Here is a 55,526-nt window from a genome sequence, read left to right as displayed (position 1 = left end):
CATGCTCCGGATGCGACACCAGGCCCGGATAGTAGACCCGCCGGACCTGCGGCTGTGCCTCCAGCCACTGTGCCAGCGCAGCCGCATTGGTGCAGTGCCTCTCCATGCGCAGGGCGAGCGTCTTCACGCCGCGCAGCGCCAGGAAACTGTCGAAAGGGCTGGCGATCGCACCGACCGCGTTTTGCAGGAATCCGAGCCGCTCGCGCAGCGCCTCATGCCGGGCTTGCTTGCCCACGATCGCAATGCCGCCGATCACGTCGGAATGCCCATTGAGATACTTGGTGGTCGAATGCACCACGATGTCGAAGCCGAGTTCCAGCGGCCGCTGCACGAACGGACTGGCGAAGGTGTTGTCAGCCACGCTGATGACCCCGCGTGCACGGCACAGCGCCGCCAGCGCCTCGAGGTCGGCCAGCCTCAGCAGCGGATTGCTCGGCGTCTCGACCCATAGCAGTCGCGTGTCAGGCTGCAGCGCCGCGGCCACCTGGTCGACATCGCCGAGGTCGGTGTAGCTGAAGCGGTGGCCGGCGCTGCGCCCTCGCACCTTGTCGAACAGCCTGAAGGTGCCGCCGTAGATGTCATCGCCCGAGACGATGTGGGAGCCTGCTTCCAGGAGTTCCAGCGTGGTCGAGATGGCGGCCAGCCCGGACGCGAAGGCGAATGCCTGCGAGCCCCCTTCGAGATCGGCCACACAGCGCTCGAACGCGAAGCGGGTGGGATTGTGCGAGCGGCCGTAGTCGTAGCCTTGATGCACCCCCGGGCTCTGCTGCACGTAAGTCGACGTGGCATAGATGGGCGGCATGATCGCCCCGGTGCTTGGGTCGGGCGCCTGACCCGCATGGATCACCCGGCTGGCGAATCGCAGGTGGCGGGGGGCGTCGGCATCACGGCTCATTTCAGCTTCCTTCTCCAATGGTTCAGCAAGTCGATGCGGGTGATCAGGCCGTGGAAGCCCGCGGCGTCCGCCACCATCGCGACGTGGCCGCGTTCGAACACTGCCTCCAGTTGCGCGATGCTTGCGCCGGGCGAGAGCGTCTGTACCCGGTCCGTCATGGCGCTGCTGACTCGCCAGCCGAAACGATCGGCAGCGGCATGGACCTCGCGCAGCAGATCGGACTCGTCGATCACGCCGACCAGGCGGCCTTCGACCAGCACCGGCAGTTGCGACACCTCGGCCAGTTGCATGCGCTGCAAGGCGGTCGACAAGGTGTCGTCCGGGCCGACACTGACCACACTGCCTTCCTCGACGCGGCGCGAGATCAGATCGCGCAGATCGCCGTAGTTCTGGCGCGCGAGCAGCCCGTGATCGAGCATCCATTGGTCGTTGTAGACCTTCGACAGGTAGCGGGTACCGGTGTCGCAAACGAAGCTCACGACGCGCCGAGGCTCCGTCTGCGCGCGGCAGTAGCGCAACGCAGCCGCCAGTAGCGTGCCGGTGGACGAGCCGCCGAGAATGCCTTCGGCGCGCAGCAGTTCGCGCGCGGTGCCGAAGCTCTCCGCGTCCTCGATCGAAAAGGCTTGCGCCACGCCCGACAGGTCGGCGATGGCCGGGATGAAGTCCTCGCCGATGCCTTCCACCGCCCACGAGCCCGCCTGCCCGATCTGGCCGCTGCGCGTGTATTCGGCGACCACCGAGCCGGCCGGGTCGGCCAGCACGAATTGCAGCGCAGGCTGCACCCGGCGGAAGAAGCGCGTCAGCCCGGTGATGGTGCCGGCGGAGCCGACGCCGACCACGATCGCATCCACGTCGTGGCCGGTCTGCTCCCAGATCTCGGGCCCCGTGCCCTCTTCGTGCGCCAGCGGATTGGCCGGGTTGTTGAACTGGTCTGCGAAGAACGCGCCGGGTATTTCCCTGGCGACTCGCGCTGCATAGTCCTGGTAGTAGGCGGGATCGCCCTTGCCGACGTCGGAGCGCGTGATACGCACGTCGGCACCGAGCGCCTTCAGGTGCAGCACCTTTTCGGTCGACATCTTGTCGGGCACCACCAGCACCACCCCATAGCCCTTGGCCCTCGCCACGAGCGCGAGCCCCAGCCCGGTGTTGCCGGCAGTCGCCTCGACCACCGTGCCGCCGGGCTTCAGACGGCCATCGCGCTCTGCCGTCTCGATCATGGCCAGGCCCACGCGGTCCTTGATCGAGCCGCCGGGGTTCTGCGATTCCAGCTTGAGGAACAGCGTACATGGACCGGTGTCCATGCGCGTCACCTGTAACAGCGGCGTGTTGCCGATCAGGTCGAGGACAGCGGGATTGCGCATGATGAGGCCTGCTGCTGAGGTCGGATCATAGGGCGCATCGCCCGGGCGCGCAGGCCGCCTTCGACACGACCCTGTTCGGGTCCGGCCGCGGTCCTCGCTTTCGCACGCATTTGCTCATGCAAAGAATGTTCTTCAGCTCGGGGCGCGTCGACGCCATCTCGGAACCATCAACGCCCGTCCGAATGTTGCGTCTTCGCCCCGGGAGTGATAGACCAACCGTCTCGATGGCCGGCCGACGCCGTCGACCCTCGGGACATGCACACCTGCCCGTGCGCAAGATCGGAAGCGAGGCCACCATGGAAACCACCGACGCGTCGAAGACTCAGCGCTTCAACATCAGCCATCCCGACGAACGCGACTTCAAGACCGGCGGCTTGCGCGCCTACTCGGCTTACCGCGACCTCGGCACGGCTGCGGCCACGAACGGGCTGGTCCAGGCCCATGTGATCCGCATGATCGCGCCGTTCCGGCCCGAGCTCAGCGTGCGGCATCACCACGAGGTGCAGTTCCAGATGGTCTACTGCCTCAAGGGCTGGTTCCAGACCGAATTCGAGGGGGTCGGCGTGCGCCGACTCGAGGCCGGCTCGTGCTGGGTGCAGCCTGCCAGCATCCGGCACACGGTGGTCGGCTGGTCCGATGATTGCGAACTGCTCGAGGTGCTGATGCCCGCGCAGCACGCGACGGTCAACGATCCTTGAGCTCGCTCTCGACTGCCGGGTCGACCGGCGGCCCCGATGGATCGATCCGCGTTTCGTCGCGATTCGCACGTCTAGCCTTCGCCAGCATCTCGCGGTGGCGGTGGTCGGCATAGGCCATCGATCAACACCTTTCTCCAGAAAGAGAACGCTTCGCAGGCTGACGCGGGCTCCAGGAGGGCAACTGCGGTCTATCTCCTCTGCCCCATTTTCTCGATGATCCATTTCCATGCGTGGACCAGGCAGGCCACAGGCCACGCAATGCCTCCCCACCAATGAACGGCCGTCAGGATCTCGCGCCAGTCCGCCGCACCGTAGAGCAACCCGAGACCCGTCAATGCCGCCACACCGCCGACGAGCGCTGTGGCGATGCCCAGCTCCCAGATCCAGTTGCCGTTGCGGCGCGGCCAGACCAGCACGATGTGGGGCCAGATCCATCGCCCCGCGACGACGCAGAAAACCCATGCGAATACGCCATGCACCACCGTTGCGACGCGGTGCCACCAGCCCGCACCGAGGTCATCCGCATCCACCATCGGTTCATGCCCGTGCATGACAACGCCGGTCGCGAGCAGCGCAAGAACCAGGACTGTCAACCAGATCGCGCCTCGGCCGCTCCAGCCGCCGTGATCGCGTCGATGTCGTTTCAGCTTCGCCACAGTCTCGCCTTGTGCTGACGAAGCGCCCGGCGCAAGCGCGATGAATCCTCGGCGCTCTGAAGGCCCCATTTCGTCAGGGCGTCCGCGGTGACGCAGTCGCGTGCCATCACGGTGCAGCTCGACCAGGGCGTGACCGCCCGCACGCGCGGAAGCGTCCGCACGAACTCCGCCGTCGGTCCTTGCGCCTCCGAACTCGCGACGGCCGAATTGCGCGTTCGACGGAAAGCGTGTGGCGCAATGCCACGAAACCCGGCGCGTCCACGCACTTCGACGGGCCAGGCGTGCGTACCGATCGCACGCATATCCCCGCCCGCGTTGACCAATGCGGATTCGACGCCAAGTCGCCGCAGCGTATCGATCGCGATGTCGACCGCATAGCCTTTGGCAATGCCGCCGAGATCGAGGCTCACCGGCCGTTCGAGGCAAACCTCGGTCGCGGACAGGATCTCGAGGTCGCGCAGTGTGCCTTTGCACCCGGATTCATCGCCCGCCGCGGGCCGGCCGTTGACGCCGGCCAGTCGTGCAGCTGCCTTGCATGGATCGAAAGCGCCTCGACTCAATGCATGCCAGTACCGCGCAAGCCGGATCACCGCGATTGTGTGCGGATCGAGCGTCAACGTGGCGCCCGGCGCAGCGCTTGCCATGCGCCCGAGATCGGAGTCGGAGTGGTGCGCGCTCATCGCGCGCTCTATGGCGAAGATGCTCGCGAAGGCGGAGTCGGCGGCATTGGAGAGACGAACGCGGCACTCGGCGGTGTCGCCGCCTCCCGCATCCACGAGATGCATCATCACCACCGTCCCGAGCATCGGCTTGGCGCGTCGCAGGAGCGTTGCCATGCTGGTTCGCTCAGCTCCGTGCAGGCTTCTGTGCGAGCTGCTGCACGATCAGGCTCAGACGCTGGACCGCTTCCGTGACATGCTGGCAGGAAAGCGTCGCGCCCGAGATGTTGCGGATGTCTTCATTGAAGCGAAGCTGATCCGGCCCCTTGCGCCCGACGAACTGCCTGCGCCAGCCGGGCGTGCGGATCTCCGCGCCATGCGACTCGCGGTAGGCCAGGATTTCGAGCCCGGACACGCTGCCGTCCGCTTCGAAGCCCGCGGCGAAATCGATGAGCTCGTATTTGCCGATGGCCCGGTCGCTCAGCACCCAGCCGACCCGCCTGTCCTCCGCGAGGCCCGCCCAGGCCATCGGCGCATAGCCGCGTGGCGGCTGCGTGTGCGTGCCGGCCGCGAGCTCCGCGATTCGCGGCGCGCCGAGATCGAGCGCCACGGGCTCGAAGGACGTGGCACGGGGAAGCAGGATCTTCCTCGCTTCCTCGATGTCCATGAAAGTCGCGGCGAACGCGCGCGTCTGCCAGAGTGCGGCAGCGGCCACGCCCGAGCCGGCCATTCGACGAAGTGTTTCGCGGCGGGAAATCATGTGGGATCAGAAGCTCAGGCCGAGGCCCAGGTTGAAGCGGTCCAGCGAACTGTCGCTCAGGAAGCGCTGATAGTCTGCCTTGAAGACGACCTGCGGGGTCAAGAAGAAGCTGGCTCCAAGCGTCCAGACGCGGGTGTCGGGCTGGATCTCCGGTGCCAGACCCGGCGCGAGACCGGAATACGACCTGGCCGTGTTGTAGCGCTCGTAGCGCACAAAAGGTGTGATCGCATATTCGCCCTGCGACCACAGGCGATAGGCGGATTGCACGTACCAGCCGCCGAACCTGTCGGGCACCGGCGTCGGCTGGCCCGCGAAGGTCGCGTTGAGTGCCTCGACGCTCGAGAACTTGCCGGTCGCTGCAAGGGCCGAGAGATCCCACTTGCCCGGCTGCCAGCGCACATGGGCTTCGCCCAGCGTGACCTTGGCGTCCGGGGCCGCGAACCCGGGCTGCTTCTGTCCGACACCGCCGTCGAAGACGCTTGCTCCGGCGTTGAAGCCCGGAATGCCGTTGTAGTTCAACGCACCGTACAAGCCGATGTTGCGCGCCTTCGCGAGCTGGCCCTCCTGGTGGATGGAGCCGAGCGGCGAGTCGCGGCCTTCGTTGCTGGTCGGGTCCCACTTCGTGAGGTCGAAGCTGGTGGTGGCGCCGGCGTCCCAGCGCAGGCCGAAGTCGGTGGTGCCGCGGAAGCCGGCGCCGAGCTCACGCCAGGTGGTCGGGATGATCGCGGTCTCGATGAAGTTGCGATGGACGCCGTAGTAGTGCGTCGGCTCGTGCGTCTCGTTGAGGTAGCCGACCGGCAGCAGGAAGAGACCGGCCTTGGCGCTGACCGAATTGCTGAGGTCGCGCTCGACATAGAACTGTTCGAGCGCGGCTTCGCCCTTGTCGGACGAGGACGCGACCGCGTTCTCGATTTCCAGTTCCGCGGCAAAGCGCGTGCGCTCATTGAATTGGTATGCCCATCCGAGCACGCCGCGCGTGAGGGTCGCGCTCGCGGCCGATGAGTCGTTGCGCGGCCGGCTGTAGGCCATCTCGCCGTAGCCGAAAAAGCTCACCCGCTGGGTGCTGTCGCCGGGTAGCGGCTCGCCGGTCGCTGTGAGCTGCGGCGTGCTCGCAACCACTGGCGCGGGTGCCTGGGCCGCTGCGACCGCCGGTGCGCCTGGCGCTGTCGGCGTGCCCGCTGGCGTCGCAGCAATTGCGGCGGAAGCCGGCTGCACCGCTGTCGCCTGCTTTATCTTCTGCAACTCGCCGCGCAGTTCCAGCAACTCGGACCGAAGCTGCTTGACCTCGGCGGCCAGTTCTTCGTTCGTCTGCGCGTGGGCGCCTGTCTGAAAGCCCATCGCGATTGCTGCAGCAATCGCACTCAGGCGAAGTCTCGTGTCCATGAATCAACCTCCTCCGGAATTTGTGGTGTCGAACGCCGTCACGGTGCGTAGCCGTCGGTCAGCGTCTTCAGGAAGGCCACGAGGTCCTGGATCTCGGATTCGTCCAGGTAGGGCTGCTCGCCGGCCTTCTTGTTGTAGGGAACCTCCGTCACGTTGACGTTGCCGCGGCGTTCCGGAGGAAGATCGTTGTAGACATCCGGCTGGCCGGTGGCGGGGTCGGCCGGAAACCATTCCTCCGGATTGGTGTCGCGCCGAACGTAGAAGCGCACGACCTGCTCAAGCGAGTCGAACTGCCCGTTGTGGAAGAAGCGGTGGCGCAGCGCCACATTGCGCAGGCTCGGCACCTTGAAGGCGCCGCACAGGTCGCTGCGATTGGCGAGATCCGTGCGCGTGGGACCACACAGGCCCATGTCGAAGTACGAGGGGTCCGCATTCGCGGGAATGGCCATGTTGCGCGGCAGGCCGAGGCTGTCGAAGCTGAAGTCGGTGAACAGCGCGCCGGGCGCATTCGACGGCTTGATGCTGGGATGGCAGGCCGCGCAGTTGCCCTTGTCGCCGCGATTGAAGACTGCAAGGCCGCGGGACTCTTGGTCATTGAATGCGACCTTGCCGGCGGTGAAGTAGTCGAACTTGCTGGTGAATGGGGCGAACTCATCGCTCTCGCGCTGGTAGCGCTCCAGCGCGAACACGATGCGGTCGAAGGCGGTGTCCGGGTCTGCGAAGATGTTGGCGCCGAACAGTGCTTTGAAATCGGCCGCGTAAGAAGCCGCGGCGACCTTCGCGACCACCGCTGCCGCGTCCGCATTGGCCATTTCGTTGGCGCTCAGGAAGGGGCGGCGGGCCTGGTCGGCCAGCGTGCCGGCACGGCCGTCCCAGTCGAATCCACCCGTGGGCGTTCCGTCCGACGCGAACAAGAACGGCGTGTTGAACCGCAGATAGCGCAGCGACGGAGGCGAGCGCGTGCCGGGCTGATCGAGGTTGGGACCACCGAACGCCACCGACGTGGAGAACGGCGAGGCGTGCCCGGTCGCAGGGTCATGGCAACTCGCGCAGGACATTTGTCCGGATGCCGACAGCGACCGGTCCGAGAAGATCTTCTCTCCAATGCTTGCGGCCGTCACCGCGGTGCCGGGCACCGCCTGCGTGGTCGAAGTCGCGGAGATCGCCAGCGGCGAAGCACTACCGCCCCCACCACCCCCACCACCACATCCGGCCGTCACGAGGACGATTGCCGCGCAGGCAGCACCAACCACCGATCGCAGATCTCTGCGACAGAAATTCGAGGACACGAAACCCCACCTCCAGCGCGTGTAGTTATCTGATTTCTTTTGCTGAACGGCAATCATAATGCGTTTTGTTCTCATTTCGATGCGCCTTCTCGCTCGCAGATGATCCGCGGATCAGCGCGACCATGAAGCAGCGGGTCCAGGAGGTCGCAGACGATATCGGCTACATAGCCAATCGCGCCGCGCATTGCTGCGGCTGCTCGACCGGCGCAATCCCGGCTACGACGCCTGATCCGCAGGCGTTTCGTTCTCCACAACGTGTTGCACACAGTGCAATGCCATTGTGAGGTGTGCAACGGGCCACTAAAGTCGTTTCCAACCCGACGCGAAGACGCTGGGGAAATTCGGAGACGAACAGATGCCTGCTTCCCGTTGCTCTCGCCGCCGAGTGCCGGCCGATGTGCCCTACTCGGCTGGCTCGCAGCCACCCGGCCCCGCAGTGCCGGCAGGCGCATGCGATTGCCATCTGCATGTCTACGACAGCCGCTTCCCGACCGCGCCGGGCGCACGACTTCTCCCCCCTGACGCATCGATTTCCGACTATCGCCTTCTGCAGCAGCGCATAGGCACGCACCGTGCCGTTCTGGTCACCCCCTCGACCTACGGAACCGACAACCGGGTCATGCTGCAAGCGCTGGCTGCACTCGGCCCGGATGGCCGCGGTGTCGCAGTCATCGACGGCTCGGAGAGCGACGAGCAGCTCGATGAACTCCATGCGCAGGGCGTGCGCGGCGTTCGCCTGAACCTGTCCTTGGGTCTGACCGGTTCGGTCGAGATGCTCGAGCCCATCGCGCATCGCATCGCCGACCTGGGCTGGCACCTTCAACTGCTGATGCCGGCGGATGTTCTCGCAAGCCTCGGCAACACCTTGGGGCAACTGCCGGTGCAGCTGGTCTTCGATCACTTCGGCCGCATCGCGCCTGCTCAGCAAGGCACCCACCGCGCGCATGCGCTCGTGCTCGCGTTGCTCCGCGAAGGCCGGGCCTGGGTCAAGTTGTCCGGCGGCTACGTCGTGAGCCCGCAGTCTTCCACGGACGACCCGGCGCTGGCATCGCTGGCACGCAGCTATCTCCAGGCGTCTCCCGGCCGCGTCGTCTGGGGAACCGACTGGCCTCATGCGACCGCGTCGGCAGGCTTGCACCCCATGCCCGACGACGCGCGCCAGATGGATCGATTGGCCGACTGGACTGCCGATGCAGACCTGTTCCGTCGCGTGCTCGTCGACAACCCGAGCGCCCTCTACGGCTTTGCTTGACCACCTGCCATTGAAAGACACCGAGACATGACGACAAGCACCCTTCTTCCATCCTCTGCGCTTCGCAGACGCTTCCTGGTGAGCGGCCTCGCCCTGGCCACCTCCTTGGGCGTGTCGGCGCAGGGCAACTGGCCCACCGGGCGCGTCATCACCTGGGTCGTTCCCTACCCTCCGGGCGGGAGCACCGACGTGCTGGGCCGCAGCGTCGCGCAGAAGGTCGGCAGCGCGCTCGGCACCAGCGTGATCGTCGACAACCGCGCGGGCGCGACCGGGACCATCGGCGCCGCATTCGTCGCCAAGGCCGCTCCGGATGGCTACACGCTCCTGGGCACGTCGATCGGTCCGCAAGCCATTGCGCCGCACCTGATGGGGAAGCTCCCCTACGACCCGCTCCAGAGCTTCGCGCCCGTGGTGACGATCGGCACGATCCCGCACATCCTGGTCGTCGGGGCCGACCAACCCTACAAGACGGTTGCCAACCTGGTTGCCGCCGCAAAGGCACAACCAGGCAAGCTGGCTTTCGCATCGGGTGGAACCGGAACGGTGCTGCAGATGCAGGGCGAGCTGCTCAAGCAGCAAACCGGCGTGCAACTCATCCATGTGCCCTACAAGGGCGACACGCCTGCACTGCAGGACACGCTGGGTGGGCAGGTGAACTTCATGTTCGCCCCCGCGGCCGCGGCGCTTCCCCACGTCCAGTCCGGCAAGCTGCGCGCGCTCGCAGTGACCTCGGCGGCCCGTCTCAAGGCGCTCCCGGATGTCCCCACGATGGGCGAAGCCGGCATGAAGAACTTCGTGGTCGAGCAGTGGCAGGCCGTCTTCGCCCCCGCCGGCACGCCCGCGCCCGTCGTCGAGCGACTGAACCGCGAGATCAATGCCGCGCTGAAGGACCCGTCCATCACCGCGCTCGCGGACAAGCTGGGCGTCACCCTGGTCGGCGGCACACCGCAACAACTGGGCGACCTGCAGAAAGCCGACTCCGCCAAATGGGCCGAGGTCATCCGCAAAGGAAACATCAAGGCCGAGTGAGGCGATCCGCTCGCCTGTTCCTGTTTGTCTTCTTCCCCTCCTCCTCCAACTCCCGAGAGATCCTTCACCATGAGTCAACTTCCCGAAATCGTTCGCGAGTTCGAACGCGTGTCCGCCGAAGTCGTCGCCAAGGCGGCAACATTCCAGGCCGCCATCCTTGCGGATGTCGCAGGCCGTCGCGGCACGATGAACGCCCGGGTCGCCCCGGTTCACCACAGCATGGCCGTCGCCGGCCCCGCTTTCACCGTCGAGGTCCGGCCGGGCGACAACCTGATGGTCCACGCCGCCATCGCGCTGGCCAAGCCGGGCGACGTCCTGGTGATCGACGGCAAGGGTGACCAGACCGCGGCCCTGATGGGGACGCTGATGCTCAGCGCCTGCAAGAAGCAGGGCCTGGCCGGCGTGATCGTCGACGGCGCCATCCGCGACAAGCTCGATCTGCTGGAGCTTGGCTTTCCGGTCTTCAGCGCAGGCTTCAATCCCGCCGGGCCGACGAAGTTCGTTCCGGGCCGCATCAATCACCCGATCTCCGCCGGCGGCACGATGGTGAACCCGGGCGACCTGATCGTCGGCGATGCCGATGGCGTGGTCGTGATCGAACGCGAGAAGGCGCCCGCCATGCTGGCCCTCGCCGACAAGAAGCTGGCGGACGAAGCTGCTCGCCAGGCGGCGATCAACCGCGGCGACACCGCGTCCAAGTGGTTGCCCGCCGCGCTGCGCGCCGCCGGCGTCCTCGAGGAAGGGGAATCGCTGTGAGCGCCATTCTCGTGACGGGCGCCGACCTCGCGCCGCAGGCTCTCGAATTGCTCGAGGGCTATGACCTGGTCTACGCAGGCAAGGCGCCGACCGAGGAGGACGTGGCGGTCCTCTGCAAGGCGCACAACCCGGTCGCCATCATCGTGCGCTACGGCAAGCTCACCGCCGCGATGATGGACGCGGCGCCCGCCTTGAAGGTCATTGCGAAGCACGGCACCGGCACCGACACGATCGACAAGGCGGCGGCCAAGGCGCGCGGCATCGAAGTGGTGGCGGCGGTCGGCGCCAATGCCGCGGCCGTGGCCGAGCAGTCTCTCGCGCTCATGCTGGCGTGCGCCAAGTCCGTGGTCGAGCTCAACGATCGCATGCATCAAGGCCACTGGGACAAGGCGAACCACAAGAGCCTCGAACTCGGCAGCCGGACCGTGGGCCTGGTCGGCCTCGGCGCCATCGGCCGGCGCTTTGCGAAGATGGCGGACGCCATGGGCATGCGCGTGATCGGCTTCGATCCCTACGCCAAGGACGTGCCGGGCTACGTCAAGGTCGTGGACCTCGACACCCTCTGGCGCGAATCGGATGTCGTGTCGCTGCACTGTCCGCTCACGGACGACAACCGCGGCATGCTGAACGCATCCGCGCTCGCGAAGTGCAAGCGTGGCGTGATCGTCATCAACACCGCGCGCGGCGGACTGGTCGACGAGCAAGCGCTGCTCGCGGCACTCCGGACGGGCCAGGTCGCGAGCGCCGGCCTGGACTCCTTCGCGGTCGAGCCCCTGGCTGCCGGCCATCCCTTCCAGAAGCAGGAACGCGTCGTGATGAGCCCGCACATCGGCGGCGTCACCGGTGATGCCTACGTGAACATGGGGGTCGGCGCTGCCCGGAACTTGCTCGCCGTGCTCGCACACGCATAGACAGGGGAACACCGAGCCGTAGCAGGAGACAAGAACATGCATCGCATCAAGCATTCCAAGGCCTTGTTCCAGACCGCGTTCCTGGGCGCAGCACTGGTGGGCGTGGCCACAATGGCGGCCCACGCCGAAGCGCCCAACTACCCTTCCAAACCCGTGCGAATCGTCGTCGGCTTCTCGGCCGGAGGGCCGACGGATGTGATCGCCCGGGCCTTCGCCGACTTCGCGGCGCGATCGCTCGGCAAGCCCTTCGTGATCGACAACAAGCCGGGCGCCAACACCATTCTTGCGGCCGAGGCGGTGGCCAGCGCGCCTGCCGATGGCTACACGCTGCTCGTCGGCGCGACCAACCACACGATGATTCCGGCGCTCTACAGCGCGCGGGTCAAGTTCGATGCCGTGCGCTCCTTCGCGCCGGTTTGCACGGTGGCGGTCAGCCCCACGGTGCTCGTCGTCGGTCCGTCGATGAAGACGCCGACCCTCGCGGCCTTTCTCCAGCAAGTGAAGGCCGAGCCCGGCAAGCGCACCTACGCAACGCCCGGCACCGGCAGCTCGGGCCACTTCGCCAGCGCCCAGTTCACCAGGCTGACCGGCACGAGCATGAACCACATCCCCTACAAGGGTGCCGCGCAGGTCGTGACGGACCTGATGGGTGGCCAGGTGGACAGCTCGTTCGCCACGCTGGGCTCGGTCCTGCCGCAAATCCAGGCGGGCAAGCTGACCGCCCTCGCCGTGGCGGCACCGCAGCGCTCGTCGCTGCTGCCCCAGGTGCCCACGTTCGAGGAGGCCGGCGTGAAGGGCTACCGGGCGGATGCCTGGTATGGGTTGCTCGCGCCAGCGGGCACGCCTGCCGCGGTGGTCGCCACGCTGCAAAGGACGGCACAGGCCTTCGCGCAAGACCCGGCCACCCGGGAGAAGCTGAAGGGCCTGGGCATGGAGTCGCAAAGCGTGTGCGGTTCCGCGTTCGGCGACCAGCTGCAGCGCGAAGTACAGGGCTACAAGCAGCTCGCGCGCGAACTCGACATCAAGGCCGAGTGACACCGGAACCCGCCTTTTCTGAAATCGGAACCCACGCCATGCCTTCGTTCAAGTTCTCGCTCGCCCGCCGTGCCGTGATTGCGGCTCTTTCGCTCACCGCCTTCGCCGTTCACGCCGCCTATCCCGAGCGGCCCATCACCATCGTCGTTCCCTATGCACCGGGCGGCGCTGCGGATGCGGTCGCGCGGATCGTTGCCGCGCGGCTGGGCGCCAAGCTCGGCGCCACCGTGATCGTCGACAACCGCGCAGGTGCGAGCGGCACCATTGGCGCTGCCTACGTCGCCAAGGCCGCGCCCGACGGCTACACCGTGCTGTACGACGCGACGCCCTACTCCATCAACCCGCACCTCTTTGCGCGCATGCCGTTTGCCGCCGATGCCCTGCAGCCGCTGTCGCTGGTGCTGCTGGCGCCCAATGCACTGATCGTCAAGGCCGACTCGCCGATCAAGACGGTCAACGACCTGGTCGCCAAGGCCAAGGCCCAGCCCGGCAAGGTGAACTTCGCCTCGGGAGGCAGCGGCACGGTGCAGCGGCTGGCGTCGGAGCTGTTGCGCCAGAAGCTGAACCTCGACATGGTTCATGTGCCCTACAAGAGCGACGGGCCGGCGATCGCCGATGTGATGGGCGGGCAGGTCGACTTCATGTTCGCAACGGTGGCGGCAAGCTACCCGCTGGTCGCTTCGGGCAAGCTTCGCGCGCTGGCGGTATCGTCGCCCAAGCGGTCGCCCCGGTTGCCCGAGGTACCGACCGTCGCCGAGACTGTCGTGCCCGGCTACGAGGCCTTCGAATGGAACGGCATGTTGCTGCCCGCCAAGACGCCGAAGGCGATCACCGACAAGCTGCAGCGCGCGGTGGTCGAAGTCCTGAAGGAGGACGAGGTGCAGAAGCGCTTGAGCGACCTGGGTGCCCAGCCCGTCGGCTCCACACCCGACGAATTCGCCGCCTTCCTCAAGAAGGAGGACGCGAAGTGGGCCGAGGTCGTGCGCAAGGGTGACATCAAGCTGGACTGACGCGCCATGACTTCGAGGCCCATGCTGTCGCAGCCGGTGCCGCACTCGGCCGGCATGGCCAGGCCTGCGCGCCGGCTTCCGCCGATGGCGTGCGACAGCCACATGCACATCTTCGATCCGCGGTTCAAGCCCTCGCCGCACTGGACGCGTGAGCCGCCCTCTGCACCGGTTGCCGCCTACCGAAGCCTGCAGCAACGCCTGGGAACGAGCCGGGCCGTCGTGGTGACGCCGTCGACCTACGGCACCGACAACGCGTGCACGCTCGATGCGCTCGCGCAACTGGGGCCTGATGCGCGAGGCGTCGCCGTGGTGGGCCAGGAGGTGTCCGAAGCCGAACTCGACCATCTGGCGTCGCATCGCGTCTGCGGGCTGCGCGTGAACTTCGTGACGCCGCAGTCATGGGGCGCCACGACGCCGGCCATGCTGAGCACGCTGGCATCGAAGGTGGCACGCCTCGGCTGGCACATCCAGGTCCTGATGCATCCGGAACAGCTGATCGAGCTTGCACCTGCGCTCGAGGCGCTTGCCGTGCCCGTGGTCATCGATCACCTGGGACTCATCGATCCGACCCGGGAGACCGCGGGCACGGCCTTCGCCGTTCTGATGCAGCTCATCGACGCCGGCAAAGCCTGGGTCAAGCTCTCCGGCGCGTACATGCGTTCGTCGACCGGCGGTCCTACCTATGCGGACGCGGTACCTTTGGGACAGGCGCTGGTGCGATCCGCGCCGCATCGCCTCGTGTGGGGAAGCGACTGGCCGCACACGACCGAAGCGCCCGGCACCGTGGACGACGCTGCGCTCGTCGACCTGCTTGGCACGTGGTGTTCCGGCGATCACCCGGTGATGGACCGCATCCTCGTCGACAACCCTGCAAGGCTCTATGGCTTTGCTTCCTGATCAGGTCACCACGCCATGTTTCTCATTCAACCACCCCATGTCCGAGAGCTGAACCTTTTCAGCGCGATGCCCGATCATTTCCGTCGCCCCGATCGCAGCGCATGGGCGGATGCCAATCGCGGCGGCGCGCCGACCGATTCGTTCCTCGAAGGGCCCGTCTTCGATGATGCCGGCAACCTCTACGTCACGGACATTCCCTGGGGCCGGATCTTTCGCATCGACACCCAAGGCGATTGGTCTCTGGTGGCCGAGTACGACGGCGAGCCCAACGGAATGAAGTTCCTCGACGCGACGACGCTGCTCGTCACCGACTACAAGAACGGCCTGATGCAGGTCGACGTGGGAAGTGGTCGCGTCACGCCTTTTCTTGCGCGCCGCAACAGCGAACGGTTCAAGGGCGTCAACGATCTGGTGTTCGACGCCGCGGGCAATCTCTACTTCACCGACCAGGGCCAGACCGGCCTGCACGATCCGACCGGGAGGCTGTACCGCCTCGGGCGGGACGGCCGGCTCGATCTGCTGCTCGGCAACATCCCGAGCCCCAACGGCGTCGCGCTGTCACCGGACGGCAAGGTGCTGTACCTCGCGGTGACACGCGGCAACTGCGTGTGGCGCGTGCCGCTGCTGCCCGATGGAAGCGTGTCGAAGGTCGGCCAGTTCTTTACTTCGTACGGCCCGAGCGGCCCCGACGGACTGGCGGTGGATGCGCAAGGCCGTCTGCTGATCGCCAATCCGGGCCTGGGCTATGTGTGGGTGCTCAACGGACGCGCCGAGCCGGTGCAGGTGCTCTGCGGTCCGTCGGGCGCATCGATCACCAACCTGGCCTTCGGCGGGCCGGAGCGTCGCACGCTGTTCGTCACCGATTCGACGCACGGACAGGTGCTGCGCGCCGAGATGGATGCGTCCGGCCTGCAATTGGCAAGACGCTGAGATCGCGACCCGCAACGACAGGCTGGCACTAAGGGTGCCATTTCGAGACGACCGGCGGGGTCGCTGCCGAGCGCTCGCCCGCCAAGGCATAGGACAGCTTGTTCGCCGCTTGCACCACGCTCCTGGCGTACTTCTCAAGCTTCGCCTTCGTGAGGCGCGAACTCGGCCCGGAAATGCACATCGATCCGAGCAGGTTCCAGTTGGTCCGGAACACCGGCGCCGCGACGCTTGCCACCTCGGCCTCGCGCTCTCCCGTGGAGATATGAAACCCGCGCGAACGGATGGATTCGTAGGGCTCCCCTTTGGCGCCGCTGAATGCGAGGATCACCCGGCCCGGGGCCCCCAGGTTCAGCGGCAGGCGCTCTCCGATCCGGACGTTGTGGCGCACCGACTGCGGCCCCTCCACCCGAGCGACGCAGGAGCGGATGTCCCCCTCGCGCACGTAGAAGGACGCGCTCTCACCGGTCAGCTTGACCAGATCGTGCAATGCCGGCTCGACGACGTTGTTGACATCGAAGCCCGCCTGGTAGCGCGCGCCCAGCCATCCCGCGGCGGGGCCGAGCCGCCACTGCCCATCGTCCGTCTGCACCATGTAGTTGGATTGGGCCAGCGTGCGCGCAAGCCGCAACACGGTCGTCTTGTGCATGCCGCCTCGGCGACTCAGCTCCGCGAGCGAGAGCGCCGACTCGCCCACCTGGAACGCTTCCATCAGGGAGAGTGCCCGGGTGACCGCGATCACCCCGCCGTCGCGCTCCGCGGGCGGCTCGTCCTTGCTGTCGTTGCGCATGTGCACCTCGGTCCGCTGTCTTCTGAATGGATTCAGGCCTTCGGGCCGATGGCCTTCCACGCCTGGTACCTGGCCTTGTTGGCTTCATTCGGCGGATAGAGACCCGGCAACTCCGCCCCTTGGCCGACCTGCTCCATGATCCACGCCTCGAGCCGCTCCTGCTCGACCGACTCGCTCACGATCTCGTCGAGCAGCGCCGCCGGGATCAGCACGGCCCCGTCCTGATCGACGACGATCACGTCATTCGGGAACACTGCGACGCCGCCGCAGTCGATGGACTCCTGCCATCCGACGAAGGTCAGGCCGGCAACCGAGGGTGGTGCAGCGGTGCCCTGGCACCAGACGGCAAGGCCCGTGCCCAGCACGCCTTCGATATCGCGCACGACACCGTCCGTCACCAGCGCGGCCACGCCCTTCTTCTTCATCCGGGCACACAGGATGTCTCCGAAGATGCCCGCGTCGGTGGTGCGCATGGCGCCCACCACGGCGATGCATCCCTCGGGCATGGCCTCGATGGCCGCCCGGGTCGAGATCGGTGATCCCCATGAAGCCGGGGTCGCGAGATCTTCGCGCGCAGGGACGAATCGCAGGGTGAACGCCCTTCCGACGATGCGAGGCTGACCCGGGGCGATGGGACGGGTGCCCCGGATCCACACATTGCGCAGTCCGTGCTTGAGCAACACGGTCGTCAGCGTGGCAGTCGAGACGTGGGTCAGTGCAGCCTGGATGGCCGGGGCTAGAGGCTGGGATTCGATGGTCATGATGTGAGCCGGTCGAGATAGGTGATGGATCTGTTGTCGTCCGTAATTGCAGGAGGTTTTGTAGGTCTCGCGCCAGTTTCGTATGCCGCACCACGGTTCACACGATGAAACCGCATTGTGCAGAACGCAACCGACTTCTAGAGTGTCCCCCATGCGCCGCGAAGGCGCTTCATCTGGAGACAAAACTCATGCAATCTTCCCGCCGCGCGGTCCTCGCGCTTGCCGCCGCATCCCTGTTTTCCTTCGCAGCGCAGGCGCAGACCTGGCCAGCCAAGCCCATTCGCCTGATCGTCCCTTTTCCCGCGGGAGGCGGAACCGACATCATTGCCCGGGAGCTGGCCAACAAGCTCACCACCTATGGCTACACCTTCGTCGTGGACAACAAGCCGGGCTCCGGCGGCAATCTCGGCGTCGATGCGGCCGCGAAGGCCGCGCCGGACGGCTACACCCTGGTTCTGGGCCAGACGAGCAACCTCGCCATCAACCCGACGCTCTATCCAAGGCTGCCCTACGATCCGCTCAAGGATTTCACCCCGGTGAGCCTGGTGGCGAGTTCGCCGCTGGTGATCGTGGCAGGCCAGGCCACGCCCTACAAGACGCTGGCCGATGTCATCAAGGTCGCAAAGGCGAAGCCCGATGCCATCAACTATGCCTCTTCCGGCAACGGCACCGTTGCCCACCTGGCGGCGGAATCCCTGCAGAAGGCAGCGGACGTCAAGTTCACCCACATCCCGTACAAAGGCGCGACCCAGGGCGCCACGGATGTGATCGGTGGTCAGGTCCAGCTCTACTTCTCCACGGTGACAACCCTGCTGCCTCACATCAGGAGCGGGAAGATGCGCCCGCTTGCCGTGACTTCACTGCAGCGCGTCCACGACCTGCCGCAGGTGCCCACCGTCGCGGAGTCGGGCTACAGGGGCTTCGAATCGATCTCGTGGTTTGCCGTGTCGGGCCCGGCGAACCTGCCCAAGGAAGTGGTGACCAAGCTCAACGCGGACATCAACAAGGCGCTGCGGGACCCCGAACTGAAGCAGAAACTCGCGAACCAGGGCGCAGAAGTGACCGGCGGAACGCCAGAGCAATTCGCCAAGCTCCTTCGCGAGGAAATCCCTCGCTGGGGCAAGCTGGTCAAGGATTCGGGCGCCAGGATCGATTGACCAGCCATCGAGCCAACGGGCCAGCGTGGCCATCCGCGCGACGGGGCGTAGCATGCCGCCTCGAAAAGGATTCATCGCACCATGGCCACATTCGAATGGATCATCATGCTGCTGCTCGGCGCGGCCTTGCTCGCCGCGCTGGCGCGCAAGCTGGGGGCGCCGTATCCGACCCTGCTCGCGCTCGGCGGTGCCGCGCTGGCTTTCGTGCCCGCCAGTCCGAACTGGACGCTCGATCCCGAACTCGCGTTGACGCTGTTCGTCGCGCCCGTGCTGCTGGACGCGGCCTACGACACCTCGCTGCGCGACCTGCGTTCGAACTGGCGTCCGATCGCCGGTCTCGTCATTGCCGCGGTCGGCACGACGGTGGTCTTGGTCGCATTCGCCGTGCGCTGGCTGATCCCCGAGATGCCGTGGCCGGTCGCGATCGCCCTGGGCGCGATCGTCGCGCCGCCCGATGCCGCTGCCGCCACCGCGGTCATGCGCCAGGTCAAGCTGCCGCACAAGCTGCTGAAGATCCTCGAAGGCGAAAGCCTGCTGAACGACGCCAGCGCGCTCCTGGTCTACCGGCTCGCGATCATGACCGTGCTGGCCGGCCACCTCGGATTCGGCAGCTTCGCGCCGGTCTTTCTCCTGACGGTCTTCGGCAGCCTCGCGGCGGGCGTGGGGTGTGCCTTCGCGCTGCGGCCGTTGACGACGGGCCTGCGCGAGGTGCCGATCGCGCTGATCGTGCAGTTCTCCCTCACCTTCGGCGTCTGGATCGCGGCCGAGGCCGTCGGCCTTTCGGGCATCCTGACGCTGGTGGCGTACGCCATGACGGTCGCGCGCCGTGGCGGCCCGCAGATGCCGGCGCACATGCGCGTGCCGATCTTCGCGGTGTGGGAGACGGTGGTCTTCGTGCTGAACGCCTTTGCCTTCGTCCTGATCGGCATGCAGTTGCGTCCGATCTGGCAGCGGCTCGACGCCGGCGGTTCGCGCACCGATGCGGTCGTCACCGCGGCGGTGGTCCTGGCGGTCACCATCGCGGCGCGCTTTGCCTGGGTGATGAGCTACAAGCTGCTGACGCACCGCCGCCAGGACAGTGCCGGCAACACCGGAGATGCGCGGCCGCGCCCAGTGGTCGGCAGCGCCGTCGTGCTCTCGTGGGCCGGGATGCGTGGCATCGTCACGCTGGCGGCGGCGTTCGCCATTCCCGAGACGCTCCCGAATGGATCACCCTTCCCCTATCGCGACCTGGTCCTGCTGTGTGCGTTTGCGGTGGTGCTGGGCACGCTGGTGCTGCAGGGCTTGACGATCGGTCCGCTGATCAGGGGCCTGGGCCTGACCGACGACGATCCGGTCGGCCGCGAGATCCGTCTTGGCCGCGCGCACGCCTACGGCGCGCTGCTCGATGCCATCAAGGACGACGACACGCCTTCCGCCAAGCTGCTGCGCAAGGAATATGGCGCCATCGTCGAGCTGAACACCAGCGAGGCGCACGAGATGCGGGTCGACGAAGTGCCCGGCGGCCCGCTCAGGCGCCGTGCGATCGCGGTCGCCCGGCAGCGTGCGTTCGAGATGCGGCGCGACGACGTGATCGGTGATGACGCCTTCCGCGTGCTGGTGCAGGAGCTCGATTGGGCCGAGCTGAGCGCGGGCGGCGGCAGGCGGGATTGAGCGCGCTCTTCACCGAGGTGGCGCCGATGACCGCTTCCGACAATTTCAGTGCCACCTGATGCGCATCCAATCTGATGCACAATTACATCAGATTGGGAGATTGACATGCGTACGACCGTGACCCTTGACGACGACCTCTATGCCAAAGCTCTGGAGATGGCAGACCCAGCGATGGACAAGGCGGATCTCTTTCGCGAGGCAGTCGAGACCTTCGTCCGAGTGGCAGCCGCCAAGCGGCTGGCTGCGTTGGGCGGTGCGGCACGCACAGTCACGCCCATTCCGCGACGCAAGCCCTCCTCCGGGAAGGTGCGCGCCAGATGAGTCATGTGCTCGTGGACACGTCCGTTTGGGTCGGCCACTTCCGTCGCCGGGACAGCGCGCTGGCGGACCTTCTGCAGGCGGATCGCGTTCTGACGCACCCGATGGTGGTGGCTGAATTGGCGTGTGGAACGCCGCCGGAGCCGCGCGCGCGGACCTTGAGCTACCTTGACCTGCTGCGGAAGACGCAACTGGCGACGTTCGACGAGGTCAGGGCCCTCATCGAGCGCGAGCAACTGTATGGCCTGGGTTGCGGCTTCGTTGACCTGACCTTGCTTGCGTGCACGCTGCTGACGCCGTCAACGCAGTTGTGGACGCTCGACAAGAGCCTCAGCGCCCTCGCGGCGCGCTTTTCGGTTCTGCATCAGCCCGTGCTCCACTGACTCCCGGATCGGGTGGCGCATCGTCGCCCTCACGTCCGCCCAAGGATCGAGGGCAACTCCGGCACCAGCGCCTCGGGTGCCCGCGCCAGCGCCTGCTCCAGCGTCGACAGCACCGCCTCGGCGATCGCCTTGTGGGTGCCGGCATCCGTGGCCATGGTGTTGTAGTAGTCCAGGTCCTTGCGCGCGTTGGCGACCGAGAAGCGCAGGCCGGACACATCCCTGCTCAGCAGGAAGGGCTTGAGCCGCTCGAGCGCGATGCCGCCGCCACCGCCCTTCGCGAGCACCTCGACGAAGGCCTCGGGCGCGACGCCGTTGCGCTCGGCGCAGGCCGCGGCTTCCGACAGCAGCGTGACCATGCCGAGCGAGACGTAGTTGTGCAGCAGCTTCATGCTGTGGCCCGCGCCCACCGGGCCCATGTGCGTGATGTTCTCGGCAAAGCACTTCAACAGCGGCCGGCACTCCTCCAGCAGCGCCGCATCGCCGCCGACCAGCAGGTTCAGCCGGCCCTCGGCGGCTTCCTTGGGCGTGCGCGTCATGGGGCTGTCCAGGAAGCGCCCGCCGGCCGCCTCGACCGCCTTTGCCACGCGCACGGTGGACGAAGGGATCGCGGTCGAGCAGTCGATCACCACCGCGCCGGGCCGCAGGCCTTCGAGGATGCCGCCGGCGCCCTGCAGCACCGCCTCCACCTGGGGCGAGCCGGTGAGCACGAGGATGATCGCGTCGGACTGCGCGGCCAGCGCCTTCAGGCTCGTGAAGGGGGTCGCGCCGGCCGCCTTGAGGCCGTCCAGCGGCTGGTTGCCCGGGTGCTCGAACACGCCGAGCCTGAAGTCCCGCCGGGCGATGTTGCTTGCGATGCCGTGGCCCATCATGCCGATGCCCACCATGCCGATGCTCTTCATTGGTTCACCTTTCAGGATCGTTGTCGTTTTGCAGCATGCGCCGCGATTCGGCGCGAATCGCTTTCGGCCGCGAAGCGCTTGAGGTATTGTCGATCGGCTTTGATATGGAGTCCCGAGATGAAACCATGGATGCTTCGCTGCGCGATCCTTCACGCGCTCCTGGCCTGCGCCGCGCTGGCCTCCGCCCCCGCGCGGGCCGATGACGACGAGCAGGTGCTCAACGTCTACAACTGGGGCGACTACATCGCCGACGACACGATCAGGAACTTCGAGAAGGAGACCGGCATCAAGGTCCGCTACGACCTGTTCGACAGCAACGAGGCGCTCCACGCCAAGCTGGTCGCCGGCATGTCGGGCTACGACGTGGTCGTCCCCGGCTCGCACTTCGCGAAAATGCAGATCCAGGCCGGACTGCTGCAGAAGCTGGACAAGTCGAAGATCCCCAATCTCGCGAACCTCGATCCGGCGATCCAGGCGCAGCTCGCGAAGGTGGACCCGGGCAACGACTACCTCGTCGACTGGCTCTGGGGCTACACCACCGTGGGCATCAATGTCGACAAGGCGAAGAAGGCGCTGGGCGGGCTGCCCATGCCGGACAACGCCTGGGACCTGGTCTTCAAGCCCGAGTACATGGCCAAGCTCAAGAGCTGCGGCGTCTCCTTCCTCGACACGCCCTCGGAGATCCTGCCCATCGCCCTCAAGTACCTCGGCAAGGATCCGCGCAGCAAGGACCCGGCGGACTACAAGGCCGCGGGCGAGATGCTCAAGGCGGTGAGGCCCTACGTGACGCGCTTCTCGGGGTCGGGCTCCGACTACATCGACCAGATGGCCAAGGGTCAGCTCTGCGCGGTAGTCGGCTGGTCGGGCGACATCATGATCGCCAAGGACAGGTCCAACAAGGCGCGCAACCCGCAGAACCTCCAGGTGCTGCTGCCGAAGATGGGCGGCCTGCTGTTCTTCGACACCATGGCGATCCCCAAGGATGCGAAGCACAAGGAGAACGCCTACAAGTGGATCAACTACATCCTGCGGCCCGAGGTCCATGCGTCGCTGACCAACAAGGTGTTCTACGCGAACCCGAACAAGGCGGCGATGAAGTACGTCGATCCGGCGCTGGCCAAGGACCAGGCTGTCTTCCCCGACGCGACGGCGCTTGCCGCGATGATCCCCCCCGACACGCCTGACCAGGCCACGCTCCGGCTCGTCACCCGGACCTTCACGAACTTCAAGGCCAATCGGTGACCGGGACCGCGATGAGCGCGCTCGCGGACGACAGCTTCCTCTGCATCGAATCGGTCACCAAGGACTTCGGTGACTTTCGCGCCGTGGACCAGGTCAGCCTGGACATCGCGCGCGGCGAGATCTTCGCGCTGCTCGGCTCGTCGGGCTGCGGCAAGTCCACCCTGCTGCGGATGCTCTCGGGCCTCGAGACGCTGTCCTCGGGGCGCGTCCTGCTCGACGGCGAGGATCTCGCGGGGCGGCCGCCCTACGAGCGCCCGATCAACATGATGTTCCAGTCCTATGCGCTCTTTCCGCACCTTTCGGTCTGGGACAACGTCGCGTTCGGCCTGCGGCGCGACCGGCGTCCGAAGGACGAGATCGCCTCGCGGGTCGAGGCGATGCTGCGGCTGGTGCAACTGGTTCCCTTCGCCAAGCGAAAGCCGCACCAGCTGTCGGGCGGCCAGCAGCAGCGCGTGGCCCTCGCGCGCAGCCTCGCCAAGCGACCGAAGCTGCTGCTGCTCGACGAGCCGCTCGGCGCGCTGGACCGCAAGCTGCGCGAAGCCACGCAGATCGAGCTCGTCAACATCATCCGGCAGGTCGGCGTGACCTGCGTGGTGGTCACCCACGACCAGGAAGAAGCCATGACGATGGCCTCGCGCATGGCCGTGATGAGCGAGGGGCGCTTCGTGCAGGTCGGCAGTCCGGCCGAGATCTATGAAATGCCGGCGACCCGCTTCGTGGCCGATTTCGTGGGCAACGTCAATCTCATGGAGGGCACGGTCGTGGCCATCGAACCCGGTGGCGTCCGGATCCGATGCGCCGACGTGCTGCATCAGGTCGGGCACAACATGGCCGGCCATCAGGGCCAGCCGGTCACGGTGGCCATCCGGCCGGAGAAGATCCGGCTCTCGCACGAGAAGCCCGCCGGCGACGCCAACCAGGTGCAGGGCGTGGTGATGGCGCACTCGTACTTCGGCGACTACACGATGTACCACCTGGGGCTCGCGAGCGGTGCCCGCCTGAAGGTCCATGTCGGCAGCGACTCGCTCGAAAGGGCGCCGGGCCAGGGCGATACGGTGTGGGCGCAATGGCTGCCGACCTCGCAGGTCGTGCTGACGGCATGAAGACGCCCTCCGCCTTCAAGGCCCGGCATGCCGTGATCGGCACGCCCTACGTGTGGCTGCTCGTCTTCTTCCTGCTGCCCTTCCTGATCGTCCTGCGCATCAGCTTCGCCGAGATGGAAGGCGCGAAGATCGCCGGGCTCCACCTCGGCAGCTACCTGACCCTGCTCAGCGACGAGATCTACCTGTCGACCTACGCGCACTCGCTGCTGTACGCCGGCATCACGACGCTGATCTGTCTCGCCATCGGCTATCCGTTCGCGTACTTCATGGCGCGGGCGTCGGCGGCGGCCCAGCCCCTGCTGCTGATGGGCGTGATGCTGCCCTTCTGGACCAGCTTCCTCCTTCGCGTCTATGCCTGGAAAGGCCTGCTGGACGCGGACACGGGCTGGGTCGGCCGCGTGCTCAGCCAGGTGCATGCCGACCAGTTGCTGCTGCCGCTCGGTTTCATCTCGGCGCCCGGGCAGTTCATGTACACGCCCTTCTCGCTCATCCTGGGGATGGTCTACACCTACCTGCCGTTCATGGTGCTGCCGCTGTACGGCACGCTCGCCAAGCTGGACCTGCGGCTGCTCGAAGCCGCGCAGGATCTCGGCGCGACCCCATGGCAGGCCTTCTGGCGGGTCACGGTGCCGATGTCGAAGGCCGGCATCCTCGCGGGGGCCATGCTCGTCTTCATCCCCTGCGTGGGCGAGTACGTGATCCCCGAGCTGCTCGGCGGTCCGGAAACGCTCATGATCGGCCGGGTGCTCTGGGACGAGTTCTTCTCCAACAACGACTGGCCCATGGCCTCCAGCATCGCGGTGACGATGGTGCTGCTGATCATCGTCCCGCTGGCGGTCTTCAACGACAGCCAGGCGAAGGCGGCGGCGGCCCGATGATCGCGACGCGCACTGCACGCTGGACCAGTCGCATCTGGCTGGCGCTCGGCTTCGCATTTCTCTATCTGCCGATCGTCTCGCTGATCGTCTTCAGCTTCACCGACTCGCCGGTGCCCAACGTGTGGGCGGGCTTCAGCCTGCGCTGGTACCGCAAGCTGCTGGCCGACGATGCGATCCGGGAGGGCCTGTTCCTTTCGCTGCGCGTCGCGGCGGGCACCGCGACCGGGTCCATCGTCCTGGGAACCCTGGCCGCTTTCGCGCTCCAGCGCTTCCCGCGCTTCAGGGGCCGCGTGCTTTTCTCGGCCATGGTCAGCGCCCCGCTCGTGATGCCCGAGGTGATCGTCGGCCTCTCGCTGCTCCTGATGCTGGTGCTCGTCCAGCGCTGGCTCGGCGTGCCCGAGCGCGGGCTCGTCACGATCTGGCTGGGCCACCTGCTCGTGGGTATCGCCTATGCCACGGTGGTGATCGGCGCCCGCCTGCGCGACCTGAACCCGCAGTACGAGGAAGCCGCAGAGGACCTGGGCGCCCGGCCGCTCGAGGTCTTCTTCCTCGTCACCTTGCCCATGATCGCGCAGTCGCTGGCGGCGGCCTGGCTGCTGACCTTCACGCTGTCGCTGGACGACGTGGTGATGTCCGCCTTCCTGTCCGGCCCGGGCTCGACCACGCTGCCGCTGGTGATCTTCTCGCGCGCCCGCCTGGGCCTGGACCCGACGGTCAATGCGCTGGCCACCGTGGTCGTCGCGGTCGTCGGCGCGTTCGTCCTGGTGACGAGCTACTGGATCGCGTCGCGGGAACGCCGGCGCTTCAGGGAGCAGGCGCGCTGAAGGCACCGCTGCCTACAGGGGCATGCGCCGTTCGATGACGGCTTTCGCCCTGTGCCGGTCTAGGCTCAGCAGCATGCAGACCGCATGGAGATCAGCATGGCCGCGAATGCACGTGTGAAGGGCAACGTCGAATACCGGGCCGGCGATGGTCCCCTGATCGCGATCCCGGAGGGACCGCTGGAGGTTCAGCTGAACGCCGACAGCGCGGTGCTGAGCTGGGGCGAAGGGCACAGCGCCCAGATCGCCGCGATTCCGCTCGACGAGTACGAACGCTACGTCCAGCAGGGGCTGATCGAGCTGGAGACGGCCTGAACGATCCGGCTCAGGGCTCGAGCCCGCCGCCGAGCGCCACGTACAGCGCGACGCCGTTCTGCAGCGCCGTCGCGCGAAGCTGGATCAGCTGCTGCTCGGCGGAAAAGAGATTGCGCCGCGCATCGACCACTTCAAGGTAGATCGAGATGCCGTTCTCGTAGCGCAGCTGCGCGACTTCGGCGAGCCGCCGCTGCGACAGGACCGCAGCTTCCTGGGCGACGATCTGCTCCTGGTAGCGCTGCCGGCCGATCAGCGCCTCGGAGACCTCGCTGAAGGCGGTCTGCACCGTGCGCTGGTAGACGGCGACCAGTTCGTCGCGCCGCGCCTCGGCTGCGCCGAGCTGCGCCTGGCGCAGCCCCGCATCGAAGATCGGCAGGCTCACGAGGCCGGCCACCGACCACGCCTGGCTGCCGCTCTTGAACAGGTCGCCGAGTTCCGGCGAGGCATAGCCGAAGTTGCCCGTGAGCGCGATGCGCGGGAAGTAGGCGGCCCGCGCCGCGCCGATGTCGGCGTTGGATGCGCGCAGTTGCTGCTCGGCCTGCAGGATGTCCGGCCGGCTCGCGAGCAGGTCCGACGGCAGGCCGGCATCGAGGTCCGCGAACTGGCCCGGGTCCTCGATCGCGCGCGCGGCGGGAAGCGGCCCCTGCACCGGGCCGCCGACCAGCACCGTCAACTGCGCGCGCCGCTGCTCGGTCGTTCGCTGGAGCTCGGCGAGCTGCGTCTCGGCCTGCGTCACGAGGATCGCCGCCTGATCGTAGTCGACCGACGAGGTGACGCCTGCGTCGAGGCGCAGCTTGGCGATCTCCAGCGCGTACTGCCGCGCCGCGACGGTATGCGCGGCAAGCTCGACGCCCTCCTCGCCCGCGCGGATCGCGTAGTAGGCGGCCGCCACGCTGCCGATCAGCGAGAGCCTGAAGGCACGATCGCCCTCCACCGTCGCCAGGTAGCGCCGGCGCGCGGCTTCGCTGAGGTTGGCGACCCGGCCCCAGAAGTCGAGCTCGTAGGACGCCATCGCCGCCTGCACGTTGTACTGGTTGAAGATGAAGGTCGCATTGTTCGGCGGCAGTTCGGGCTCCAGCTGACTGAGCGGCGCCTGCGTGCGCGATGCGCCCGCGAAGGCGTTCACCTGCGGCAGCCGCGCCGAATCCTGGATGCGGTATTGCGCGCGCGCCTGCTCGATGCGCGCGACCGATGCGGCAAGGTCGCGGTTGTCGGCAAGCGCGGCCCTGATCAGGAACTTGAGCTGCGGATCGCCGAAGAAATGCTCCCAGCCGATCTCGGTGGCGCGCTGGCCGCCCGGCGCACCGGCCGTGTCGAAACGTTCGGCGACCGGCAGCGCCGGCTGCTGGTAGGTCGGTGCGTGGTTGCACGCGGCGAGTGCGCAGCAGGCCGCGGCAAGCTGGAGGGCTCGGCGCTCACGACGCATTGCCCTGCCCTTCCTCCTTGGGCTCAGCCGCCTCGCGAAGCGCGCGTTCGTCCTCTTCCTGGCTGTGGGTCTTCTTGCGGCTCAGCCACCTTCGCGCGGCGACGTAGAAGAGCGGCGTGAAGAAGATGCCGAAGAAGGTCGCCGCGAGCATGCTGCCCATCACCCCGGTGCCGACCGCCTGCCGGCTCGCCGCGCCCGCGCCGGTCGCGAGCACCAGCGGCATCATGCCGAGCACGAAGGTCACGCTGGTCATCAGGATCGGCCGCAGCCGCTGCTGCGCGCCGTTCTTCGCCGCGGTGACGGGGTCCTTGCCCTCGGTCTCTTCCTTGATCGCGAATTCGACGATCAGGATCGCGTTCTTCGCCGCCAGGCCGATGATGGTGATGAGGCCGATGTTGAAATACACGTCGGCCGAAAGCCCGCGCGCCATCGTCAGCAGCACCGCGCCCGCGATGCCGAACGGAAGGATCAGCAGCACCGCGACCGGGATCGCCCAGCTTTCGTAGAGCGCCGCGAGCAGCAGGAAGACGACGACCAGCGACAGCGCGAGCAAGAGCGGGATCTGGCCACCGGCCTGCTTTTCCTCGAACGCGGTGCCGGTCCATTCGAAGGTCAGGCTGCCGGTCAGCACGTGCCGGGCGATGCGTTCCATTTCCACCAGCGCCGCGCCGCTCGACTGGCCCGCCGCGGCCTGCCCCGACACGGTCGCCGAGGGAAAGCCGTTGTAGCGCTCGAGCTGCTGCGGCCCCGAGATCCAGCGTACGCGGGTGAAGGCCGAGAAAGGCACCAGCTCGCCCTGGGGGTTGCTGAGGCGCAGCGCGCCGATGTCCTCGGGCCGCATGCGCTGCGCCGCATCGGCCTGGATGAAGACGCGCAGCACATTGCCGTCCAGCACGAAGTCGTTCACGTAGTTGGCGCCGAAGTTCAGCGACAGCGCCTGGTTGACCTGCCCGATCTGCAGCCCCAGCGCGCGCGCCTTGACGCGGTCGATCTCGACGTAGAGCTGCGGCGCGGGCGGAAGCCCTTCGCCGCGCACGCCCGCGAGCACCGGGCTCTGCGCGGCCTCGGCCATCATGCGCTGGGTCGCCTGCTGCAGCACCGCGCCGCCGACGCCGCTGCGGTCCTGGATCTTCATCGTGAAGCCGGTCGCGTTGCCGAGCGAAGGGATGGCCGGCGGGTCGAGCGCGAAGATCAGCGCCTCGGGGATCTGCATGAACGCCGCGTTGGCGCGCCGCACCAGCGCGCTCGCGCTGTTTTCCTCGCCGCGCCGTTCACCCCAGGGCTTCAGGTCGACGAAGGAGAGCGCGGCCGACTGGCCCTGGCCGAAGAAGCTGAAGCCAGTGACCGATGCGATGTTGCGCACCTGCGGCTGCTGCCGCAGAAAGGCTTCGACCTGGTTCACCGCGTGCTGCGTGCGCGCGGTGGTCGAGCCCGGCGCGCCGGTGTAGGAGACGAAGATGAAACCCTGGTCCTCGGTCGGCAGGAAGCCGCCGGGCAGGCGCATGAAGAGAAACGCGGTGACCCCGCACGCGGCGACGAAGGCCAGCAGCCAGCGGCCCGGCCTGCCGAGCATCGAATCCACGCCGCCGATGTATTTCGTGGTGCCGGCTTCGAGCCCGCGGTTGAAGCCGCCGAAGACGCGGTTCAGCAGGCGCGCGAACACCCCGGGTGGACCGCCAGCCGCTTCGCGCGCGAGCGTGGCGTCGTCCTTGAGCAGCGCCGCGCACAGGGCGGCGCCGAGCGTCAGCGCGAGCACGGTCGACAGAAAGATCGACACCGAGAGCGTGACCGAGAACTGCCGGTAGATGCCGCCGGTCGATCCCGGAAAGAAGGCCATCGGCACGAACACGGCGACCAGCACCAGCGTGCTCGCGATCACCGCGCCGGAGATCTGGCCGATGGCCTTGACGGTGGCCTGCCGGGCGTTGAGGCCCTCCTCGCGCATCACGCGCTCGACGTTCTCGACCACCACGATCGCGTCGTCGTTGAGGATGCCGATCGCCACCACCATGCCGAAGAGCGACAGCAGGTTGATCGACAGGCCGAAGAGCTGCAGCCCCAGGCAGGTGCCGACCAGCGCGATCGGCACCACCAGCGTGGGGATCAGCGTCGCGCGCCAGCTCTGCAGGAAGAGGAACACCACCACCGTGACCAGCAGCAGCGCCTCGACCATGGTCTGCACCACGCTCTGGACCGAGGTGGTGATGAAGGGCGTGGTGTCGAAGGGCACGCTCCAGCGCATGCCCGGCGGAAAGATGGGCTCCAGCTCCTTCATGCGGCTTTGCACCTGCCGCGCGACCGCCAGCGCGTTGGCGCCGCTGGCGAGCTGCACCGCGAGGCCGGCCGACTCCTGGCCGTTCACGGTGAGGCGGAAGCCGTAGCTGTCGTTGCCCAGCTCCACGCGCGCCACGTCGCCGAGCCGCACGGTGGAGCCGTCGGGGTTGGCGCGCACGATGATCTCGCGGAACTGCTCGGGCGTGGAGAAGCGGCTCTGCGTCACGATCTGCGCGTTGAATTCCGAGCCGGGCGCGATCGGCTGGTCGCCCAGGCCGCCGCTGGCGGTCTGGCTGTTCTGCTCCTGCACCGCGGCGAGCACCTCGGAGGCCGAGAGGCCGAAGCCGTTGAGGCGGTCGCGATCGAGCCAGATGCGCATCGCGTAGGACGAGCCGAAGAGCTGCACGTCGCCCACGCCGCCGATGCGGCGCAGCTCGTTGACGATGTTGTTCGAGGCGAAGTTGCCCATCGTCGTGGCGCCGAGGGCGCCGCCCTGGGAATGCAGCGCGATCAGCATCAGGAAGCCCGACGACGACTTGGTCACCGTGATGCCGAGCTGCCGCACCTGCTGCGGCAGGCGGGGCTCGACGCGGCCCAGCCGGTCCTGCACCTGCGAGCGCGCGACGTCGAGGTCGGTGCCGGGCCTGAGCGTGACCGTGATCTGCGCCGAGCCGTTCGCGCGGCTCGTCGACGACATGTAGAGGAAATGATCGATCCCGTTCATCTCGTCCTCGATGATCGAGGTGACCGAACGGTCGAGCGTCTGCGCGTCGGCGCCCGGGTAGACGGCCGAGACGGTGAGCGAGGGCGGCGCGACGTCCGGGTATTGCTCCACCGGCAGCAGCGCCACCGCGATCAGGCCGAAGAGCGCCATGAAGAGCGCTATCACCCAGGCGAAGACCGGGCGATAGACGAAGAAGCGATCCATGGGGGCGTGCGCTCAGCGCGTGGCGGCAGGGGCCGGTTGCGGATTCACCTTCTGGCCGGGCCGGACCTTGTGCCATCCGTCGACGATCACCCGGTCGCCCGGCTGGAGCCCGTCCTGGACGACCCATTCGCCCTCCTCCTGCGTACCCACCTTCACCTCGCGCCGCTGCACGGTGCCGTCGGGGCCGACGAGCGCGACACTGGCCGCGTTGGCATCGAGCTGCACGGCGCGCTCGGGCACCCGGATGCCGGTCTTCTGCACCCCGGCAGTGATGCGCCCGCGCACGAACTGCCCCGGCAGCAGCGTGCGCGAGGCGTTGGGGAACTGCGCGCGCAGGGTCTGCGTGCCGGTGGAAGGATCGACCGCGAGATCGGTGAAGTCGAGGTAGCCGGGCTCGGGGAATTCCTGCCCGTTGGCGAGGATGAGCCGCACCTCGACATGCGCCATGTCCGGCACCTTGACCCTGCCGGCGCGCACCTGCTCGCCGAAATCGAGGATCGCGGTGTTGGACTGCGTGAAGATCGCGCTGATCGGCGAAAGCTGGTTGATCTGCGTCATCAGCGTGGCCGCGCTGGCGCTGACCAGCGCGCCTTCGGTGACCTGCGCGCGGCCCGCGCGCCCGGCGATCGGCGCGCGCACGGTGCTGCGCTCGAAGCGCAGTTGCGCGCGCGTGACCTCGGCGCCCGCATCGGAGACGTTGGCCTCGGCCTGCCGCAGCGTCGTCTGAGCGGCTTCGAATTCCTGCGCGCTGACGGCCTGCCGCGCCACCAGCGGCCTGAAGCGCGTCACGATCGAGGCGGCGTTGGACCGCGCGGCTTCGGCGCGGGCGAGCGCCGCCTGCGCCTGCTGCAGCAGCGCGCGGTAGTCGCGCGGATCGATGAGGAAGAGCGGCGCGCCGGCCGCGACGTCGGTGCCTTCCTGGTAGAGCCTTTTTTCGACGATGCCGTCGACGCGCGCCCGCACTTCGGCGGTGCGCACGGCTTCGATGCGGCCCGGAAGCTCGACCACGTTGGAGACCGGCGCGCTCTGCACCGTGGTGACCAGCACCGCCATCGACCGCGCCGCCGCCGCAGGCGCCCCCTGGTCGTTGCCGCAGGCGGCGACGAAGAGCGGGAGCATCAGGAGGGCACCGAGACGTGGGGCTCGTCGATGGATCAAGCGATCTCCTTCCATCAGGAAGCTGGCAGCTCTGCGACAGGATAGCAAGACGAGCGCCAGCCGGCCGCTTCCGCGAGCGGCTTGACAACGCGCAAGCGCCGGTGCCTCAGGAGGCCGGTTGCGGGCCGAGCGGCAGCACGCGATCGAGCAGCACCTGCAACTGCTCCAGCGCCACCGGCTTGGTGAGGTGGGCGAAAAAGCCCGCGTCGTAGCTGGTCTCGCGGTCGCTTTCCTGGCCGTAGCCGGTGACCGCGATCAGCGTCGGCTGCTGCAGGACCTCGCTCCTGACACGCTTCGCCACCTCGAGACCGCTCAGGCCCGGCAGCCCGATGTCGAGCAGCACCACGTCGGGCGAGCGTGCCTTGATCGCCGCCAGCCCGGCGATGCCGTCATAGGCGACGCTCGCGTCGTAGCCGAGGGTTTCGAGCAGGAGCTGCATGGTCTCGGCCGCATCGCGGTTGTCGTCGACGACGAGAATGCGGCGGCTCCGCGCGTCGTCTTCCTGGCGCTGATCCGCGCTCGCGGGTGGGGCCGCGACCGGGAACTGCACGAGGAATTCCGCGCCCTCGCCCTTCTTGCCGCTGCTGAAGGCGCTCACGGTGCCGCCCTGCAGGGCGACGAGCTGCTGCACGAGGCTCAGGCCCAGGCCGAGCCCGCCCTGGCTGCGCGCGGCGTCCTGTTCGCCCTGCGCGAAGAGGTCGAAGATGCGCTTCTGGTCCTGGATCGGAATCCCCGGGCCGTCGTCGCGCACCGTGATCTCGGCCCGCATGCCCTCGATCGCGAGCCGCAGGTCGATGTGGCCTTCGTGCGGAGTGAACTTCGAGGCGTTGTTCAGCAGGTTCGAGATGATCTGCACGATGCGCGCCTGGTCGCCGATGATCCACGGATCCGCGCCGGCCTCGACGCGCAGGCTCTGCGACTTGGCGCTGCAAGCCGGCTGGACCGACTCCACCGCCAGGTTCACCGCATCGCGCAGCCGCACCGGCTTGGCCTCCAGGTGGATCTTGCCGCTGGTGATGCGGCTCACGTCGAGCAGGTCGTCCACCAGCCGGGTGAGCTGCCGCAGCTGGCGCACGACGGTGTCGCGCACCCTCTCGACGATCTGCACGTCCGACGATCCGCGCGCGAGCAGCGCCATCGCGTTCGAGATCGGCGCCAGCGGGTTGCGCAGCTCGTGCCCGAGCATCGCGAGGAAGGTCGCGACGCGGCGGCCTTCGTCTTCGAGGCTGCTGACGCGGCGGCGCTCGGTGAGGTCGCGCGTGACTTTCGCGAAGCCGCGGTGGCGCCCCGAGGCGTCGTAGAGCGCGGTGATCACCACGCTGGCCCAGAAGCGGCTGCCGTCCTTGCGCACGCGCCAGCCCTCGTCCTCCATGCGCCCGTCGCGCAGCGCGAGCCGAAGTTCCTGCTCGGGCCAGCCCCGCGCCGCGACTTCCGGCGGATAGAAGACCGAGAAGTGCTTGCCGATGATTTCCGGGGCCTCGTAGCCCTTGGTCTTCTGCGCGCCGAGGTTCCAGCTCACGATGTGGCCAGAGGGGTCGAGCATGAAGATCGCGTAGTCCTGCACCCCCTCGACCAGGAGGCGGAAGCGCTCCTCGCTGGCCCTGAGCAGGTCGTCCTGGCGGCGGCGCTCGCTCAGGTCGCGCGTGATCTTGGAGAAGCCGCGCAGCGCGCCACGCGCGTCCACCACCTTGGTGATGACGATGCTGGCCCAGAAGCGGGTGCCGTCCTTGCGCAGCCGCCATCCCTCGTCCTCGAAGCGGCCGCTGGCCAGGGCCTGTTCCAGCTCGTGCTCGGGCCACTTGCGGGCCAGCAGCTCGGGCGGATAGAAGATGCTGAAGTGCCGGCCCAGCACCTCGTCGCGCTCGTAGCCCGCAAGCAGGCGCGCACCCTCGTTCCAGGTCTGGACGAAGCCCTTGGGGTCGAGCAGGAAGATCGCATAGTCGCTGACCGCCTCGACCATCAGGCGAAAGTCGGAGTCGCTGATCTGCATCGCGTGGCGGGGCCGTGGCGGTGTGACGTTGGGATCTTTCATTGGGCGTCCGCAATCCGGCGGCATTTTGCAGCCCTCGGCCGACAGCCGGCGTCGGCGGACGCCGCGTTTCGCCGCCGCCCGACAACGAAGCAAACCGGATATCGACAGTCGGAATCCTTCGTGGGCGCCGCGCGGCCGGAGGGAAACAATCGCCGGCCCGATTCATCCTCACGTTTTCCCCTATGACGCAGAAACCTTCCCTGCCGCGCCGGCGCTTTCTCCAGGGCGCGGCGGCCATCGCCCTTCCCTTTTCCGCCGCCGGCGCGTGGAGCCAGGGCGCCGCGCGCGAATTGCGCATCGGCAACCAGAAGGGCTACCTGAGCCTGCTCAAGGGCCGCGGCACCCTCGAAAAACGGCTCGCGCCGCTGGGCGTGGCGGTCAAGTGGACCGAGTTCACCGCCGGGCCGGTGCAGCTCGAGGCGCTGAACGTGGGCTCGATCGACTTCGGCGACGTCGGCGAGGCGCCGCCGATCTTCGCGCAGGCGGCCGGTGCGCCGCTGGCGTACGTGGCGGCGACGGTGCCGCGTCCGGGGTCCGAAGGCGTGCTGGTGCCCAAGGGGTCGGCGATCAGGACGGTCGCGGACCTCAAGGGCAGGAAGGTGGCGCTCAACAAGGGCAGCAACGTCCACTACTTCCTCGTGAAGCTGCTGCAGAAGCACGGCCTCAAGTACGCCGACGTCAACGTGGTCTTCCTGCCGCCCGCCGATGCGCGCGCCGCCTTCGAGAAGGGCTCGGTCGACGCCTGGTTGATCTGGGACCCCTTCTTCGCCTCGGCCCAGAAGACGCTCGATGCCGCGCTGCTGGCCGACGCCACGGGCGTGGTCGGCAACCGCGCCTATTACTTTTCCTCGCTCGACTACGCCGCGAAGAACGCCGACGTCATCAGGATCGTGATCGAAGAGCTCGACAAGGTCGACCAGTGGGGCCAGGCCCACAGGGACGAACTGGCCGGCGAGCTGGCGCAGCTGTGGGGCATTCCGAAGCCGGTGGTCGAGGTGGTGGTGGGGCGCTCGGCCTTCGGCACCGGGCCGATCACCCGGGCCATCCTCGGCGAGCAGCAGCAGATCGCCGACACCTTCTTCGAGCTCAAGCTGATCCCGAAGCGGATCAATCTGCTGGAGGCCGCCGCCCCGGGTCTCGCCTGAAGGCGCAGGCCGCCGCACAATCGGCGGACGATGCGCGCCATGGTGCTTCATGCCCCCGGCCAGCCGTTGCGGCTGGAACAGCGCCCGGTCACGGAACCCGCGGCCGGCGAGGTGCGCCTCTGCGTGCTGGCCTGCGCCGTGTGCCGCACCGACCTGCACGTGGTGGACGGCGACCTGCCGCAGCACCAGCTCCCGATCGTCCCGGGCCACGAGATCGTGGGCGAAGTCGAGGCCGTCGGCGCGGGCGTTCAAGGGCACCGGATCGGCGACCGCGTCGGCGTGCCCTGGCTCGGCCACACCTGCGGGCATTGCGCGTTCTGCCTGGCCGGGCGCGAGAACCTCTGCGACACGCCGCGCTTCACCGGCTACGACCGCGACGGCGGCTTCGCGAGCCATGTGATCGCCGAAGCCGAGTTCTGCCTGCCGCTTCGCGATTCCGCGCAGGAGCCGGCGCGCATCGCGCCGCTGATGTGTGCGGGCTTGATCGGCTGGCGCAGCCTGAAGGCGGCCGGCGACGGCGCGCGGCGGCTCGGCCTCTACGGCTTCGGCGCGGCGGCGCACCTGATCGCGCAGGTGGCGGTGGCCCAGGGGCGCGAGGTCTACGCCTTCACGCGGGCGGGCGACGCCGTGAGCCAGTCCTTCGCGCGTTCGCTCGGCGCGGTGTGGGCCGGCGCATCGGAGGAGATGCCGCCCGGGCGGCTCGACGCGGCGATCATCTTCGCGCCCGCCGGCGCGCTGGTGCCGCTCGCGCTGCAGGCGGTGCGCAAGGGCGGCCGCGTGGTCTGCGGCGGCATCCACATGAGCGACATCCCGGCCTTCCCCTACCGGCTGCTCTGGGAAGAGCGCGAGCTGGTCTCGGTCGCGAACCTCACGCGCGCCGATGCGCACGAGTTCCTCGATGTGGTCCGCGTGCATCCGCCGCAGGTCCACGTCACGACCTATGCGCTGGAGCAGGCCAACGAGGCGATGGCGGATCTGCGCGCGGGCCGGATCGAGGGCGCCGCGGTGCTGATTCCCTGACGCCCGCACACCGTGACGCAAAAGAGACGGCCTAGTCCCTTGTGCGGATAGACAGCGCTGACGCGCTCTGGTGAACTCGCACACCGCCGCAATCTCGCGGCCGCCCAGCGAACGCGCAGCGAATGAAGCAACAAGAACAAGCGGCCACGGCCTGGCTCTCGGCCGACCTGGCCGAACTGGCGAGCGATCTCCGGCTCGACCAGCCGGCGGACCCGAGGAGCGAACCCCACTTCGACGTCCTGATCGTCGGCAGCGGCTATGGCGGCGCGATGGCGCTCAATGAGCTTGCGGGCTGGGGCGTCGAAGGCAGGCCGCTGCGCATCGCGATGCTCGAACGCGGACTGGAATACCTGCCGGGCTCCTTCCCCTCGGCCATGGCGGACCTGGCCGGGCATGTGCGCTTCAGCCGCACGGGCCATGCCTCGGTGATGGGACGCACCTGGGGGCTCTTCGACCTGCGGCTCGGGTCTGACGTCAATGTGGTGCTCGCCAACGGGCTGGGCGGCGGCTCGCTGATCAACGCGGGTGTGATGGCCGCGCCGCTGCCCGGGGTGTTCGCGGACCGGCGCTGGCCCGCGGGCATCCGCAAGGATCACGGTCTCATGGACGCGCTCGCGGAAGTGCGCCAGCAGTTGCAGGCCTCGTCGAGCGGCAAGTTCGCGAGCCGCGCCGGGCTGATGGATGCGCTCGGCGGCAAGCCGGCGTGCCCGCTCGACGTCACCGTCGCGGCCGAGGACGACGAGGCCCGTGGCATCGAGGCCTGCAACGGCTGCCGCGATTGCGCCACCGGCTGCAACGTCGGCGCCAAGCTCTCGGTCGACGTGACGATGATCGCGCAGGCCTGCGCCCGCCATGCCGCGCCGGTGCGCATCGTGACCGGGGCCACGGTCACCACCTTCGAGAAGCTCGCCGAGTACGACTGGAAGGTGTTCGTCACCCACACCGACACGGAACTGCGGCGGCACATCAAGGCGCCCTACGAGGTCCGCGCGCGCCATCTGGTGCTCGCGGCCGGCACGCTCGGCTCGACCGAACTGCTGATGCGCGCCCGCGCCCGCAAGCTCCCGGTGTCGGCGGTGCTCGGCGAGCGCTTCTCGGCCAACGGCGACAACCTGAGCACGATCCTGCGCGAGCCCGAACTCGCGCCTTCGCTGGGCGACCAGCGCGGCCCGACGATCACGCGCATGATCGACCGCCGGCACGAAGACCCGCCGTGCGTGATCCAGGACCTCGCGATCCCCGGCCCGTTGCGGCGGCTGCTCGAGGAGACCGCGACCACGGTCGCCACCATCCAGTCGCTGACCGCCCCCGACCGGCGGCGCTACAGCGGCGACGCGGACGAGCCGGACGTCGCGGGCATCGATCCGGAATTGATCGACAACAGCCTGGTGGTCGCGGTGATCGGCCACGACGGCGCGAACGGCCGCTTGCGCCTGCCGGGCGATGGCCGCGATGGCAGCGACGGCGAGGAAGGCACGCTCGGCGTCGACTGGCCCGGGGTGCGCAGCGACACCAGCTTCGACAAGCACCAGCAGGCGCTCGAGTCGCTGGTCGCGAAGAACGGCGGTGGCGCGCGCGTGTTGCCCAATCCGATCTGGCGCCCGTTGCCGGGCATGCTCGAGCGCCTCTACGGCCTTGCGCGCGGGCCGGTGCTCACGGTGCATCCGCTGGGCGGCTGCCCGATGGGCGACCACGCGGCCGTGGGCGTGGTCGACGAGTTCGGCCGCGTGTTCGACGGCGATTCGAAGCGCGTACACGGCGGGCTCGTGGTGCTCGATGGCGCGATCGTGCCGACCTCGCTCGGCATCAATCCTTCGCTCACCATCGCGATGCTCGCGCGGCGCGCGATGCGGCACCTGCGGCGCGCGTGGCGGTTCGGCGAGCTGGACCCGGCCGCGCATCCGCCCGACCCGCCGCCCGAATGGCAGCCGCTGCGCCCGATGTCCCGCCAGGTGGCGCCGCAGCCGCGGCAATCGACCTTCATCGAGATGACCGAGCAGATGAAGAGCCGCGTGACGATCGAATTCGAAGGCAAGGCGGTCGCGCTGGACCTGGAGCTGAGGCTCTGGTTCGAGCCGCAGGCCGTCTCCTCGCTGATCGCCTCGCAGTCCCCGCGCCAGATGACCGTCGACGCCTCGCGCAGCCATGTGCGGCTCTTGAAGCCGGCCGAGCCCTGGCCGTCGCCGCTCGAACTCGGCACGCGGACCCGCCCACCGACGTCGAGACGGGAGTTGCTGCTGGAGGCACCCTTGAGCGGCGCGCTGACGCTGATGCGGCATCGGCCGTCCGGCCGGGCGGGACGCACGGTCCGCGGCCTCTCCGCATGGGTGCGCAATCGGGGGCTGCGCGATGCGGTGCAGGGTCTGTTCGACAGGGTCCGGCGGCGAGGTCCGAAGCCTGCGCCGCCCTGGAGCGAGCTGGTCAAGTCCGCGCTCTATCTCGCATCGCGCGCGGCGGGCGTGCGGCTGCTCGAATACGAGCTGCAGATCCTCGCGCCGACGGTGCTGGATCGCCGGCTCGGAGATGAGGCGGATTGGCAGGGCCGGCCGATCCGCGCGGCCAAGCGGCTCACCTACGAACGGGCCGCGAACCCGGTCAACCAGTGGCTCTACGCCGAACTGACCGAATTCCCGAACCGCGATCCGGCCGACCAGCGCAAGCCGCTCGCGGTCGACCTGCCCTATTTCGGCCGCGTCAACGTGCCGCTGGTGCGCATCGCCTCGCAGCCCGATCATGCGAGCGCGCTGATCGACATGGCCTCGCTGCTCCTGTACCTCGCGCGGGTGATGCTGCCGCTCCACGCGTGGTCACTGCGGCTGCCCGACCGGCCCCGGCCGCGCGTGGCACAGCGCCTGCCCGGCGCGATCCCGCACGTGCCGGCGCCGCAGGTCGTCGAGCTCACGGTGGACGTGATGCAGGGCGGCAGGCCGGTGCGGATGCGCCTGACGCGCTATGGCCCCGGCAAGGACAAGCGGCTCGATCCCGTGATGCTGATCCACGGCTACAGCGCCAGCGGCACCACCTTCGCGCACCGGCTGCTGCCCGAGGGCGGGTTGGCGGGCCACCTGTACGGCAAGGGCCACGACGTGTGGGTGCTCGACCTGCGCAGCAGCGCCGGCATGCCGACCGCGCGCGAGCCCTGGTTCTTCGAGCAGATGGGCTGCCAGGACATCCCGCTCGCCATCGACCACATCTGCCGCCACACCGGCGCGAAGAAGGTGGACGTGGTCGCGCATTGCATGGGCGTGGCGATGCTGTCGCTCGGCCTCTTCGGCACGCACATCGAGCGCGGCGCCGACCGCTTTCCCGAACTGCGGGCCCTGCTTGCCGATCGCCTGGGCCGGCTGGTGATCTCGCAGGTGGGGCCGGCGCTGGTGATGTCGCCGGCCAACATGGCGCGCGCCTACCTCATGCAATGGCTGCGCGAGTTCATCGGGATGGGCGCCTTCGAGTTCACGCCCGAGAAGCCCGGCTCGGCCGACGACATGTTCGACCGGCTGCTCGCGGCCGTGCCCTATCCGCGCGAGGACTTCTTCCGCGAGAACCCCCTCTGGCCGCCGGGAAAGCGCACGCCGTGGGTCGCTGCGCGGCACCGCATGGATGCGCTCTACGGCGTGACCTTCAAGCTCGACGGCATGTCGGATGCGGTGCTCGAAGCGATCGACGACTTCTTCGGCCCGATGAACCTGCAGACCGTCGCGCAAGTGATCGCCTTCGCGCGCTACGGCGTGGTGACGGACCGCTGCGGCAACGGCGCGGGCATGGTGCCGAATCACATCAGGCAGGTCTGGAACAAGGACCCTGCGCACCGCATCCTGTCGCTGCACAGCAGCGACAACGGGCTGCTCGACATCGCCACCCGGCAGCGCGTGGTCGACCTGCTGAACGATGCGCACTGCCGCGGCAGCTCGGTCGAGTTCCGCGACATGGGGCACCAGGACAGCCTGGTCGGCATCAACGCGCGCCTGGCCTATCGCGAGATCAGCGCCTTCCTTCGCGCGAACATCGAGAACCCGGACCATGACCCAGAACCCGAAACCGCTGCCGTCGGCGTCGCAACTGCATAAGGCGCTGCCGCCGAGGTCCTTCGCGGCGCCGCCGGAGATGGTGGCCGGCGCGCTGCTCGCCTGCCGCGTGACCTTCGACCAGCGCAACGGCGTGCCGCACAAGGCGGTGCTGGTGCCGGTCGAGGACTTCGAAGGCCGCTGGAAGATCCGCCAGGGCGGGCGGCTGGTCGACCTGCCGGCGCTTCGGCGCATCGATGCCGCGCCGGTGGCGGTCGAACTCTGCGCCGACCGGCAGGCCGTGACCGTGACGCTGCCATGGCCCGGCAACGCGCGCCGCGCGCTGCTGCTCCTGCTGCATCCGCAGGTGGCGATCGGCGGCGACGTGGAATACGACGAGATCGCCGGCCACCGCGAGCCGGTGTCGCTCGAAAGCGGCATCGTGACGCGGCGCGTCGACCAGGCGCTCGCGCCCGGGCGCGGTGCGAGCTTTGCGCTGGGCAGCTGCCAGTACCCGGCCGGCATGCTCGACGCCACCGTGCGGGTGCGCACCCGCGCGCTGGAGGACCGCTACATCGGCCCGGCCGAACGTTCGCTGTGGCGGCTCGGCGCGCGGCTGGAGAACGACCCGTCGATCCGCTTCACCGTGCTGACCGGCGACCAGGTCTACGTCGATCGCACCGCGGGCCTGTTCGATCCGAGCAAGCTGCTGGAGCGGCTGTCGTTCGCCTACGAATCCTTCCTGCTCAATGCCGGCCTGCAGCGCGTGCTGCGCGTGGCCGGGGCCGAGATCTTCCCGATGCTCGACGACCACGAGGTGGCGGACAACTGGGAGCCGCGCCCGCGCGGCTATGGCCACGACGAGCTCCAGGACGAGATGGCGCAGGGCCGCCGCCTGTATGTGATGCGCCAGCGCAGCATGTGGCCGCCGGCGGTGCGCGGCACGGTGAGCGACAAGCGCCTCTGGCTCGCCACGGAACTGCACGGCCACGCGTTCTTCTTCACCGACACCCGCTCCAAGCGGCAGGGCCGCACCATCGGCAACCTCGCCTACGCGTCGATCCTGCGCAAGCCCCAGTCCGCCGAGCTGCACAAGTGGATCCGCACGCAGGGGCCGGACTCGCCGCCGGCCTTCGTCGTCTCGGCGTCGATCGTGCTGCCGCGCTATCTCTCGATGCGCGGTCGCCCCGGGAGCCGGAACCCGCTCGGCCTCGCGCTGCAGACGGACTCCTGGGCCGGCTATCCGGGTTCGCTGCACAAGCTGCTGGCCCGGCTGTACGACGCCAACGCGCAGCGCGTGGTCTTCCTCTCGGGCGACGAGCACCTGTCGTGCATCGCGACCATCACCATCGAATGCATGTTCGAGGGGCGCAAGGTGGTCGTGTACTCGGTCCACAGCTCGGCGCTCTATGCGCCCTATGCCTTCGCGAATTCAGCGATCGAAGACTTCGCGGCCGACGAGACTTTCGAATTCATCGACGAGCAGCAGCACGCCGGCCTCTGCCGCAAGTTCAGGTGCCATGTGAAGACCTTCTTTCCGGACAGCGGGGACGGCTTTGCGATCCTGCGGCCGTATCGGTCGGCACAGGGGGCGTGGCACCTCGACGTGGAGTTCGATGGCGCGCGGCGCAAGGTGATGCGGACACTGGATCTGGCTTAGATGGCAGCCTCGACGCTGATGGATCTGGCGGGGGCAATGCGCTGCGTCACGTCAAGCACGGGACCAGACCCGGCCGCTGAATGCCAGTCCAGATCGTCTATTCTTTTCGCCGACCTTCATTCCCTCTCTCCGGACTCACGAGATGAATTGGCAGCGAAACAGAATCTTCCGTCAGGTGCGCGCGCGACCACGCCTCTATATTTCAACTGGCATCGCGATCCTTGTCGGCATCTTTTTGCCGGTCGATGTGGCAAGTCACGGCGTGACACGGTGGCTGATTGCCTGGAACGCCGGCACCTGCCTCTACGTTGCACTTGCTGCGATCATGATGGCTCGGTCGTCGCAGCATCGCATGCGCCATCGCGCGCAGATCCAGGACGAGGGCCAGCTGGTGATCCTGCTGCTTGTCGTCGTGTCCGCCATTGCGAGCCTCGCAGCGATCGCCGGCGAGTTGGCGGTGGTCAAGGACATGCATGGCTCGCTGAGGATTGCCCACATCGCGCTTTCCGGCGTCACGGTTCTTTCATCCTGGGCGTTCATCCAGGTGATGTTCGCGCTCCACTATGCGCACGACTACTACGCAGCGGCATGTCATGGCCGGCCCGTGGGACTGGCGTTTCCGAATGACGATCAGCCGGACTACGGGGACTTCTTCCACTTTGCGGCCATCATCGGTACATCCGGGCAAACGGCTGATGTGTCGTTTGTCTCGAAGCCCATGCGCCGCATCGGCTCGGTCCACTGCATCCTGTCCTACCTCTTCAACACGACCGTGCTGGCACTGCTGATCAACATTGGAGCGAGTCTCTTCTGACGGCGGGTCCTGGCGTATTCGAGATGCGCAGGTCGTGCGCGGCACTCACGGGTGCAGCTTCAAGTGCCTCATGGCCGCCGCAAACTGCACGCCGCCCGCCCGCCTGATCGCCTGGTTCACGCAGGTTCGCGGCGACCCGAGATCCGTTTGCACCATGTTCTCGATGCATTCCAGGAGCACGCCGCGCTCGAGCATGCCCGCATAAGGCTCATCGACGAGGCCCAGCCCCGCGGTCAGCGCTCCATCCGCGAGTCGATACAGCAGCACGATCCAGTGGTGGTTCTCCAGCAACGGGCATTCGTGCCGGCTCGCGGCGTCGAAGTCCGGCGACGCGGCGATCGCCCGCAGGGCCGCGGCGAACGCGATGAGCGTCTCCGGTGATGCCGTCGGATCGCCGGTCGCACTCGCAGCGGCAATCGCCTCCGCAGCGCGGGCACGCTGACTGTTCGCGGCCGCTTCGCCCGCGCCGTATTCCTGGCGGAGCCGGGCCAACTGCTCCGGCTCAATCGCGGCACTCGCAAGCCACATGTTGCTCGTGTCCACCAGGTAGACGAATGCATCGGCGGAGCGCGGCGCGCGGGTCACATTGAGGTCGAGGCCCCAGTTTGGACTGGCCTCGTTGAGGTTCGCGACAACACCTTTCCAGAACGCGGCTTCCGGCGCGGCGGTACATGCGCATCTGCGCAGCAGCGCATCAAGTTTGGGCGACGTCAACTTTCGACTCCATTCCGAGGCTGTCGTCGCAATGGTACGTACGCGGGAGCAGCAACGCCAGCTCCGCCAGCGGCAAGCGGACGGTTTTCATCGCAGCAGGCGGCGCGCATCCGAATCCGCAGGCGGCCCTCCGGCGTCCGGCTTCGAGGGATAGAGGTTCACGTCGACGACTCCTCGCATTGCACGTGGCCACGGCGAAACGGAGTGAGAGTCAGACTGCGTATTTCAGGCCATCAGGCGCTCAAAAGAAGTCGGATCCGACTGAAAGTCGCTTGAAAGCGGCAGCGCCACAACGCCTCCTGGACTGCCGATCAAGGCGCGGTCGCTTTGCTCCAGGACGAATCTGGGTTGAAGACCTTCATTTCCCCCGCGATCGTTGCGCTTTGCGGCCCCAGGTCCTTCTGATAGAGCACACCATCGTGGCTGATCATGAAGCTGGTCACGCCCGTATCCTCATAGCGGATGGGCCACGCAATCAACGCGAAACCAGCACGCAGGCGGTTGCCGATGATGTAGTCGTAAGCACCGCCCGGCGCGTCCTTTCCTTGGGCCGTCAGAATCTTGTAGTGGTAGCCGTAGTAGCCCTCGCCGGGCTTCACGGAACTGAAGCGCGGCCCGAGCGGGCTTTCGCCTTGAGCATCCGCCGGCCAGTACAGGCCGTCGCGTCGGCCCGGCGTACTGGCGAGCCTTTGCGCGTAGGAGAGGACGCCGTCACCGTCCCGGTCGCGTTGAGCGTATTCCTTCTGCGCGTCGAAGTAGGCCAGCACCGCCTGCATGGCGGACAGTTCATTGCGTCCGATGCGACGCGTGCGCATCTCGTCCGCTCCCGCGCGTGGGTCGAAACGCCAGCTTCCGCCTTTCAGTACGAGCGGGATCGGCAGGGTCCATCCGCCTTCTCCCACGGTCAGCGCTGCCTTGTCCTGTCCAATCGACTCCACCGCGTGCTTCTTGTCCCAGGCGGCGAGAAAGGTCTGCAATTCACTCTGGCCGATGTCGTCGCTGGGGACAAAGCGCCTCCAGTCGGGCCCGAGCACTTTCTCGAGCGCCTTTACGTCGTTGCTCGCGATGGCATCGTGAAAGGCTTCGGTGGCCGCTTCGGCGCTGCGATACGGCTGCTGAGCACTGGCCGCTACCGGGCCCAGTAGCGCGCCAATCAAGACAAGTGCGGCCGCGGAGGGGGTGCGCGAACGGCAGGTGGGATTGCGCATGATCTGTCCTTTCTGCTTCACGCCTATCGGCGTCCGCCACCGCGTCCACCCCTGGAAAAACCGCCCCCGCCACGCCCGCCACCGCTATAGCCCCCGCCTCCGAAGCCGCCGCGCCCCCCCGACTGGCGCTGCATGGACTGGCGGCTGCCACTACCGCGGTCAATCTGCTGGCGCGCCTGGCCGGCATCGCCGACACCGCGGAAGGCACTGTCACCGCCAGCACCGCCGAATCCGCCTCTGTCACCCCTCCCAGCGGCGGCCTCGGCGCGCTGGCGTGCGCCGGGGTCGTTGCGCAACTGCTCGCGTCCTGCACCTGGATCCATGCCCCGTTGCTGCAGGTTGTTCTGTGCCTGCTGCCGCTGCGCGTCCCGGCCTCGAAAGTCGCCGCGGTTTTCCGCGCCGGGCAGGTTCTTGCCGAACTGCTGCTGGCTGCGGCTGTCGCGATAGGGCACGCCGCGCCGGTTCTGCGCGTTGTGCTGGAAGCGGTTCTGGTTGGCGGCGATCTGGCGGTTGGAATTGATGCTGTTGTAGCGGTTCGTGTTGATGTTGATGTCGCCACCGCCCCAATTGGCATTGCCCCAGAGTGCCGCCGTGGCCGCCACCCCGACGCCGAAGGCAAGCGCCGCCCCCGCGTAATAGCCTGGGTAGTAGCCCGGGTAGTACATCGCCGGTGGATACCAGTAGTAAGGCGGGTAGGCGGGGTATGGCCAGGTGCCGTACACCACCGCCGGGTTGTAGGTGGGCACGTAGACCGTTTGCGGGTTCGTGGGCTCGATCTTGATGACCGTCTGCTGCGTCTGCGGCTCTTGCTCCACGGTCACCGTCTGCTGCTCGGTGGTCTTGAGGCTGCCGGCCTGCTGGGCCTTGCTGCGCAGGCGTTGCGCGGAGTCGAGCACGTCCTTGGATGAGGCGAGGAACGCATCGCCAAGGTTCTGCACCCAGTCGGGCTTATCGCCCATGGCCTGAATCACCTGGGGAAAGGCCACCAGCGATTTCACGCTTGGGTCCCAAGGTTGATTCTCAACGACGCGCACCGCAGCGTCGCCAGATTGCTGGGGATTGGCCTTCGACCACTTCGCAGCATCAGCCACATCGGCCGGATACGTCGAGGCCATCAATACCTGCGACAGCAGGGAGTCTGGATATAGCGCAATGGGCGCCGTCAACTGGTCGATCTGGGCCTGGCTGAAGGTGCCGTCTGGTGCGGGCGTCGTGGGTACTGGCGCAGATGCGCCGGCCGGACGGGGCGTGCTGGTCGTCGTTGTCGTCGTTGTCACGACCGTCGCGGGTTGTTGAACGGCCACCGGCACCGGGTATGCGCATCCAGCGATAAATACTGACAGCGCCAGCGCGCAGGGTAGCGGCGCCGAGGGTGGAACAAGAGAGAAGTTCATGCGTCTCATGATCGGCAATCAATGCACGAGATACTTTCGGGTAGTCCGGGCCAGCATGCCCCCATTGTTGACAGCCCATGTGGAATTGAACATTGCCCCTTTGGGCAACGCCGCGCGCACGAGCGGTCCAGAGGGTTTACGAGAGGCGCCCCGGTCCGCTGACGAGAAGATGATGTTCGCGGTCGGCCTGAGGCTGTGCCGACGGCCGCGAAGTAGCGTATTTTCGCCGCCCGTTCAGTACTTGATCTCGCGCTTTGCCTGCCGTCCCTCTTGCTTCGCGTGGCGCTTGTCCTGGCGACATTGGGCGTTGCTCTTCTGGTTTTCCGCCCTGCAGTCGATCTTGGTCGAGTGTGCCTCCTGCTTGGCAGCCTGATTCACCGCTCGACCTTGCTGGCGTTGTTGCGCCTGCTCCGTGGCGAACGCGGTCCCCGTGGCAAGGAAGAGGCCGACTGCGGCGACCCCTGCTGAAATGGCGGCGAGCCGATATGCGATTCCGAACTTGATCACTTGCGCACTCCTCAAGGCAAATACAAATATCGATCGCCGAGCGGCCGTTGAACAAGCTACCGCAACCCTGTCGCGTCAACCACCAGGCGCTTGCGTTCGACACGATAGTCTTTGATCATCCAGGATGCAATCGCTCCATCGGAGGTACTCAAGCGAGGCCGCGATGGATGCTGCCCATGCTTGTTGCCCGGAGGCCAAAGATGCGCACGACAACGGTGGAGGATGCAGCGGCCCTTGTTCCCGACGGCGCGACCGTGATGGTCGGGGGCTTCATGGGCGTCGGTTCACCGGACCGGCTGATTGATGAACTGGTGCGCCAGGGCCGACACGACCTGACGGTGATCGCGAACGACTCCGCCTCGCCAGGCGTCGGCATCGGCAAGCTGGTTAGCGCCAAGGCAGTGCGCAGGTTGATTGCCAGCCACATCGGCCTCAACCCCGAAACCCAGCAGAAGATGCTCTCCGGCGAGATGCAGGTGGACCTGGTGCCGCAGGGCACGCTGATCGAGCGTATCCGCGCGGGCGGTCACGGACTCGGAGGCGTGCTCACTCCTACGGGCATAGGAACCGTCGTCGAAGCAGGCAAGCAGAAGATCGAGGTCGACGGCCGTCCCTATCTCGTGGAGACGGCCCTGCATGCGGACTTCGCACTGGTGCAAGCCTTCATGTCCGACTACCTGGGTAACCTGGTCTATGCGCTGACCGCGCGAAACTTCAACCCGGTGATCGCGATGGCGGGCAAGACGGTGATTGCCGAGGTCGAACAGATCGTGCCGGTGGGCATGTTGTCGCCGGATCATGTGGTCACGCCCGCCGTGCTTGTCGACTACCTGGTCGGAAGGGGCTGATCATGGACGCTCAAACACTCATCGCCCGGCGCATCGCCCTCGAACTGAAGGACGGCATGCTGGTCAATCTTGGCATTGGCATCCCGACGCTGGTGGCGGGCTACGTGCCAGCCGGCATCAACGTGTTCTTCCAGTCCGAGAACGGGTTGATCGGCACTGGCCCGATCCCCGAAGGTGCGCTGGTGCAGGCGAGGCTCACGGATGCCGGCGGACGCCCCGTCACGGCAATTCCCGGTGCCTGCACCTTCGACAGCTCGATTTCGTTCGGACTGATCCGCGGCGGCCACGTCGACATGACCGTGCTCGGCGGCATGCAGGTGGACGCCCAGGGCCTGCTCGCGAACTGGATGATCCCCGGCAAGATGGTCCCGGGCATGGGCGGCGCGATGGATCTCGTCACCGGCGCCCGGCGTGTCGTGGTGGCGATGCAGCACACCGCCAAAGGCAAGGCGAAGATCGTCGAGCGCTGTGACTTGCCGCTGACCTCGGCACGGCCGGTGGACCTGGTGGTTACGGAGCTGGCCGTCATCGCCCAGCAAGGCGGACGATTGAGGCTCATTGAGACGGCGCCGGGCGTGAGCGTCGAGCAGGTACTGGCGGCAACTGAAGCCAAGCTCGACGTCGCGGCAGGCGTCACCACGATGGCGATTTCCTGACCATTCCCCGGCAGAGACCCATTTGCCCTACACAGCTCGGTAGGAGTCGTCGTCGTAGCCAGGATCAGGAAGTTATCGCCGAACCCAGCGCCTGCCCCATCGCCTGCAGCAACTGCGCGCCATCCACAGGCTTGTAGAGCACCGTGATGCCCGCTTCCCGCGCCGCCGCAATGCGGCGCGGCTCCGTCTCGCCCGTGATCATCAGACCCGGGGCGTCGCAGCCGCGCCGCTTCAGCGCCCTCCACGCGTCGAGTCCCGATGCGTTGTCGCGCAGCCGGAAGTCGATCAGCAGCACATCGGGCGAGAAGCCCGCCTCGTGGATTTCCTCGGCTTCCTGCTGGTCACTGGCGGACCGTACCTCCCAGCCGAGGGTGGACAGCAATGTGGTCAACGATTCCCGGATCTCGGGCTCGTCGTCGATGAAGAGCACCCGCTTGCGCGTGCTGGCCGGCGCGGCCTCGGTGCCATCGGGAAGCAGTTGCGCGCCGGCACCGCGCGGCGCGGGGATGCGCGGCATGCGCAGCTCGAACACGGCCCCCTGGCCGGGCTGGCTGGTCAGCGTGACGTTGATGTTCAACAAGCCCGCGATGCGCCGCACGATCGCGAGCCCCAGGCCCAGACCGCGGCTGCGGTTGCGCTCGGGATTGCCGACCTGATAGAACTCCTCGAACACATGCTCCTGGAGCTCGTCCGGGATGCCCGGCCCGGTGTCGGACACGCGGATGCACACGCAGTCCTTGCCGGTGCGGTCGTCGGCGAAGGCCTCGATCGAGACATGGCCCTCGTGCGTGAACTTGATCGCGTTGCCCAGCAGGTTCTGGATGATCCGCCGCAGCAGGGCCAGATCGGTGCGCACCCACAGGCCCTTGTGATGGCCGCCGAGGCAGCGCAGTTCGAGCCCCGCCGCGTTCGCGACCGGGGTGAACGATTCGGCGATGCGCCCGAGCAGCTTCATCACGTCGACCTCGCGCTCCTCCGCGCGCACCGCGCCGGCATCGAGCTTGGAGACTTCGAGCAGGCTGTCGAGCAGCGAGCTGCTTTCGGAGAGCGCGCGGCGGATGCCCTGCCCCACGCGGTCGAGCATTTCGTCGCCGCTCAGGCGCGCGAGTTCCTGCACCGTCGCGGCGTTGTACGACAGCGCGGTGAGCGGCTGCCGCAGGTCGTGGCTCGCGGCGGCGAAGAAGCGCGTCTTGGCCTCGCTGGCTTTTTCCGCCCGGTCGCGTTCGCGCCGCAGCGATTCGGACAGGGACACGAGCTGCACCAGCGCGCGCCCCTGGTCGCGCACGTAGAAGGTGAGCACCACGAAGAGCAGCAGCAGCAGCGTCGCGATGGCGCTGCCTTCGAGCGTGCCGCGCGTGACCCAGCCGATGCACAGCGCCGCGCCGACGATCGCCATCCAGCCCACGTAGCTGCGCAGGTGGCCTGCGACCGGCGAGATCGCGCCGACCGCGCTGCCGAAGGAGATCATCGTGAGCACATAGTGGTATTCGCCGACCGGACGCGTGAAGATCATCAGCACCATCGCCGAGCGCAGCACCGCCAGCCCGATCAGCGCGGCGGCCGACCGCGACAGCCATGTGGCCGGCTCAACGCGGCCCGGCTCGCCGATGCGCAGCAGGTAGAACCAGCGCGCGGTATGGGCGACCACCATGACCGCGAACCAGGCGAGCGCGATCGCCTGCAGCCCGACCTGCCACCCGACCCAGGTGACGAAGGCATCCGCAAGAATCAGCGGCAGCAGCAGCCGGCGCAGCTGCTGCACCGACAGCCGCACCTGCTCGGCCTCGACCAGGGGCTGCAGCTCCCGGACGGACAGGCCGATGCTCGCGTCAGAGATCACCCGCACCCCTGACGCGAGCTTCGTGCGCTGCTTCTCCTCGCTTGTGAACACCGACGATCTGCAGGATGGCGCGAACATGCGTCTTCACCGTGGTGTCGGAGATGTCGAGTTCGCGCGCGATCTGCTTGTCCGAGCTGCCGCGCATCAGCGCCCGGAAGACTTCGGCCTGACGCGGGGTCAGGTCCGGATAGAGGGTTTCGACGTCGACCGGCTGCAGGGGGCCGCCGCCGGGTGCGCCGTCACCGGCTTTGCCGTTCTGGCGCGGCGGCCGGCTCACCCCGCCGCGCAGGGCGACGCGCACCGCTTCGAGCAGCGCACCGGGGTCGGCGCTCTTGGGCACGTAGCCGGAGGCGCCGAGGGCCAGCGCGCGGTCCATCACCACGTCGCGGTCGTCGCCCGAGACCACGATGATCGGCGTGTGGCGGCTCGCCTCGCGCAGCATCCGGATGGAACGCTCGCCGTCATGGGTGCCGAGCCACCAGTCGAGCAGGACGAGCTCGTAGGGGAAGGTCTCCATGAGCCGCCGTGCGCTATCGAGATCGCGGGCCTTGTCGAGCGAGGCGTCGGGCATGATCAATTGAAGTAGAAGCTCGAAGGAGTCCCCGACGAGTTGGTGATCCTCGATCCAAAGCGCGCGCATAAACTGAAAGCTCTCCCTGGCTGCTCTTCACGTCGTGCACATATCCCGGAGGCTGCGGCAGCCGGAGCGCGGCGCGGGATTCAGGCCGGCACAGCCTAACACTTCGCCAGCGCGCGCGATCTCCTTCTTTTGGACGAGGTCGCGCCCACCGCGGCGGTCAGGCGCTCAGTTGAACACGCCCTTCTAGAGGCGCCCGCGTCCGCTGAGCGGCGCCTCCGGCGCGGTCGGTGCATCGGGGGCGGCCGGGCGCGGGACGTTGACCAGCAGCCCGTGCATCGTGAGCATGCGCAGCGCCTCGATCCGGGTGAACTCCTGGTCGGTCGCGACGAAGCGCATCTCGTAGCTGCCGAGCCGGATCGCGTCGCCGTCGGCGAGCACCTGGGTCTCGATCCGGATGTCGTTGACGAAGGTGCCATTGCGGCTGCCGAGGTCGGTGATGGTGACGAAGGCCTGCTCGACGTCGATCAGCGCATGGTCGCGGCTGGCCTGCGCGGAATCGACGATCACGTCGTTGCCCGGGCCGCGGCCCACTCTGTTCCCCTGGGGGGCGAGTTGCACCTGCCGGGTTTCACCGGCCGCGGTCATCATGAGGAGGGTTGGCATGGTGGGTGGTCCAGACGCGTGGCCACAAGACCTTCACGCGCACGTGCTATATCGGCTGGGTAGGGGCGAATCTGTAGGGCCCAGAGGGGGTCAACCCTGATCCGGGCCGTCGTAAGAATTGCGTAAGATTCGCACCCGCCTCTCAATCAGGGAACACATGCACGATATCGATTTGCCCACCCCCGCGGCAGCGGTTCGCGACCTCCTGGCCAATAGCGGGATCGTGCCGGCGCTGGCCATGCTCAACGACCGGACGCGCTTCCGGTTCACGGCGATCTACAGACTGAACGGCGACGTGATGCATGCGGCGCACGCCTTCGATCGCGAATCCGAATACCGAAGCTGGCTGAAGGTGGTGCCGCTCGGCCGGAGCTTCTGCCAGCACGCGGTGGAGCATGGCGAATTCGTGACCAGCCATGCCTCCCGGGATCAGCGCCTGACCGACCGGCCCTATGTCGGCATGGTCGAGTCGTACTACGGGCGGCTGCTGACGAAGGAATCCGGCGAGCCCTATGGGACCTTCATCCATTTCGACCTCGAGCCGCGCAGCATTCCCAGCGAAGAGATCCACTTCCTGCGGGAGGTGATCCCGCAGTTCGTCGGCTACCTCGCGTAGGCGGGCCGCAGCAGCGCCACGTGCGTGCGGATGGCACTGGAGTCCGCCGGTGCGCGAGGCGCGCAAATGGACGGCCGAGCGCGCGCGGTCGGGTCAGTTCTTCACGACGACGACACGGCGCCGATCGTGGTAGACGACACGCATCGGCACGCCGCGCTGCTTCAGCTCGGTCCAGGTCGCCGGGTTCATGTAGGCCGCGGCCTGCGGGAGCGCCTGCCAGCGCTCGACGAAGTCGTCGACTGACTTGAGCCACTTGTCGGGTTCCTGGACTTCGCCGAGCGCGAATTCATCGGCGTAGCCCGCCAGCGTCACGTTGCGGCCGAGATAGAAGGGCAGCGTCTGGTCGTACGCGCCGACGGCGAACACCGGCGTTCCCGGCTGCAGTTCGGGGCGCAGTGCCGCAGCAACAGGCGCCGCGCTCTCGAGCTGGCCGAACGCATCGAGCGATCGAAGGACCGCCGAGGTCGCGATCAGATGACCGAATGCGACAGAGAGGATCGCGACCGTCACTCGCCGGCGGCCGAGGCAGAACCCTGCGAGCGCGGCGCAGGTCACGAAGACGATGGCGCCGAGGCGCACCGCCTCCGCGATCGGCGCCAGCACCTCGGCCGGCGTGACGGGTGATGCGAACCGGGCCACCTTCGTCGAGGCGACGAAGGCCACTACCCATGCGAGCGTCGGCAGCAGAAGATGCCAGCGCAATGCGGTCGGCCGCGCATCGCGAAGCGCGCGCGCCGCCAGCAGCGCGAGCGCCGGGAACATCGGCAGGATGTACGAGGGCAGCTTGGAGCCCGATGCGCTGAAGAAGAGGAACAGGAAGGCGCACCAGATGACGAGCAGGTCGCGCTCCTGGGTGCTGGCGGGGCGGCCGTGGTCCGTCGCGCTTGCGCGCGCCAGCCACGGCAAGGCGCTGGTCCACGGCAGCATGCCGCCCAGCAGCAGCGGGACGTAGTACCACCACGCGCCCTGCCGCTGATGCACGGTGGTCAGATAGCGCGCGAAGTGCTCGTGCACGAAGAAGAACTGGGCGAAGATCGGATTGCGCATCGACACTAGGACGAACCACGGCGCCGCGAGCGCGAAGAGGATCGTGAGGCCCGAGAGCCAGTGCATGCCGCGAATCAGCGACGCATCGCGGCGCCACAGGCTGGTGAGGAACAGGACAGCGGCCGGGATCAGCAGGCCCACCAGGCCCTTGCTCAGCACGGCGCCCGCCATCGCCGCCCAGGCGAGCCAGATCCAGCGGCGTCGCGCCGCGGCGGAACCCGACGTCGCACCTTCGGCCAGAAGGACCGCGCAGAGCACCACGGTCAGGAAGAAGGTCAGTCCCGCATCGAGCGTGAGGAAGTGGCTGTTGCCGATGATCCAGGTCATCGACGCGGCGATCGCCAGCGCGCGGATGCCGCTCTCGCGTCCCCAGAGGCGCGCGGCGGTGTAGCCCACCATCAGCAGCGTGAGGAAGCCCGAGAGCGCGGGCCACAGGCGGGCCGAGAATTCGGATACGCCAAGGCCGAGGAAGGCCAGCGCGCCGATCCAGTACTGCATGACCGGCTTCTCGAAATAGAGCAGTCCGTTCAGGCGCGGCGTGACCCAGTCGCCGCTGCGCGCCATCGCGAGCGCGATCGAGGCGTAGCGGCCTTCGTCCGGGCTGATCAACGATCGCGCGCCGAGGCCGGCGAACCAGATCACGCCGAGCACCACGAGCATCAGTGCGAGGCCCAGCGACGCGAGCGCGACAGGTCGGGTCGAATGTGATCGGGTTGCAGGAAACACGGGAAGTCGATGATGGCCGGAGAAGAGCCCGGGAGGTTGCTACGTGGGAATGAATCACACGTTAATGAGGGTGAACAGGGCCTGAATGTAATGGGGATCTCCCGGCGGCCTCTACATCGCGGCGCGAAATCCCCGCATGTCCTTGATCCTTCGCCGCAAGGCATCGATGAAAGCCGTCACGCGCGCCGGCCGGTGCAGGCCCGGCGGCAGCGCCACGTGGATGCCCACCGGTTCGAGCCACAGGCGCGGCAGCACGCGCTTGAGGCGACCCGACTCCAGATCGGCCTGGCACATCCACGGCGCGGCGGCGCCGATGCCGTCGCCGTTCAGGATCGCGCGGTAGCTCGACAGCAGGCTGTCGGTGCGCAGGGGCGTGTCGATCGATACCGTCTGCGAACGCCCGGACTTGTCGAGCAGGCGGACCGCATCGACGAAGTACGGCACGAGACCCACGCACGGCAGGGTCGGCAAGCTGGCCGGAGTCACGCGCCCGACGCGGCGCAGCAGCGCGGGATGCGCGACGAGGATGCGCTCCATGTCGCCCAGGTGCCGGCTCACGAGGCCCGGGTCGCGCACTTCGCCCACGCAGACCCAGCATTCGGCGCCGGTCGCGACCAGGTCAACCACGCGGTCGGTCAGCGTGAGCTCCACGCGCAGTTGCGGCCATGCGGCGCGCAGGTCCGTCACTGCATCGGTCAGGAAGCCGGTGCCGTAGCCCGAGGGACCGATCACGCGCAAGGTGCCCTCGGGGCGGCTGCGGCCGCCGGAGATCCGCTCGGAGAGGCTCGCCCAGCGATCGGACAAGGCCCTCGCCTCGACCATCAGGAGCCGCCCCTCGTCGGTCAGCGAGAAGCTGGCGGTGGTCCGCAGCGCGAGCCTGCAGCCGAGCAGCCGCTCCAGTTCCAACAGGCGCCGGCTGGCGGTGGGCTGGGTGATGCCCAGCAGGCGCGCAGCCTTGCTGAGCGAGCCGGTCTCGGCGATGCGCAGGAAAGTGGCCAGCAGGTCGATGCGGTCGTGAACGAGCTTCATGCATCTAGCGTATAGGACTTCATCCTTCCATGCTGCTTCCTTTGTGGCTGCGATCTCCGTATCGTTGCGCCATGAATCAACCCGCTGCCCGTTCTTCCGCGATCTCCGCCCCGACACGCCTCCTGGGCGACACGCCGCACGGCGGCTCGGTCCTCGCCTTCTACAGCCCCAAGGGCTCGCCGCGCCCCCCGCGCGTCGGCCGCGGCGAGGGCGTCTACCTGTGGGATGCGGACGGACACCGCTACCTGGATGCGACCGCCGGCGCGGTGGTGGCCAACATCGGCCACGGCAACCCGCACGTGCTGGCCGCCATGCAGGAACAGGCCGCGCGGGTGAGCTTCGCGTATCCGCGCTTCTTCGAGAGCGAGCACAACATCGCGCTGGCCGACCGCGTTTGCACATTGGCCGGCGACGGCTTCGACCGCGCCTTCTTCGTCTCGGGAGGGTCGGAGGCGAACGAGTCGGCGCTCAAGCTCGCGCGCCACTACGCGGTGGTGAGCGGCCAGGGCAGCCGCTGGAAGGTGATCTCGCGCAACCCGAGCTACCACGGCTCGACGCTCGGCGCGCTTGCGGTCACCGGCGATGAACACACGCAGGCGATCTACGGGCCCATGATCAAGACGATGCCCAAAGTGCCCGCGCCGCTGTCGTACCGGCTGCCCGAGGGCCATACCGAGGAAAGCTATGCGATGGCCTGCGCCGAGGACCTGGCCCGGACCATCGAGCGCGAAGGACCGGAGACGGTGCTGGCCTTCATCCTCGAACCGATCGGCGGCCTGTCGACCGGCGCGGTGGTGTCGCCGGCCGCCTATTTCGCGCGGGTGCGGCAGATCTGCGACCAGTACGGCGTGCTGCTGATCTACGACGAGATCATGAGCGGCGCGGGCCGCACCGGCGAGTTCCTCGCGGCCCACCACTGGCGCGCCGCACGGCCCGATCTCGTGACGCTGGCCAAGGGCCTCGCCGCCGGCTACACGCCGCTCGGCTGTCTTCTGGCACCCGACCGCATCGTCGACGCGGTGGCCGGCAGCGGCGGCTTCGTGCATGGGCACACCTATTTCACGAACCCGCTGTCGTGCGCGGTCGCCAATGCGGTGATGGACGAGGTCGAGCGCCAGGGCCTCGTGGCCCGCGCCCGCGAACGCGGCCTTGGCCTGCGCCGGCGGCTCGAAGCGCTCGCCGATCGTTCGCCGATGGTGGGCGACGTGCGTGGCCTCGGCTTGCTCAGCGCGATCGAGATCGTGGCCGACAAGGCCTCGCGCCGCGCCCTGCCACCGGAATTCAATGCGCCCGCGAAGCTCACGCTGCATGGGCTTCGGCACGGCATCGCCCTCTACAACCGCCGGGCCAACCTCGGCGCCTTCGGCGACTTCCAGATGATCACGCCGCCGCTGACGAT

General features: G+C 67.8%; 51 protein-coding genes (2 of these 51 running past the window's edge). 27 read left to right on the top strand and 24 right to left on the bottom strand.

Going from position 1 to position 55,526, the window contains the following annotated elements; all coding sequences use genetic code 11:
- Both VAR608DRAFT_RS10805 and VAR608DRAFT_RS10800 read right to left on the bottom strand, forming a co-directional pair.
- On the bottom strand, positions 1-895 hold the 5' portion of the coding sequence (locus VAR608DRAFT_RS10805) for a trans-sulfuration enzyme family protein (RefSeq protein WP_088954072.1). 296 nt of this gene lie to the left of the window's left edge; the window shows 895 of its 1,191 coding nt (coding positions 1-895); its start codon is at positions 893-895; the stop codon falls past the left edge of the window.
- Positions 892-2,256, bottom strand: coding sequence for a pyridoxal-phosphate dependent enzyme (locus tag VAR608DRAFT_RS10800; RefSeq protein WP_088954071.1), 1,365 nt, complete (start codon positions 2,254-2,256; stop codon positions 892-894). The genes VAR608DRAFT_RS10805 and VAR608DRAFT_RS10800 overlap by 4 nt, the downstream gene beginning before the upstream one ends.
- Before the next feature lie 296 nt (positions 2,257-2,552).
- On the opposite strand from VAR608DRAFT_RS10800, the gene VAR608DRAFT_RS10795 reads away from it, so the two are divergent.
- The gene (locus VAR608DRAFT_RS10795; protein ID WP_088958724.1) at positions 2,553-2,954 is read left to right on the top strand and encodes a cupin domain-containing protein; all 402 of its coding nucleotides are present in this window, start codon (positions 2,553-2,555) and stop codon (positions 2,952-2,954) included.
- Here VAR608DRAFT_RS10795 and VAR608DRAFT_RS38240 read toward each other — a convergent pair.
- The 6 genes from VAR608DRAFT_RS38240 to VAR608DRAFT_RS10770 all read right to left on the bottom strand — a co-directional run bounded on the left by VAR608DRAFT_RS38240 (position 2,941) and on the right by VAR608DRAFT_RS10770 (position 7,632).
- A complete protein-coding gene (locus VAR608DRAFT_RS38240; protein ID WP_269458544.1) occupies positions 2,941-3,072 on the bottom strand; it encodes a hypothetical protein in 132 nt (43 codons plus the stop codon). The genes VAR608DRAFT_RS10795 and VAR608DRAFT_RS38240 overlap by 14 nt on opposite strands.
- 70 nt (positions 3,073-3,142) lie before the next feature.
- A complete protein-coding gene (locus VAR608DRAFT_RS10790; RefSeq protein WP_088954070.1) occupies positions 3,143-3,610 on the bottom strand; it encodes a hypothetical protein in 468 nt (155 codons plus the stop codon).
- Positions 3,598-4,446, bottom strand: a complete 849-nt coding sequence (locus VAR608DRAFT_RS10785) for an FAD:protein FMN transferase (protein ID WP_088954069.1) — start codon at positions 4,444-4,446, stop codon at positions 3,598-3,600. The genes VAR608DRAFT_RS10790 and VAR608DRAFT_RS10785 overlap by 13 nt, the downstream gene beginning before the upstream one ends.
- Before the next feature lie 10 nt (positions 4,447-4,456).
- The gene (locus VAR608DRAFT_RS10780; protein ID WP_088954068.1) at positions 4,457-5,029 is read right to left on the bottom strand and encodes an FMN-binding protein; all 573 of its coding nucleotides are present in this window, start codon (positions 5,027-5,029) and stop codon (positions 4,457-4,459) included.
- A gap of 6 nt (positions 5,030-5,035) precedes the next feature.
- A complete protein-coding gene (locus VAR608DRAFT_RS10775) occupies positions 5,036-6,412 on the bottom strand; it encodes a hypothetical protein (RefSeq protein WP_157730809.1) in 1,377 nt (458 codons plus the stop codon).
- A 38-nt stretch (positions 6,413-6,450) separates the two neighbouring features.
- Entirely contained in the window at positions 6,451-7,632 is a 1,182-nt protein-coding gene (locus VAR608DRAFT_RS10770) for a cytochrome-c peroxidase (protein ID WP_231973429.1), read from the bottom strand.
- Between the two features lie 424 nt (positions 7,633-8,056).
- On the opposite strand from VAR608DRAFT_RS10770, the gene VAR608DRAFT_RS10765 reads away from it, so the two are divergent.
- The 8 genes from VAR608DRAFT_RS10765 to VAR608DRAFT_RS10730 all read left to right on the top strand — a co-directional run bounded on the left by VAR608DRAFT_RS10765 (position 8,057) and on the right by VAR608DRAFT_RS10730 (position 15,521).
- A complete protein-coding gene (locus VAR608DRAFT_RS10765; RefSeq protein ID WP_088954065.1) occupies positions 8,057-8,953 on the top strand; it encodes an amidohydrolase family protein in 897 nt (298 codons plus the stop codon).
- A gap of 27 nt (positions 8,954-8,980) precedes the next feature.
- A complete protein-coding gene (locus VAR608DRAFT_RS10760) occupies positions 8,981-9,982 on the top strand; it encodes a Bug family tripartite tricarboxylate transporter substrate binding protein (protein WP_088954064.1) in 1,002 nt (333 codons plus the stop codon).
- A gap of 69 nt (positions 9,983-10,051) precedes the next feature.
- Positions 10,052-10,738: an RraA family protein gene (locus tag VAR608DRAFT_RS10755; protein ID WP_088954063.1), complete on the top strand. Its 687-nt coding sequence runs from the start codon at positions 10,052-10,054 to the stop codon at positions 10,736-10,738.
- Positions 10,735-11,649, top strand: coding sequence for a hydroxyacid dehydrogenase (locus VAR608DRAFT_RS10750; RefSeq protein ID WP_088954062.1), 915 nt, complete (start codon positions 10,735-10,737; stop codon positions 11,647-11,649). The genes VAR608DRAFT_RS10755 and VAR608DRAFT_RS10750 overlap by 4 nt, the downstream gene beginning before the upstream one ends.
- Positions 11,650-11,685: 36 nt before the next feature.
- On the top strand, positions 11,686-12,684 hold the full coding sequence (locus VAR608DRAFT_RS10745; RefSeq protein WP_088954061.1) for a Bug family tripartite tricarboxylate transporter substrate binding protein: 999 nt from the start codon (positions 11,686-11,688) through the stop codon (positions 12,682-12,684).
- 38 nt (positions 12,685-12,722) lie between these two features.
- Entirely contained in the window at positions 12,723-13,694 is a 972-nt protein-coding gene (locus VAR608DRAFT_RS10740) for a Bug family tripartite tricarboxylate transporter substrate binding protein (protein WP_088954060.1), read from the top strand.
- 6 nt (positions 13,695-13,700) lie between these two features.
- Positions 13,701-14,591: an amidohydrolase family protein gene (locus VAR608DRAFT_RS10735; RefSeq protein WP_088954059.1), complete on the top strand. Its 891-nt coding sequence runs from the start codon at positions 13,701-13,703 to the stop codon at positions 14,589-14,591.
- Positions 14,592-14,606: 15 nt separating this feature from the next.
- Positions 14,607-15,521 carry an SMP-30/gluconolactonase/LRE family protein gene (locus VAR608DRAFT_RS10730; RefSeq protein ID WP_088954058.1) on the top strand — a complete coding sequence of 305 codons (915 nt, stop codon included), beginning with the start codon at positions 14,607-14,609 and terminating at the stop codon, positions 15,519-15,521.
- A gap of 28 nt (positions 15,522-15,549) precedes the next feature.
- Here the strand turns inward: VAR608DRAFT_RS10730 and VAR608DRAFT_RS10725 are convergent, their stop codons facing one another.
- Both VAR608DRAFT_RS10725 and VAR608DRAFT_RS10720 read right to left on the bottom strand, forming a co-directional pair.
- Entirely contained in the window at positions 15,550-16,308 is a 759-nt protein-coding gene (locus VAR608DRAFT_RS10725; RefSeq protein WP_088958723.1) for an IclR family transcriptional regulator, read from the bottom strand.
- 32 nt (positions 16,309-16,340) lie between these two features.
- Positions 16,341-17,069 carry a ribonuclease activity regulator RraA gene (locus VAR608DRAFT_RS10720; protein WP_088954057.1) on the bottom strand — a complete coding sequence of 243 codons (729 nt, stop codon included), beginning with the start codon at positions 17,067-17,069 and terminating at the stop codon, positions 16,341-16,343.
- Between the two features lie 188 nt (positions 17,070-17,257).
- Here VAR608DRAFT_RS10720 and VAR608DRAFT_RS10715 point away from each other — a divergent pair, with 188 nt between their 5' ends.
- The 4 genes from VAR608DRAFT_RS10715 (at position 17,258) to VAR608DRAFT_RS10700 (ending at position 20,580) form a co-directional block, all read left to right on the top strand.
- Positions 17,258-18,226, top strand: a complete 969-nt coding sequence (locus tag VAR608DRAFT_RS10715) for a Bug family tripartite tricarboxylate transporter substrate binding protein (protein ID WP_088954056.1) — start codon at positions 17,258-17,260, stop codon at positions 18,224-18,226.
- Between the two features lie 81 nt (positions 18,227-18,307).
- Positions 18,308-19,879: a cation:proton antiporter gene (locus VAR608DRAFT_RS10710; protein WP_088954055.1), complete on the top strand. Its 1,572-nt coding sequence runs from the start codon at positions 18,308-18,310 to the stop codon at positions 19,877-19,879.
- Positions 19,880-19,984: 105 nt separating this feature from the next.
- Positions 19,985-20,200: a type II toxin-antitoxin system VapB family antitoxin gene (locus tag VAR608DRAFT_RS10705; RefSeq protein WP_088954054.1), complete on the top strand. Its 216-nt coding sequence runs from the start codon at positions 19,985-19,987 to the stop codon at positions 20,198-20,200.
- Entirely contained in the window at positions 20,197-20,580 is a 384-nt protein-coding gene (locus VAR608DRAFT_RS10700) for a type II toxin-antitoxin system VapC family toxin (protein ID WP_088954053.1), read from the top strand. The genes VAR608DRAFT_RS10705 and VAR608DRAFT_RS10700 overlap by 4 nt, the downstream gene beginning before the upstream one ends.
- A 29-nt stretch (positions 20,581-20,609) precedes the next feature.
- Here the strand turns inward: VAR608DRAFT_RS10700 and VAR608DRAFT_RS10695 are convergent, their stop codons facing one another.
- Positions 20,610-21,479: an NAD(P)-dependent oxidoreductase gene (locus tag VAR608DRAFT_RS10695; RefSeq protein WP_088954052.1), complete on the bottom strand. Its 870-nt coding sequence runs from the start codon at positions 21,477-21,479 to the stop codon at positions 20,610-20,612.
- 117 nt (positions 21,480-21,596) lie between these two features.
- On the opposite strand from VAR608DRAFT_RS10695, the gene VAR608DRAFT_RS10690 reads away from it, so the two are divergent.
- From VAR608DRAFT_RS10690 to VAR608DRAFT_RS10670, 5 genes are all read left to right on the top strand, one after another.
- A complete protein-coding gene (locus VAR608DRAFT_RS10690; protein WP_088954051.1) occupies positions 21,597-22,721 on the top strand; it encodes a polyamine ABC transporter substrate-binding protein in 1,125 nt (374 codons plus the stop codon).
- A gap of 11 nt (positions 22,722-22,732) precedes the next feature.
- A complete protein-coding gene (locus VAR608DRAFT_RS10685) occupies positions 22,733-23,824 on the top strand; it encodes an ABC transporter ATP-binding protein (RefSeq protein ID WP_088954050.1) in 1,092 nt (363 codons plus the stop codon).
- Positions 23,788-24,702 (top strand): ABC transporter permease subunit, encoded by a 915-nt coding sequence (locus tag VAR608DRAFT_RS10680; RefSeq protein WP_088958722.1) that lies wholly within the window; start codon positions 23,788-23,790, stop codon positions 24,700-24,702. Before VAR608DRAFT_RS10685 ends, VAR608DRAFT_RS10680 begins: the two co-directional genes overlap by 37 nt.
- A complete protein-coding gene (locus VAR608DRAFT_RS10675; RefSeq protein ID WP_088954049.1) occupies positions 24,699-25,526 on the top strand; it encodes an ABC transporter permease in 828 nt (275 codons plus the stop codon). The genes VAR608DRAFT_RS10680 and VAR608DRAFT_RS10675 overlap by 4 nt, the downstream gene beginning before the upstream one ends.
- Positions 25,527-25,622: 96 nt before the next feature.
- Entirely contained in the window at positions 25,623-25,838 is a 216-nt protein-coding gene (locus VAR608DRAFT_RS10670) for a hypothetical protein (protein WP_088958721.1), read from the top strand.
- Positions 25,839-25,848: 10 nt separating this feature from the next.
- Here VAR608DRAFT_RS10670 and VAR608DRAFT_RS10665 read toward each other — a convergent pair whose 3' ends face one another.
- The 4 genes from VAR608DRAFT_RS10665 to VAR608DRAFT_RS10650 all read right to left on the bottom strand — a co-directional run bounded on the left by VAR608DRAFT_RS10665 (position 25,849) and on the right by VAR608DRAFT_RS10650 (position 33,656).
- Positions 25,849-27,264 (bottom strand): efflux transporter outer membrane subunit, encoded by a 1,416-nt coding sequence (locus VAR608DRAFT_RS10665; protein ID WP_088954048.1) that lies wholly within the window; start codon positions 27,262-27,264, stop codon positions 25,849-25,851.
- Entirely contained in the window at positions 27,254-30,466 is a 3,213-nt protein-coding gene (locus tag VAR608DRAFT_RS10660) for a multidrug efflux RND transporter permease subunit (protein WP_088954047.1), read from the bottom strand. The genes VAR608DRAFT_RS10665 and VAR608DRAFT_RS10660 overlap by 11 nt, the downstream gene beginning before the upstream one ends.
- Positions 30,467-30,478: 12 nt before the next feature.
- Positions 30,479-31,624 carry an efflux RND transporter periplasmic adaptor subunit gene (locus VAR608DRAFT_RS10655; RefSeq protein WP_231973426.1) on the bottom strand — a complete coding sequence of 382 codons (1,146 nt, stop codon included), beginning with the start codon at positions 31,622-31,624 and terminating at the stop codon, positions 30,479-30,481.
- Positions 31,625-31,730: 106 nt separating this feature from the next.
- Positions 31,731-33,656 carry a PAS domain-containing hybrid sensor histidine kinase/response regulator gene (locus VAR608DRAFT_RS10650; RefSeq protein WP_197700505.1) on the bottom strand — a complete coding sequence of 642 codons (1,926 nt, stop codon included), beginning with the start codon at positions 33,654-33,656 and terminating at the stop codon, positions 31,731-31,733.
- 182 nt (positions 33,657-33,838) lie between these two features.
- On the opposite strand from VAR608DRAFT_RS10650, the gene VAR608DRAFT_RS10645 reads away from it, so the two are divergent.
- The 5 genes from VAR608DRAFT_RS10645 (at position 33,839) to VAR608DRAFT_RS10625 (ending at position 42,299) form a co-directional block, all read left to right on the top strand.
- Positions 33,839-34,801 carry a sulfonate ABC transporter substrate-binding protein gene (locus tag VAR608DRAFT_RS10645; RefSeq protein ID WP_088954045.1) on the top strand — a complete coding sequence of 321 codons (963 nt, stop codon included), beginning with the start codon at positions 33,839-33,841 and terminating at the stop codon, positions 34,799-34,801.
- 30 nt (positions 34,802-34,831) lie between these two features.
- On the top strand, positions 34,832-35,821 hold the full coding sequence (locus VAR608DRAFT_RS10640) for a zinc-dependent alcohol dehydrogenase family protein (RefSeq protein WP_088954044.1): 990 nt from the start codon (positions 34,832-34,834) through the stop codon (positions 35,819-35,821).
- A gap of 122 nt (positions 35,822-35,943) precedes the next feature.
- Positions 35,944-39,888: a GMC oxidoreductase gene (locus VAR608DRAFT_RS10635; RefSeq protein WP_088954043.1), complete on the top strand. Its 3,945-nt coding sequence runs from the start codon at positions 35,944-35,946 to the stop codon at positions 39,886-39,888.
- Positions 39,842-41,485, top strand: coding sequence for an alkaline phosphatase D family protein (locus VAR608DRAFT_RS10630; protein WP_157730807.1), 1,644 nt, complete (start codon positions 39,842-39,844; stop codon positions 41,483-41,485). The genes VAR608DRAFT_RS10635 and VAR608DRAFT_RS10630 overlap by 47 nt, the downstream gene beginning before the upstream one ends.
- Before the next feature lie 262 nt (positions 41,486-41,747).
- A complete protein-coding gene (locus VAR608DRAFT_RS10625) occupies positions 41,748-42,299 on the top strand; it encodes a DUF1345 domain-containing protein (protein ID WP_231973424.1) in 552 nt (183 codons plus the stop codon).
- A gap of 45 nt (positions 42,300-42,344) precedes the next feature.
- Here VAR608DRAFT_RS10625 and VAR608DRAFT_RS10620 read toward each other — a convergent pair whose 3' ends face one another.
- The 4 genes from VAR608DRAFT_RS10620 to VAR608DRAFT_RS10605 all read right to left on the bottom strand — a co-directional run bounded on the left by VAR608DRAFT_RS10620 (position 42,345) and on the right by VAR608DRAFT_RS10605 (position 46,119).
- Positions 42,345-43,013 carry a hypothetical protein gene (locus VAR608DRAFT_RS10620; protein WP_088954040.1) on the bottom strand — a complete coding sequence of 223 codons (669 nt, stop codon included), beginning with the start codon at positions 43,011-43,013 and terminating at the stop codon, positions 42,345-42,347.
- Positions 43,014-43,324: 311 nt separating this feature from the next.
- A complete protein-coding gene (locus VAR608DRAFT_RS10615; protein WP_088958719.1) occupies positions 43,325-44,221 on the bottom strand; it encodes a DUF2950 domain-containing protein in 897 nt (298 codons plus the stop codon).
- 23 nt (positions 44,222-44,244) lie between these two features.
- On the bottom strand, positions 44,245-45,624 hold the full coding sequence (locus VAR608DRAFT_RS10610; protein WP_231973423.1) for a DUF3300 domain-containing protein: 1,380 nt from the start codon (positions 45,622-45,624) through the stop codon (positions 44,245-44,247).
- A gap of 225 nt (positions 45,625-45,849) precedes the next feature.
- The gene (locus tag VAR608DRAFT_RS10605) at positions 45,850-46,119 is read right to left on the bottom strand and encodes a hypothetical protein (RefSeq protein WP_443082946.1); all 270 of its coding nucleotides are present in this window, start codon (positions 46,117-46,119) and stop codon (positions 45,850-45,852) included.
- A 203-nt stretch (positions 46,120-46,322) separates the two neighbouring features.
- Here VAR608DRAFT_RS10605 and VAR608DRAFT_RS10600 point away from each other — a divergent pair, with 203 nt between their 5' ends.
- A complete protein-coding gene (locus VAR608DRAFT_RS10600) occupies positions 46,323-46,970 on the top strand; it encodes a CoA transferase subunit A (RefSeq protein ID WP_088954038.1) in 648 nt (215 codons plus the stop codon).
- A gap of 2 nt (positions 46,971-46,972) precedes the next feature.
- Entirely contained in the window at positions 46,973-47,626 is a 654-nt protein-coding gene (locus tag VAR608DRAFT_RS10595; protein WP_088954037.1) for a 3-oxoacid CoA-transferase subunit B, read from the top strand.
- 64 nt (positions 47,627-47,690) lie between these two features.
- On the opposite strand, the gene VAR608DRAFT_RS10590 is transcribed toward VAR608DRAFT_RS10595, so the two are convergent.
- The 3 genes from VAR608DRAFT_RS10590 to VAR608DRAFT_RS10580 all read right to left on the bottom strand — a co-directional run bounded on the left by VAR608DRAFT_RS10590 (position 47,691) and on the right by VAR608DRAFT_RS10580 (position 50,709).
- Complete coding sequence (locus tag VAR608DRAFT_RS10590) at positions 47,691-49,517, bottom strand: ATP-binding response regulator (RefSeq protein ID WP_172843835.1); 1,827 nt, start codon at positions 49,515-49,517, stop codon at positions 47,691-47,693.
- Complete coding sequence (locus tag VAR608DRAFT_RS10585; RefSeq protein WP_088954035.1) at positions 49,456-50,106, bottom strand: response regulator; 651 nt, start codon at positions 50,104-50,106, stop codon at positions 49,456-49,458. Before VAR608DRAFT_RS10585 ends, VAR608DRAFT_RS10590 begins: the two co-directional genes overlap by 62 nt.
- Before the next feature lie 183 nt (positions 50,107-50,289).
- Complete coding sequence (locus tag VAR608DRAFT_RS10580; protein ID WP_088954034.1) at positions 50,290-50,709, bottom strand: FHA domain-containing protein; 420 nt, start codon at positions 50,707-50,709, stop codon at positions 50,290-50,292.
- Between the two features lie 157 nt (positions 50,710-50,866).
- On the opposite strand from VAR608DRAFT_RS10580, the gene VAR608DRAFT_RS10575 reads away from it, so the two are divergent.
- Positions 50,867-51,325, top strand: coding sequence for a GAF domain-containing protein (locus VAR608DRAFT_RS10575; RefSeq protein WP_088954033.1), 459 nt, complete (start codon positions 50,867-50,869; stop codon positions 51,323-51,325).
- Positions 51,326-51,418: 93 nt separating this feature from the next.
- Here VAR608DRAFT_RS10575 and VAR608DRAFT_RS10570 read toward each other — a convergent pair whose 3' ends face one another.
- Both VAR608DRAFT_RS10570 and VAR608DRAFT_RS10565 read right to left on the bottom strand, forming a co-directional pair.
- Entirely contained in the window at positions 51,419-53,098 is a 1,680-nt protein-coding gene (locus VAR608DRAFT_RS10570; protein WP_157730803.1) for a glycosyltransferase family 39 protein, read from the bottom strand.
- A gap of 111 nt (positions 53,099-53,209) precedes the next feature.
- Positions 53,210-54,127: a LysR family transcriptional regulator gene (locus tag VAR608DRAFT_RS10565; RefSeq protein ID WP_088954031.1), complete on the bottom strand. Its 918-nt coding sequence runs from the start codon at positions 54,125-54,127 to the stop codon at positions 53,210-53,212.
- A gap of 71 nt (positions 54,128-54,198) precedes the next feature.
- Here VAR608DRAFT_RS10565 and VAR608DRAFT_RS10560 point away from each other — a divergent pair, with 71 nt between their 5' ends.
- A protein-coding gene (locus tag VAR608DRAFT_RS10560) for an aminotransferase family protein (protein ID WP_088954030.1) crosses the window boundary here: on the top strand, positions 54,199-55,526 show its 5' portion. It continues 91 nt past the right edge of the window; only the first 1,328 of its 1,419 coding nucleotides appear in the window; it begins with the start codon at positions 54,199-54,201; the stop codon falls past the right edge of the window.

Source organism: Variovorax sp. HW608, from assembly GCF_900090195.1.
Lineage (GTDB): Bacteria > Pseudomonadota > Gammaproteobacteria > Burkholderiales > Burkholderiaceae_C > Variovorax.
This window is presented reverse-complemented; position numbering and strand designations above follow the sequence as displayed.

Excerpts from the sequence above, each read along its gene's own strand:
- VAR608DRAFT_RS10800 (WP_088954071.1), bottom strand. The coding sequence starts at position 2,256 with ATGCGCAATCCCGCTGTCCTCGACCTGATCGGCAACACGCCGCTGTTA.
- VAR608DRAFT_RS10795 (WP_088958724.1), top strand. The coding sequence starts at position 2,553 with ATGGAAACCACCGACGCGTCGAAGACTCAGCGCTTCAACATCAGCCAT.
- VAR608DRAFT_RS38240 (WP_269458544.1), bottom strand. The coding sequence starts at position 3,072 with ATGGCCTATGCCGACCACCGCCACCGCGAGATGCTGGCGAAGGCTAGA.
- VAR608DRAFT_RS10785 (WP_088954069.1), bottom strand. The coding sequence starts at position 4,446 with ATGGCAACGCTCCTGCGACGCGCCAAGCCGATGCTCGGGACGGTGGTG.
- VAR608DRAFT_RS10780 (WP_088954068.1), bottom strand. The coding sequence starts at position 5,029 with ATGATTTCCCGCCGCGAAACACTTCGTCGAATGGCCGGCTCGGGCGTG.
- VAR608DRAFT_RS10775 (WP_157730809.1), bottom strand. The coding sequence starts at position 6,412 with ATGGACACGAGACTTCGCCTGAGTGCGATTGCTGCAGCAATCGCGATG.
- VAR608DRAFT_RS10765 (WP_088954065.1), top strand. The coding sequence starts at position 8,057 with ATGCCTGCTTCCCGTTGCTCTCGCCGCCGAGTGCCGGCCGATGTGCCC.
- VAR608DRAFT_RS10760 (WP_088954064.1), top strand. The coding sequence starts at position 8,981 with ATGACGACAAGCACCCTTCTTCCATCCTCTGCGCTTCGCAGACGCTTC.
- VAR608DRAFT_RS10755 (WP_088954063.1), top strand. The coding sequence starts at position 10,052 with ATGAGTCAACTTCCCGAAATCGTTCGCGAGTTCGAACGCGTGTCCGCC.
- VAR608DRAFT_RS10745 (WP_088954061.1), top strand. The coding sequence starts at position 11,686 with ATGCATCGCATCAAGCATTCCAAGGCCTTGTTCCAGACCGCGTTCCTG.
- VAR608DRAFT_RS10740 (WP_088954060.1), top strand. The coding sequence starts at position 12,723 with ATGCCTTCGTTCAAGTTCTCGCTCGCCCGCCGTGCCGTGATTGCGGCT.
- VAR608DRAFT_RS10735 (WP_088954059.1), top strand. The coding sequence starts at position 13,701 with ATGACTTCGAGGCCCATGCTGTCGCAGCCGGTGCCGCACTCGGCCGGC.
- VAR608DRAFT_RS10730 (WP_088954058.1), top strand. The coding sequence starts at position 14,607 with ATGTTTCTCATTCAACCACCCCATGTCCGAGAGCTGAACCTTTTCAGC.
- VAR608DRAFT_RS10725 (WP_088958723.1), bottom strand. The coding sequence starts at position 16,308 with ATGCGCAACGACAGCAAGGACGAGCCGCCCGCGGAGCGCGACGGCGGG.
- VAR608DRAFT_RS10720 (WP_088954057.1), bottom strand. The coding sequence starts at position 17,069 with ATGACCATCGAATCCCAGCCTCTAGCCCCGGCCATCCAGGCTGCACTG.
- VAR608DRAFT_RS10715 (WP_088954056.1), top strand. The coding sequence starts at position 17,258 with ATGCAATCTTCCCGCCGCGCGGTCCTCGCGCTTGCCGCCGCATCCCTG.
- VAR608DRAFT_RS10710 (WP_088954055.1), top strand. The coding sequence starts at position 18,308 with ATGGCCACATTCGAATGGATCATCATGCTGCTGCTCGGCGCGGCCTTG.
- VAR608DRAFT_RS10705 (WP_088954054.1), top strand. The coding sequence starts at position 19,985 with ATGCGTACGACCGTGACCCTTGACGACGACCTCTATGCCAAAGCTCTG.
- VAR608DRAFT_RS10700 (WP_088954053.1), top strand. The coding sequence starts at position 20,197 with ATGAGTCATGTGCTCGTGGACACGTCCGTTTGGGTCGGCCACTTCCGT.
- VAR608DRAFT_RS10695 (WP_088954052.1), bottom strand. The coding sequence starts at position 21,479 with ATGAAGAGCATCGGCATGGTGGGCATCGGCATGATGGGCCACGGCATC.
- VAR608DRAFT_RS10690 (WP_088954051.1), top strand. The coding sequence starts at position 21,597 with ATGAAACCATGGATGCTTCGCTGCGCGATCCTTCACGCGCTCCTGGCC.
- VAR608DRAFT_RS10685 (WP_088954050.1), top strand. The coding sequence starts at position 22,733 with ATGAGCGCGCTCGCGGACGACAGCTTCCTCTGCATCGAATCGGTCACC.
- VAR608DRAFT_RS10680 (WP_088958722.1), top strand. The coding sequence starts at position 23,788 with ATGGCTGCCGACCTCGCAGGTCGTGCTGACGGCATGAAGACGCCCTCC.
- VAR608DRAFT_RS10675 (WP_088954049.1), top strand. The coding sequence starts at position 24,699 with ATGATCGCGACGCGCACTGCACGCTGGACCAGTCGCATCTGGCTGGCG.
- VAR608DRAFT_RS10670 (WP_088958721.1), top strand. The coding sequence starts at position 25,623 with ATGGCCGCGAATGCACGTGTGAAGGGCAACGTCGAATACCGGGCCGGC.
- VAR608DRAFT_RS10665 (WP_088954048.1), bottom strand. The coding sequence starts at position 27,264 with ATGCGTCGTGAGCGCCGAGCCCTCCAGCTTGCCGCGGCCTGCTGCGCA.
- VAR608DRAFT_RS10660 (WP_088954047.1), bottom strand. The coding sequence starts at position 30,466 with ATGGATCGCTTCTTCGTCTATCGCCCGGTCTTCGCCTGGGTGATAGCG.
- VAR608DRAFT_RS10650 (WP_197700505.1), bottom strand. The coding sequence starts at position 33,656 with ATGAAAGATCCCAACGTCACACCGCCACGGCCCCGCCACGCGATGCAG.
- VAR608DRAFT_RS10645 (WP_088954045.1), top strand. The coding sequence starts at position 33,839 with ATGACGCAGAAACCTTCCCTGCCGCGCCGGCGCTTTCTCCAGGGCGCG.
- VAR608DRAFT_RS10640 (WP_088954044.1), top strand. The coding sequence starts at position 34,832 with ATGCGCGCCATGGTGCTTCATGCCCCCGGCCAGCCGTTGCGGCTGGAA.
- VAR608DRAFT_RS10635 (WP_088954043.1), top strand. The coding sequence starts at position 35,944 with ATGAAGCAACAAGAACAAGCGGCCACGGCCTGGCTCTCGGCCGACCTG.
- VAR608DRAFT_RS10630 (WP_157730807.1), top strand. The coding sequence starts at position 39,842 with ATGACCCAGAACCCGAAACCGCTGCCGTCGGCGTCGCAACTGCATAAG.
- VAR608DRAFT_RS10615 (WP_088958719.1), bottom strand. The coding sequence starts at position 44,221 with ATGCGCAATCCCACCTGCCGTTCGCGCACCCCCTCCGCGGCCGCACTT.
- VAR608DRAFT_RS10610 (WP_231973423.1), bottom strand. The coding sequence starts at position 45,624 with ATGAGACGCATGAACTTCTCTCTTGTTCCACCCTCGGCGCCGCTACCC.
- VAR608DRAFT_RS10600 (WP_088954038.1), top strand. The coding sequence starts at position 46,323 with ATGCGCACGACAACGGTGGAGGATGCAGCGGCCCTTGTTCCCGACGGC.
- VAR608DRAFT_RS10595 (WP_088954037.1), top strand. The coding sequence starts at position 46,973 with ATGGACGCTCAAACACTCATCGCCCGGCGCATCGCCCTCGAACTGAAG.
- VAR608DRAFT_RS10585 (WP_088954035.1), bottom strand. The coding sequence starts at position 50,106 with ATGCGCGCGCTTTGGATCGAGGATCACCAACTCGTCGGGGACTCCTTC.
- VAR608DRAFT_RS10580 (WP_088954034.1), bottom strand. The coding sequence starts at position 50,709 with ATGCCAACCCTCCTCATGATGACCGCGGCCGGTGAAACCCGGCAGGTG.
- VAR608DRAFT_RS10575 (WP_088954033.1), top strand. The coding sequence starts at position 50,867 with ATGCACGATATCGATTTGCCCACCCCCGCGGCAGCGGTTCGCGACCTC.
- VAR608DRAFT_RS10565 (WP_088954031.1), bottom strand. The coding sequence starts at position 54,127 with ATGAAGCTCGTTCACGACCGCATCGACCTGCTGGCCACTTTCCTGCGC.